General features: G+C 48.1%; 30 protein-coding genes and 4 pseudogenes (2 of these 34 only partly in view). 10 read left to right on the top strand and 24 right to left on the bottom strand.

Features of this window, described 5'->3' with window-relative positions:
* Together PREDE_RS09130 and PREDE_RS09125 are read left to right on the top strand one after the other, a co-directional pair.
* A protein-coding gene (locus PREDE_RS09130; protein ID WP_044127432.1) for a site-specific integrase crosses the window boundary here: on the top strand, nucleotides 1-1230 show its 3' portion. The gene continues 6 nt to the left of window position 1, outside the view; only the last 1230 of its 1236 coding nucleotides appear in the window; its start codon lies off the left edge, out of view; the stop codon is at nucleotides 1228-1230.
* The gene (locus tag PREDE_RS09125) at nucleotides 1227-1688 is read left to right on the top strand and encodes a hypothetical protein (protein ID WP_015310409.1); all 462 of its coding nucleotides are present in this window, start codon (nucleotides 1227-1229) and stop codon (nucleotides 1686-1688) included. Before PREDE_RS09130 ends, PREDE_RS09125 begins: the two co-directional genes overlap by 4 nt.
* A 134-nt stretch (nucleotides 1689-1822) precedes the next feature.
* Here the strand turns inward: PREDE_RS09125 and PREDE_RS09120 are convergent, their stop codons facing one another.
* The 6 genes from PREDE_RS09120 to PREDE_RS09095 all read right to left on the bottom strand — a co-directional run bounded on the left by PREDE_RS09120 (nucleotide 1823) and on the right by PREDE_RS09095 (nucleotide 10979).
* Nucleotides 1823-3130 (bottom strand): DUF1302 family protein, encoded by a 1308-nt coding sequence (locus PREDE_RS09120; protein ID WP_005846732.1) that lies wholly within the window; start codon nucleotides 3128-3130, stop codon nucleotides 1823-1825.
* A gap of 1 nt (nucleotide 3131) precedes the next feature.
* On the bottom strand, nucleotides 3132-3911 hold the full coding sequence (locus PREDE_RS09115; protein WP_005846730.1) for an outer membrane lipoprotein-sorting protein: 780 nt from the start codon (nucleotides 3909-3911) through the stop codon (nucleotides 3132-3134).
* Nucleotides 3912-4119: 208 nt separating this feature from the next.
* Nucleotides 4120-6501 (bottom strand): efflux RND transporter permease subunit, encoded by a 2382-nt coding sequence (locus PREDE_RS09110; RefSeq protein WP_005846728.1) that lies wholly within the window; start codon nucleotides 6499-6501, stop codon nucleotides 4120-4122.
* A 256-nt stretch (nucleotides 6502-6757) separates the two neighbouring features.
* Nucleotides 6758-8485: an ABC transporter ATP-binding protein gene (locus PREDE_RS09105; protein WP_005846726.1), complete on the bottom strand. Its 1728-nt coding sequence runs from the start codon at nucleotides 8483-8485 to the stop codon at nucleotides 6758-6760.
* A 25-nt stretch (nucleotides 8486-8510) separates the two neighbouring features.
* Nucleotides 8511-10265: an ABC transporter ATP-binding protein gene (locus PREDE_RS09100; RefSeq protein WP_005846724.1), complete on the bottom strand. Its 1755-nt coding sequence runs from the start codon at nucleotides 10263-10265 to the stop codon at nucleotides 8511-8513.
* A gap of 99 nt (nucleotides 10266-10364) precedes the next feature.
* Nucleotides 10365-10979 carry a TetR/AcrR family transcriptional regulator gene (locus tag PREDE_RS09095; RefSeq protein ID WP_005846722.1) on the bottom strand — a complete coding sequence of 205 codons (615 nt, stop codon included), beginning with the start codon at nucleotides 10977-10979 and terminating at the stop codon, nucleotides 10365-10367.
* A gap of 396 nt (nucleotides 10980-11375) precedes the next feature.
* On the opposite strand from PREDE_RS09095, the pseudogene istA (PREDE_RS14080) reads away from it, so the two are divergent.
* Nucleotides 11376-12947 (top strand): annotated as a pseudogene (gene istA, locus PREDE_RS14080) (IS21 family transposase).
* Between the two features lie 11 nt (nucleotides 12948-12958).
* Nucleotides 12959-13749 (top strand): annotated as a pseudogene (istB, locus tag PREDE_RS09085) (IS21-like element helper ATPase IstB).
* 35 nt (nucleotides 13750-13784) lie between these two features.
* Here istB (PREDE_RS09085) and PREDE_RS13325 read toward each other — a convergent pair.
* From PREDE_RS13325 to PREDE_RS09000, 16 genes are all read right to left on the bottom strand, one after another.
* The gene (locus tag PREDE_RS13325) at nucleotides 13785-14093 is read right to left on the bottom strand and encodes an RteC domain-containing protein (protein WP_407635999.1); all 309 of its coding nucleotides are present in this window, start codon (nucleotides 14091-14093) and stop codon (nucleotides 13785-13787) included.
* 761 nt (nucleotides 14094-14854) lie between these two features.
* Complete coding sequence (locus PREDE_RS09075; protein ID WP_005846716.1) at nucleotides 14855-17404, bottom strand: glycoside hydrolase family 3 C-terminal domain-containing protein; 2550 nt, start codon at nucleotides 17402-17404, stop codon at nucleotides 14855-14857.
* A 5-nt stretch (nucleotides 17405-17409) separates the two neighbouring features.
* The gene (locus tag PREDE_RS09070) at nucleotides 17410-19014 is read right to left on the bottom strand and encodes a carboxylesterase/lipase family protein (protein ID WP_005846714.1); all 1605 of its coding nucleotides are present in this window, start codon (nucleotides 19012-19014) and stop codon (nucleotides 17410-17412) included.
* A 52-nt stretch (nucleotides 19015-19066) separates the two neighbouring features.
* Nucleotides 19067-20614 (bottom strand): carboxylesterase/lipase family protein, encoded by a 1548-nt coding sequence (locus PREDE_RS09065; protein ID WP_005846712.1) that lies wholly within the window; start codon nucleotides 20612-20614, stop codon nucleotides 19067-19069.
* A gap of 69 nt (nucleotides 20615-20683) precedes the next feature.
* Nucleotides 20684-22297 (bottom strand): GLUG motif-containing protein, encoded by a 1614-nt coding sequence (locus tag PREDE_RS09060; RefSeq protein WP_005846710.1) that lies wholly within the window; start codon nucleotides 22295-22297, stop codon nucleotides 20684-20686.
* A 37-nt stretch (nucleotides 22298-22334) separates the two neighbouring features.
* On the bottom strand, nucleotides 22335-23291 hold the full coding sequence (locus PREDE_RS09055; RefSeq protein WP_005846708.1) for an alpha/beta hydrolase: 957 nt from the start codon (nucleotides 23289-23291) through the stop codon (nucleotides 22335-22337).
* 8 nt (nucleotides 23292-23299) lie between these two features.
* Complete coding sequence (locus PREDE_RS09050; protein ID WP_005846707.1) at nucleotides 23300-25669, bottom strand: family 78 glycoside hydrolase catalytic domain; 2370 nt, start codon at nucleotides 25667-25669, stop codon at nucleotides 23300-23302.
* 176 nt (nucleotides 25670-25845) lie between these two features.
* Nucleotides 25846-27339, bottom strand: a complete 1494-nt coding sequence (locus PREDE_RS09045) for an NAD-dependent epimerase/dehydratase family protein (protein WP_005846706.1) — start codon at nucleotides 27337-27339, stop codon at nucleotides 25846-25848.
* Nucleotides 27339-29591, bottom strand: a complete 2253-nt coding sequence (locus PREDE_RS09040) for a glycoside hydrolase family 3 N-terminal domain-containing protein (protein WP_005846705.1) — start codon at nucleotides 29589-29591, stop codon at nucleotides 27339-27341. Before PREDE_RS09040 ends, PREDE_RS09045 begins: the two co-directional genes overlap by 1 nt.
* A 62-nt stretch (nucleotides 29592-29653) precedes the next feature.
* The gene (locus PREDE_RS09035) at nucleotides 29654-32548 is read right to left on the bottom strand and encodes a glycosyl hydrolase (protein WP_005846704.1); all 2895 of its coding nucleotides are present in this window, start codon (nucleotides 32546-32548) and stop codon (nucleotides 29654-29656) included.
* A gap of 105 nt (nucleotides 32549-32653) precedes the next feature.
* Nucleotides 32654-33046 carry a hypothetical protein gene (locus PREDE_RS09030; protein WP_005846703.1) on the bottom strand — a complete coding sequence of 131 codons (393 nt, stop codon included), beginning with the start codon at nucleotides 33044-33046 and terminating at the stop codon, nucleotides 32654-32656.
* Nucleotides 33047-33077: 31 nt separating this feature from the next.
* Entirely contained in the window at nucleotides 33078-35441 is a 2364-nt protein-coding gene (locus PREDE_RS09025) for a porin family protein (protein ID WP_015310404.1), read from the bottom strand.
* A gap of 647 nt (nucleotides 35442-36088) precedes the next feature.
* On the bottom strand, nucleotides 36089-37240 hold the full coding sequence (locus PREDE_RS09015) for an IS110 family RNA-guided transposase (protein ID WP_005848072.1): 1152 nt from the start codon (nucleotides 37238-37240) through the stop codon (nucleotides 36089-36091).
* Nucleotides 37241-37518: 278 nt separating this feature from the next.
* Entirely contained in the window at nucleotides 37519-38619 is a 1101-nt protein-coding gene (locus PREDE_RS09010; protein ID WP_005846701.1) for a site-specific integrase, read from the bottom strand.
* Between the two features lie 581 nt (nucleotides 38620-39200).
* Nucleotides 39201-39479 carry a hypothetical protein gene (locus PREDE_RS09005; protein ID WP_005846695.1) on the bottom strand — a complete coding sequence of 93 codons (279 nt, stop codon included), beginning with the start codon at nucleotides 39477-39479 and terminating at the stop codon, nucleotides 39201-39203.
* A gap of 68 nt (nucleotides 39480-39547) precedes the next feature.
* The gene (locus PREDE_RS09000; protein ID WP_005846694.1) at nucleotides 39548-40576 is read right to left on the bottom strand and encodes a helix-turn-helix transcriptional regulator; all 1029 of its coding nucleotides are present in this window, start codon (nucleotides 40574-40576) and stop codon (nucleotides 39548-39550) included.
* A 325-nt stretch (nucleotides 40577-40901) separates the two neighbouring features.
* Between PREDE_RS09000 and PREDE_RS14280 the strand changes: the two genes are divergently transcribed.
* Both PREDE_RS14280 and PREDE_RS08990 read left to right on the top strand, forming a co-directional pair.
* Complete coding sequence (locus PREDE_RS14280; RefSeq protein ID WP_005846693.1) at nucleotides 40902-46613, top strand: hypothetical protein; 5712 nt, start codon at nucleotides 40902-40904, stop codon at nucleotides 46611-46613.
* A 23-nt stretch (nucleotides 46614-46636) separates the two neighbouring features.
* Complete coding sequence (locus tag PREDE_RS08990; protein WP_005846692.1) at nucleotides 46637-46816, top strand: hypothetical protein; 180 nt, start codon at nucleotides 46637-46639, stop codon at nucleotides 46814-46816.
* Between the two features lie 318 nt (nucleotides 46817-47134).
* Here the strand turns inward: PREDE_RS08990 and istB (PREDE_RS14195) are convergent.
* Nucleotides 47135-47805, bottom strand: a pseudogene (istB, locus tag PREDE_RS14195) (IS21-like element helper ATPase IstB); the annotation flags it as partial.
* A gap of 316 nt (nucleotides 47806-48121) precedes the next feature.
* Nucleotides 48122-49486: pseudogene (istA, locus tag PREDE_RS14190) on the bottom strand (IS21 family transposase); the annotation flags it as partial.
* Between the two features lie 665 nt (nucleotides 49487-50151).
* Here istA (PREDE_RS14190) and PREDE_RS08975 point away from each other — a divergent pair.
* The 4 genes in view from PREDE_RS08975 to PREDE_RS08960 are tightly spaced (at most 34 nt apart) and all read left to right on the top strand, a layout consistent with a single transcriptional unit that may run on beyond the window.
* Nucleotides 50152-52404: a TonB-dependent receptor family protein gene (locus PREDE_RS08975; RefSeq protein WP_005846687.1), complete on the top strand. Its 2253-nt coding sequence runs from the start codon at nucleotides 50152-50154 to the stop codon at nucleotides 52402-52404.
* A 34-nt stretch (nucleotides 52405-52438) separates the two neighbouring features.
* Nucleotides 52439-55828 carry a SusC/RagA family TonB-linked outer membrane protein gene (locus PREDE_RS08970; protein ID WP_015310399.1) on the top strand — a complete coding sequence of 1130 codons (3390 nt, stop codon included), beginning with the start codon at nucleotides 52439-52441 and terminating at the stop codon, nucleotides 55826-55828.
* A gap of 1 nt (nucleotide 55829) precedes the next feature.
* A complete protein-coding gene (locus PREDE_RS08965) occupies nucleotides 55830-57359 on the top strand; it encodes a RagB/SusD family nutrient uptake outer membrane protein (protein WP_015310398.1) in 1530 nt (509 codons plus the stop codon).
* A 29-nt stretch (nucleotides 57360-57388) separates the two neighbouring features.
* On the top strand, nucleotides 57389-57671 hold the 5' end (the start) of the coding sequence (locus tag PREDE_RS08960; protein WP_005846683.1) for a putative zinc-binding metallopeptidase. The gene runs 671 nt beyond the window's last position; only the first 283 of its 954 coding nucleotides appear in the window; the start codon lies at nucleotides 57389-57391; its stop codon lies off the right edge, out of view.

Here is a 57671-nt window from a genome sequence, read left to right as displayed (position 1 = left end):
AAAGAAAAGATGAAAGTGTTGCTCTACCTTAAAAAGAGCGGTTTGGACAAGTCGGGGAAAGCTCCGATTATGGGGCGTATTACCATTGGACGCTCCATTGCCCAGTTTAGTTGTAAACTCTCCTGCAATCCCGGCTTATGGAATTCACGTGAGAGCAGGATGGACGGCAAAAGCCGTGAGGCGGTGGAGATTAACGGAAGGTTGGAGAACTTGTTGCTTTCCATTCAATCTACCTATCAGTCGCTAATTGCCAAAGGACAGCCATTTGATGCAACTGATGTAAAGGAACAGTTTCAAGGCAGCGTACAGGCAAGATGTATGCTCATCGAAAGGTTGGATATGCTCATCAAGGAGAAAGAAAGCCATATCGGTATAGACATCAAGGAAGAGTCTATGTCTGCCTATCATTCCACTCGGAAACGATTGCAGGAGTTCATTCAGAGGAAGTATCATGTTTCGGACTTGGTTTTCTCGCAGCTGACAGAAAACTTTATCTACGAATTACAAGCATTTTGTCTTGGCGAACTCGGTCATCAGCAAAGCACATTCTTCAGAGTTGCTGCCGATTTGAAGACCGTCTGCAGGTTGGCTTATCGTGAGGGGTTGGCTGATACGCTTCTGTTTGATAAAGTACATATAGAACGAGGAGACAAGAAAGCACCTAAAGCTCTTGACAAAGAAGCATTGGACAAGTTGAAGGCACTCTGCTTTGATGAATTGGAAAAAGAAATGGGAACTGCTCGTGATGTGTTTCTCTTCGCCTGTTATACTGGTGCAACCTATTGTGATTTGATGGAACTAAGCAAGAAGCATCTTGTTCGTGATGATGCAGGCAGTTTGTGGTTGAAGTTCAACAGACAAAAGACGGGCGTGCTTTGTCGTATCAAGTTATTGCCCGAAGCTGTTCGGTTAATAGAGAAAATGCACAGCGATGAAAGGGAAACACTGATCCCCCATATCAAATATCCCACTTATCAGTCTTGTCTCAAAGCCTTGCGATTACGGGCAGGTATTTCTTTTCCCTTTACCTCGCACATGGCAAGGCACACGTTCGGCACGATGAGTTTAAGTGCAGGAATACCTATCGAAAGCATTGCCAAGATGATGGGGCACGCCTCTATATCCAGTACTCAAATCTACGCACAGGTGACGGACAATAAGATTTCGGAGGACATGGACAGGTTGATAAGGAAACATCAGACAAAAGAAACGAAGGAGGAAACCGTATGAATGTCAATCACCATCAAACAAAAAGAGAGCGAAGCTATTTCGAGTGGGGCGATAATATGCAAATCACTCGCAAAGGCAAAGGCGAAATAGCAATGACAGAGAGTGAACTGGTGGATTTCTTTAGTGTAACATGGAGGAAGCTCAATTATCGTCTGCAACTTCTACTAAAAGTCTCTCCCCTGCAACCCGACGAAAGGGATACAGGGGAGCAGGAAGTCTACGTGAACGGACGGCTGCGAGGTTATGCTCCGCTTTATCCGCTTTCAATCATCATCGCTTTGTCTTATCAATTGGACAGCACGGAAGTACACTTGTTCAGGAAATACATCTGTCGAGAACTGCAACGCCCTATACCTGTGAGGGAGCAGATATACCTGCAATGGCAGTATCAATTGATACACTTTTCTATTTCATCGATATCAATCTACGACATAACTACAAAAGATATAAAATTGTGATAGAAAGAAAGTTAGAATGTAGTTAGAGAAAGACAAGCATTACTACCCTATGACTACATTCTACTTTTCTTCTTTACGTACTTTCACATGTTATTTTTATTTTGAGTATAATCATTTCATGTATTAAAATGGAATCAGAAACTATACTTCATCTTCACCCACGCTTCGGAGTTCTTACCATACATGGCAAACTTGCCTTTGTTGGCATGGAAATAGTCGTAGCCGGCGGTTAGTTCTATATCGTCGTTGAGAGAATAGGAGGCGGAAAGGCGGTTGAAGATGCCGCCGCTTGCCACGTCGATGTAGGCAAAGGTGGAGAGTTTCAGCGTGTTGTGCAGCAGTTCCTTTGAGAGTCTTGCTGTGGCAAGCCCGGCATTGCGATAGACGGAGAGCGCTGCGAGATTGCCCGATGTGTATTTATGATAATACTGTACGCTGATGTTCCAGTCGTTACCCGGATACCAGTCTACCCCTGCAAGGGCGTTGAGCGTGTTGCGCCGCACGGCATTTTGCCCCAAGCCGCTTCCTTGTGCCTCGCCTATGTACTCGGCGACTTCGGCGCGGAGGACAAACTGACCGACGGGCAATGAGCAGTCGGCACCCAACATCGTCATACGGCGGTACTGTCCGTTGATGTGGAGCGTCCTTCCATCGCCCGACAGGGCAGGGCAAAGGGCAGGCAGCTTGTTCCACGTCCGCAAGGCACTCACGGAGAAGTCTATTCCGCTGAGATTGACGCTTACCCGTCCGCCAAACTCCATATTCTTGATTTTCTTCTCCGGCTTGCCGCTTTCCAAGTCGGTGGTGTAAGGCAGTGGTGCAGACGGTAGGCGGATTGCCCACGGATTGCGCTCGTCTGTCGGCAACACGAAGAAGTCTACCACAGGATTGCACACGGCTTCAAGGGTGACCGAACCTCTTGTGTATTTTGCACGCAGCCCATTGACGGGCATGCGAATGTCGTCGTAGTCTTGTGCGAGAAACTCAGTATAGTCGAACGGCGACACGCAATCGGTAACGCGCAGTGCATCCGCCACGCCCCATACGACAATCTGCCGCCCGACGCGCAGGTCGAAGTTGCCCTTTGCATAAGAGAGATAAGCCTCGCGCAATTCCAGTCCTGTGCGTTCTTTCAATATTCCGTTGTAGGTGGCGTTCAGGGATAGGAAGAGCGAAGCCGCCCCTTTCTCGAGTTTGAGTTCTCCCCGCGCCCGAGTCCGCGAAGCCATCCAGTCGGCACGTCCCTCCGTCCTGACGGCATGGTAGGTATCAAGAAAACCTTTCACCTGCACCTGAAAAGCGTTAGCGTCCGATGCTTCGACCGTTTCCTGCGGAGTGCATGCCGAACCGATGGTGTCGCTATCGGCTGGCAATGTATTATCGATTTGGGCCGCTGCCTGCGCCGAGAGTATCGGCACAAGCAAGAGCATAAATAGTTTCATATCAGAGTCCTTTCTCCAGTTGGGAAACAGTGAAAAGGTTAGGCGACAGCTTTATGTTGAACTTCTGATTGTCCATACGGATAATGGTTTTGTGTCCCGTCTGTACATTCTCCATCTGCATAAGGTGCATCGTCCAGAAGCCCTGCACTTTATTTATGTTGGAAATCGTGAGCCTACGGTGCAGCTTGTTCAGCTTATCGTAATATTCCGCCTTTACCGCCATCAGGCAGTCCTGCCGAACCCAGGTGACGCGGCGTGTGTAAATCTCATCCTTGTCGTTGGGTACCGACTCTACCACCCAACATTTTTGACCGCCCAACATTTCTTCGCGCAGAAGCGTATGCTTCTCTTCGTCCACGCTGCGGGCGCTCATATCGTTGTAGGTAAAGTCGCTGCCCATGAAATAATCGGTTTTCGACGACTTCCCACTGATGCGCCTCGTCTTTTTCATTGCCGGAAGATAGAGCCACTTATCGTCCACCTTGGCGGTATTGTCGTAGTCCCAAGTGAGGAATCCCGTACCCTTCACGTCGCCGGGATAGGTGAAGAACATGATTTTCTTCGTATCATTGCCTATGTCCATTGCCCATGATTCGAGTTTCCTCACACGCTTATGGCCGCTCTTCTGAATGAGCGTCATTTCGATGGTGGCATAACGTGTGTCGCCGTCTGCGCGGTTTCTTACTTTCTGCATGATGTCTCTGCCCGACAGTCCTGCTGCCTGCGCGCTGCAAACCGCCAGTATGGCGATGAGCAGCAATGTGAAATGTTTTGTTTTCATATCGTTATATTTTATGGTGTTTTGTTGTTATCAAGGAAATTCATTTGTCGTTCCCTGGGAAGTCCATCCGTCGTTCCTTGGGAAGTCCGTTTGTCGTTCCCTGGGAAGTCCGTTTGTCGTTCCCCGGGAAGTCCGTTTGTCGTTCCCCGAGAAGTCCGTTTGTCGTTCCCTGGGAAGTCCATCTGCCGTTCCTTGGGAAGCCCGTTTCTCATTCCTTAGGAAGTTCATTTGCCGCGCCCGAGGAAGCCTGTCGATCATTCCCGAATACACGGAGATACTTGAAAAGAATTGGCGCGAGAAAGAGATCTGCCAGCAGGGCCGACATCATACCGGCTACAGCCAGAATGCCCCAATTGCGCATCTGTGTGCCGTCGGAGAAGACGAAGCCTGTAAACGTAGCCGAGATGACGACTGTGGACATGACGATGGCGAGTCCTTCGGTGCGGAAGGTTCGGTTGATGGCTTCTGCATAATTGCCGCACCTGTCATATGCCACATGGCTGTGGTTGATGAAGTGAATGGTGTCATCGACGGCAATACCCAAGACCATCGGAATGAGCGAGGCTGTCATCATATCGAGCGGATAGCCCAACCAACCCATCATCCCGCCCACGATGATGGCGGGGGCAATGTTCGGTATCATCCCAACGAGCCCCACTTTCCAGTTGCCGAAGACAAGCACGAGGATAACGCCGATGACCAAGACCGACAACAGCATCGACCACATCTGTCCGCGCTCCACATACTGCTGCATCACGGTGAACTGCGGTATGCTGCCCACCACCGAGACGTGTGCGCCGGGAAAGAGTTTGCGCGCCTCCGCCTGCAAGTCGTTCATTTCCTTTTCCGCCTCGTTGGAGTTGTAGTCTTTCATCTCCAACTGCAACCGCAGCCGCTTGTAGTCGTAATCCATCCAGTATTCCGACTCCGTACCGCCCGCATTCTCATAGAGCAACAGCAACTGCGCCACCATATCGGCGTTGTCCGGAATACGATAGAACTGCTGCTTGTTGCCGTTGAGCGTGCAGTTCATGTCCTTCACGATGTCGGTGATGGAATTGTGGCGTTTCGTCAGCTTGTAGCCACCCGCAATCTCCGCTAGTCGGTCGAGTTTCTGCAAATTCTCCGGCTTCTTGGCGTCGTTGTCGTGCGGCAAGGTAATCATAAGGTCATAGGAATATATCGAACCGAGTTTGGTTTCGCAGAGGTCGAGGAATTTCTTTACGTATGGAATCTTCCGCCCCATCGTCTTTTCGATGTCGAACGCAGGCTCGATGGAGAAGAGTCCGATACCGCAGAAGATGGTCAGCACAACCGACGAAACGACAATGGAACGATGCCTGCGCATCACGAAACTGCCGAACTGTTCGAATCGTTTGCCGATATATCCTTCAAAACTCTTCGACATATCGGCGGCAGGCTTGCGGTCCTTGCCGAACGACAACAGGATGGGCGTGAGCAGCAGGCAGGTGAGCAGCACGGCAAGCAGACAGAGCGAGGTGTTGATGCCGATGGCTCGCATCGGTACTATCTTCATGGACAGGAACGTCATCATGGCAGCCATGGTGGTAAGTCCCGACAGCAACACGCCCCAACCGGTTTCGCCTACGGCTTCCTTGATGGATTCCCTGCGCTTGCCTGTTTCTACAAACTGCGTCTTGAAGAAATTGTACAGGTGAATGTTGTAGGCGATGGAGCAGGCAAAAGTCAGTATCACGGCAATCATTGTTGTGGTCATGTCGATGTAAATGCCCGTCCAGCCGATGATGCCGAAACTGATGAGCAGTCCGAACACGGACGTGAGCAGTGGTGCAACAACGCCGCGCAGCGAACGGGTTACGATGAGCATCACAACGATGGAGATGATGAAGGCAAAGAGGAACAGCCGCCCCAGTTCGCTTTTGAGATAAACGAATTTCTCGTAGCCCAGATAGGGCATTCCCGCAGCGTTGGGCGACAGTTCGGCGTATTTCGCCTTGCCGATGATGTGTCCCGCTTCTTTGCCCGTAATCATATCGGGCGCAATGTCGCTCGTCTTCTTCCACACGCTGTCTTCGGGGAACGGCCGCAGTTTCACCATAATCCACGTCATCGTGCCGTCGTTTGACACCATCTTCTTTGCCAAATACGGTTTGCTGTACGCTTTCTGCCGGATTACGTTCAGCGAAGCGGTATCAGACGGAATCTCGTCGGGGACAATCTGTTCGATGGTCATACCCTCCTCCGTACCTACGGCAAACTCAATATCGGTGAGCGACGTTACCTTGTCGGCATACGACAGGCTGTCTTTCAGTTCGTTGCTCAGTTCGCGAATGAGCGTCAGGCTGCGTTGGGAGAAGATGTCCTTGTTTTTCACCAGCACCGCCACATAGTAGTCGTTGCCGAAGATAGACTTGAACTCGTTGGTTTTGAGTAGCATCGGGTCGTCGCTCACGAAATAGTCGTCGAACGAAGTTTTCATCACGATGCGCTTCGCTCCCACAAACGAGAAGGCGACGATGACTGCGAACAACGCACCGACCACAAGCCGGTGGCAAAGTATCCAGTCTGCCAACCGCTTGAATTTACGGTTGATTTTTACGATTTTCATTGTTGTTTTATCTTTGTTGTTATTACTATCTCTGAACGGTCGTTATTACTACCTCAGAACGGTCGCCGGAAACCTTTAATACTTATGTCATTGGATCAATTTGTCCAACTAATTAGACTAATTTGTCCAGCTCATTGGACTTGTTTGTCCAACTTATTGGATAAACGCGTCCAATTTGCACGGTCGCCATACGCGTCGTAAGCCATAGGCTGTTGCTGTTTGCCATAATCCTTTGCGAGCGATTGGTGTAGAGGTATTATTGCCGTTTTTCCTGTTGCAGACGAACCATTTGGGCGAACTCGCCGTTGCGAGCCAACAACTCGTCGGGCGTTCCCTGCTCGCTCACCGTACCGCCGCTAAGCACCACGATGTGGTCGGCATTGCGGACGGTGCGCATACGGTGGGCGATGATGATAACGGTCTTGTTGCACACCAGTTCGGAAATTCCCGCTTGTATTTTCGTCTCGTTCTCGGCGTCAAGGCTTGCGGTGGCTTCGTCGAGAAGTATGATTGGGGCATTCTTCAGCAAGGCACGGGCAATGGAAATGCGTTGCCGTTCGCCACCCGAAAGGGTTTCGCCGTTTTCGCCGATGACGGTATCGTAGCCTTGCGGCATTCGGCTGATGAAGTCGTCGCACTGCGCCAGTCGGGCGGCGTGGCGCACTTCCTCGTCGGTGGCGTTGCGCTTGCCGATTCGGATATTGTCGGCAATAGAGGCATTGAACAGCAATACGTCCTGAAAAACAATGGAATAGTGTTTCAGCAGCGTTTCAGGGTCAATCTTCGAGATGTCGTTTCCACCCACAAGAATTTGTCCGTCGTCGATGTCCCAAAAGCGTGCGGAGAGCTTGGCAGTAGTGCTTTTGCCCCCACCCGACGGCCCTACGAGGGCGGTAACAGTGCCTTGGCGTGCCGTGAACGAGACATTGTGCAGCACTTGCTTCTCGGTTTCGTAGGCAAAACTTACGTTGCGGAACTCGATGTCGTAGTTTTCGAGTTGTGCGGCTGCACTTCCCTCCTGCGTGGGCATGCCTTCTATTTCCTTCATACGGTTGATGCGCACGTCGAGGAAGGAGAGAAGGGCAAGGTAGTTGCACACTTCGATAATGGGATTGTAGACCATTGCCGATGCCAAGAGGTAAGCCAAGTAGGTGAATACCGACACTTCGCCCTGCTGCAACAGCCACGCTCCCACCAGTATAACGGTGGGCATGCCGAGCTTGAGCAGCATTCCGGCGAGGTTGAGGAAGACTCCTGCCACGAGTTCGCCGCGCACAAGCTCGTGTTCGTAGCCCTTCAGCCGCTTGTCGAAGCTGCGGCAGTATGCCTGTTCGCCACTGTACGACCTTATTTCCTGCATACATTCAAGCCCTTCCTGTATCTGTTCGGTTACGCCACGCTTCACTTTATAGTGCTGGACGAAGGCTTTGTGGAGCTGACGGCGCGACAGCAGCAGTGTGGTTACGGCGAGCGGAACGACCCAAAAGAGGGCTAAAGCCAAGTGCCAGTTGTAGGAGAACATGCCCACGCCGATGATGACGACGCTCAGAGCCGACGCAAACAGCTGGGGAACAGCGTGCGAGAAGGTTTGCTCGAGCATCGTGCAGTCTTCCATCACGGTAGAGGTGAGGTCGGAAAGGTTGCGCTCGCCGAAGAAAGCGAGGGGCAGTCGGCGCAGTTTTTCCGCCACTCCGATGCGGCGTTGCGCACTCTCGTTGTAGACGGTGGTGTAGGTGCTGTCGTACTGTCGGAGGGCTATGAAGAACATAAGCACTGCCAAGAGCAAAGCCACAAGCACATAGAACCACAGCGTGTGCGGCTCGGTGGAGGGCTTGGCGTCGATGTACTCCATGAGGAAGAAGAACAAATAGGTGGGCGGCAGCATCAATGCGAGGTTCATCAATGTAGAGAAGGCGATGCCTTTCCGCAAGTCTTTCGCTCCTTTTTCGGTGAGGGCGAACCGTTGTTGAAGATATTTTATCATTGTCTTGTATCCTTTCTGTTTAGGTTTATAGTTTCCATGCCACCGACTTTTGGTATTCGTTCCACATCTTATAATATAATGTGGCTTGCTCCATGAGCTGTTGGTGGGTGCCCTGTTCGGCTATTCTGCCCTTGTCCACCACGACAATGTTGTCGGCATCTTGCACGGTGGTCAGTCGGTGGGCTATCATGAGCACGGTTTTTCCGCAAGTCAGGTGGGCAAATGCCTGCCTGATAAGGTGCTCGTTTTCGGGGTCGGCAAAGGCTGTAGCCTCGTCGAGCACCACGATGGGCGCATCTTTCAGAATGGCACGGGCAAGCACTATGCGCTGCTGTTCGCCACCAGAGAGGTATGTTCCCTCCGCTCCTATCACGGTGTCCAGCCCCTGTGGCAGCCGCTCGATGATTTCCCGACTCTGCGAGAGGTCTACGGCACGGTTCACCTGCTCGATGGTTGCATCGGGATTGCCGTAGCGTATGTTCTCCAAAATGGAGGTCTTGAACAGTCGGGTGTTCTGAAACACGAACGACACGTTGCGCATCAGCACTGCCTTATCCATGTGCCGAACGTCCACACCGCCTATTTTCAAACTGCCTTCGCGCACGTCCCAGAAGCGTGGAATGAGCCTTGCGATGGTTGTCTTGCCGCTTCCGGACGCTCCCACCAGCGCAACGGTCTTGCCTTGCGGTATGTCGAGGTCGATGTGGCTTACGGCATCGTGCTCCGCCGCTTCGTATCGGAACGACACATTGCGCAAGCTGACGTCGAAGGCTGCCGCTTTCTCGGGCTCGGAACTCTCTGGAAGCGGCGGCGTGGCGGTGAGTTTCTCCAATCGGTCTACCGCTTCGTTTGCCAGAAAGAGGTTCTGACTGAGGTGCATGGCTTTCATTACGTTGGCTGCAATGATGGGTGCGATGAGCACATACAGCACCATATCGGAAACGATGATGGCAGTCTCGCCGCCGTGCCCTATCAGTATGATGCCCGTAGGCACAAGCAGAAAGGCGAAAGCATTGATGGCTATGGTGTAGGCAGACATAGGCATGCGCCACAGAAGGGTGTACCTGATGACGAGGTCGCGGTAGTTGATGATGCTGTCGTGAAAGCGTTTGAACGAGAACACCGTCTGTTGGAAGACCTTCACGACGGGTATTCCGCGCACGTATTCCACGGCTTCGGCACTCATTTTCTCCTGTGCGTCGAGGTACATACGCTGGAAGTCGTTGTTCTTAGGGTTCATCATGTAGCCCATGATGCCGAAGGCGCACACTATCGGCACCATTGCGGCAATGCCCAACTGCCAGTCTACGGCAAGCAGAAGCACTATGATGCCTATCGGAGCCACCACGCTGCCTGCCACATCGGGCAGTATGTGTGCCACGAAAGTGTGGGTCTGGCTCGAATCCTCGTCTATTATCTTGCGCATGCGCCCCGTGTTCTGCGTGTCGAAAAAGCCCAACGGAACACGCATCAGCCGTTCCATGGCAGTGCGCCGCATATTGGTTTCGATGCGGAAAGCGGAAAGATGCGAGAGCATGAGGGCGGCAAAATAGAGCAGAACATTCGCCACCGACACCACGAAAGCCGCAATGGCATAGTCCCATACGGGCGTATCGGCAAGGTCTCCGTCGGCAGTGAGCAGCGTGCGCACCACCAACCACAGGAAAATAAAGGGTACGAGCGACAGCAGTCCGTTCACTGCAGACAGCACAACCGAGCAGGGCAGCAACGGCTTGCGCCCTCCCATGTAACGTCCTAAGCGTTTCAGTATTTTTATCATAGCTATTTATATGTATTGAAAAGTTATTGTTCTTACGGTTTTCGGTGTGCCCTGTAGCGGTCGGAAACAGCAGCAGAGGGGCAACGATAGTAGCGGTTCTTAGGGTTTCATTAGTTCCTTCCACCCTGCCATGCTGTAGGCAGTATACTGCCGAAGCGCACTGTTCACCTCGCTTTCGTCGTAGTCCTCGTGCTCCACAAGTTCGCAGAAGATGTTCACCCACATAGAACTCGCAATGTGCAGGAAGAAGGGCGAGATGTTGATGTTGATGTGCGGATAGCGCGCTTTCATCAGTCGCAGGTATTCCGAACCAACTTTCATTTGGTGCTTAACTATCCTTTCCTTGTACCCAGCAAGCGATGTGCCTTCGGCATTGAACAACAGCAGGCGCAGTTCGGGGCGGTAAAGCTTCACCATTTTCTTCATTGTGCCGATGTATTCGTTCTGAAAATCGAGTGCGTCGAACACCTCGATGCAGAGGTGCCGCTCCTCGTTGTGCGACAGAATGTAGCGGTTCAGCTCGTTGAGCAGCGGCCGCAACACCTCACAGAACAGCTCGTCCTTGCTGCGGAAGTAGTTATACACGTTGCCAGCAGCAATGCCCGCACGCCGCGCCACCGTGCGGATAGACGTGCTGCGTGCGCCGTGAGCGATGAACTCCTCTCGCGCCACGGCAACGATACGCAGCCGAATGTCGTCTTTCAGTTTCTGCATACCCCCATGAAAACTTTAAATAATGAACGAAGTTCTGTTTTGTTCATAAAAAAATCGCACCGTTTCGTAATCGAACGGTGCGATAGATTGAACGAGCCCATTTGCGCTCTTACTATATAAATATTGTGTATTCGCATAGTTGCAATGTTTATTTTGCAAAAGTAGCAAAGATATAAAAACACCGCAATACCCAAAAATAAGTATTTTGCAATAAATTGGAAAAGCCACTCTACTTTGACCCCTTTGGCCAAACAGGATTGCTCACCTTGGCCATAATATGATTGACCCTTTTGGCCAAAATAACATTAACCACTTAGTACAAGTGTTGTTAGAGTTTTTTATGTAGATTTGGGAACCCGAGTCCTGGTGTAAGGGGTAATAATAAAATCTATGCAAATGAACAAGAGAATCAAGAACATTTTAAGATGTTATGCGGCAGGGATGGGTATCAAGGAAACGGCATCCACGTTCCATACTTCCCGTAACACTGTCCGCAATTATGTCCGTCTGTTCCTTTCAAGTGGGAAAAGCATCGATCAGCTTCTCTCCCTTTCCGAGGAGCAGTTGCATGAGATGTTTGTCGGTACGGAATCCCGACGTCGGTAGCCTTCTTCCAAAAGGATTGAATTGGAGGCTTTGCTTCCCGGATATGTATCCCGCCTGACACGCAAAGGGAAGAGTGTCAGAAAACTGTTTAAGGAGTATCATGCTGAATATCCTGACGGTCTTCAGCTGTCTTCCTTCAAGCGGGCAGTCCGCCAGTACAAGTTCCACATCAAGGTCGTCGGCCATGTCGAGCACTATGCCGCAGACCAGATGTATGTTGATTTTGCCGGTGACAGGCTTGAAGTTGTCGATGAGATGACAGGCGAGACGAAGAAGGCCGAAGTCTTTGTTGCCATCCTTCCGTTCAGTCATTACACCTACTGTGAGGCCGTATGGTCGCAGCGCAAGGAAGACCTGATCAAGGGATGCGAGAATGCCATGCTGTATTTCGAAGGGGCTCCGGCGGCAATAGTCCCCGACAATCTGAAGGCGGCCGTCACCCGAAGCGACCGCAACGAGCCCGTCATCAATGACGATTTCGCCGCTTTTGCCGAGCATTACGGCTGTGCGGTCTATCCCGCCCGTGTACGCCACCCCAAGGACAAGGCCCTTGTTGAAAACGCAGTGAAGCTTCTCTACCGTTCCGTTTACCTGGACATAGAGGGAATGACTTTCTCCAGCCTGGACGATCTCAATGCCGCTATCCATGTTTCCCTGCACGATTTCAATGAAAAGGTGATGGCCGGCCGGGAGGCGTCACGCAAGGAGATGTTCCTGCGCGGTGAGAAGGACTACCTCCGCCCGCTTCCACTGAAACGCTACGTCATGAAAGAGAAAAAGCTGATGACCGTCGGCAGGAACTCCTACGTATCGCTGTTCAAGCACCATTACAGTGTTCCCAAGGAACATGTGGGGAAACGCGTGACGATCCTCTACGATGCCGACACGGTGGAAATCTACTGTGGCATGAACCTTGTCGCCGCCCATGACCGCAGTGACGTCCCCTACGCTTATTCATGGAAAAAGGAGCACTACCTGCCGGGACATTACGGCCCTTATGACAAGGACTTGGAGGAACTCTTCCGGCGTGCCTCGGAAATGGACAACACCGTATTGAACTATCTTCGGGAAGTGGAGCGGCTCATGCAGTATCCTCCCAAAGCGTTCAGAGCCTGCCGGGGCATACTGACGCTGGAGAAAAAGTACGGGCGTGACCGTCTGGTGGCGGCCTGCGCCTGCGCAAACCAGAAGCTGCAATACGGATATCAGGCCTTACGCGAGGTGCTTGAACTGGGAGAAGACGCGGATTTCCTTCCCGATGAGGACGGAAGGGTACAGCCCCTCGGGGCTTCCCCTGCGCCACCGACCCACAAGAACATACGCGGACGTGAATATTACAGAAAAGACAAACAAGAATTATAAAGTTCGGATTTATGGAAACAAACAACAAGACAGCTCCTGTTACAGGACAGCAGGATCAGAATGCCATATCGCTTGATTTGATGAACCGCATGAAGCTGCATGGTATGGCGGAGGAGGCCTTCAGGGAAAGCCTTGCCGGCACCACGCCGCAGGCCATGACGGCGGACACTTTCCTTTCCATGCTTCTTGCACGAGAATGGGACCATTGTGCCCAGGCTGCCATAGCACGGCTTACCAGGAATGCGGCATTCCGTTACAAGGCCTGTCTTGAAGATATAGACTATGCCACGAACCGGGGGCTGGAGCGCAATCAGATGGAACGCCTCGCCACCCTGGATTTCGTGAACAAAGGGCAGAACCTTTTCGTCACAGGATCTTCCGGTACGGGAAAAAGCTTTCTGCATGTGCCCTCGGCCACGAGGCGTGCATAAGGGGATTCCGCACTTTCTATGCCAATGCCCCAAAACTGCTCGGGGCACTGAAAGTGGCCAAAATCAAGGGTACACTCGAGGCAGAACTCAAGAAGATCGAGCGGTGCCAGCTGCTTATCCTTGATGACCTGTTCCTTGTGCATCTTGACGCCAGGGAACGGCCCATACTGCTCGAAATTATCGAAGACAGGCATGAACGGAAATCCATCATCATAACCTCACAGTACCCTGCGTCCAACTGGTATGACATGGTGGGGGACCCGACAATAGCAGATGCCATTCTTGACCGTATCATTCATACGGCGCATACCATAGAATTATATGGCGAAAGCATGCGTAAGTTAAGGGCTAAGAAAAGCCAGAGAATCTAAAAGGGTAAAATAAAATTGACCCCTGCACCAGGACTTTACAAGGGGCAATCATGTTGTGGCCAACAGGAGCAAATTCTACTTGGCCAAAGGGGGCAAAGTAGAGTGGCTTTTCCAGCTTGCAACTCTTCATCTTTATCCATCCGTTTATTTAGGGATTTTGCCATTTGGTCAAGGAAATATGTACGACTGTCACTCTTCCGTTCTTTGATGTCAGCATAGAGCCGATAGCCATCTTTGCCGTCTACACCAAACAGGTCATAAAAAAACGCACAGAGCTCTTTGATACTTGCCTTGCCGTCGTTGATGCAAGACATTTCTGCGAGTCCGTAAATAAGTTCTACCAAGTCCGTAATCTTTCCCGTCCAATTGAACCTCTTACCAGACTCGTATTGTGGAATTGTGTTGGCACCGCAAACTATTCCTTGCATGCGAATTGTCAAAAGTCTTAACTCCGTATCAATGACGGAAAGCAATTCTGATACATTTTTCCCCCATCTCGTTCTCTGTATGACACGTCTCTTGTAAGCGTTTCAGTTGGAAACGGGTGTAACACAACGTACGAAACAACGCTTCGTAATTCGTCTCATTCCTTACCAATGTGATAATCTCGTCAATGAATGTATCCGTAGTAGATTGGGGCGGATACCTTGATTGTGCTTCTCCCAAGGCTATCGCCACGAAAGAAGGAGTGTTTACTAATCGTTTCATTCAAATAATTTTGTTGTTGGACAATAAAGGCAGGAAACCTTTTTCAAAAAACTGCCCGTTATATTTTAACAGATACTTATCCCTTTATTATTCAAAGTATCATGTACTTTACGAATCAGGGAACTGTCGCTCTTTTATATCCATTTTAATTTGGTTATTGAATTGTTATTATATTCTGTTGTGACAAGAAAATTTCTGTGCAGAGTTGTTCTCTGCGATAGGGACAGTGTAGTTCTCCACTTCTTTTCCGGAAAATACTTTCGTGAAACTGTCGGCTGTTCTCCTTTAAACCATTAAAATTATTTCTCTGGCACTGTTAATACCACAGAAAACCAAGCAAAGATAAATCTCATAAAAACCACAAGAAGATATCGCTTGTATATAAGTCTTAGCGAAGTTACAGGCCTTCTCTCCATAGCATCTGGCATGAAGCTTTTGCCGCACTTGAATTCCCGATATAGAGGGTGTACCTGCCACTCATGACACGCATGGTGTTCGACAGTGGATCCCAACATTCAAAGGCGTTATCTTGAAGCGTAAAAGTCACCTCCTTGCTCTCGCCTGCCTTCAAACTGACTTTCTGAAAGTCACAAAGACTCTTGACCGGCCCATCGCTATCCGCATTGCGTTTGATATAGACTTGCACTGTTTCCGTACCTTCACGCAGTCCGGTATTACTAACCTTAACCTTGAGGGTGCGCCCTTTGCACACAGGTTGCCCAATGCGGAATGTAGTATAACTTAGTCCGTATCCAAAGGGGAAAAGGGGCTTGCCTGTGAAATAACGATAGGTACGACCACGCATATTATAGTCATTAAATGGTGGTAGCTGATCATCATGACGATAAAACGTTACAGGTAGTTTTCCCGAAGGATTTACCTTACCAAAAAGCACGTCAGCAACGGCCCTGCCCCCCTCTTCGCCGGGATACCAAGCTTGCAAGATGGCATCACAATTTTTAGTCTCAGGCTCTAAGGCAATCGCACTGCCCGAGCAGTTGACCATAACGATAGGCTTTCTTGCGACACTCAATGCTTGGATAGCTTCTCTCTGGGCAACAGGCAGTTCTATCGATGTCCTATCACCACCCGAGAACCCAGGTAAATCGACTTTCATCTCCTCACCTTCCAGTCGAGGTGACAGTCCACCGACAAAGACAACGGCGTCTGCCTGTCGTGCTTTCTCTATCAGCTGATGTAAGTCGAATGGTTGTTTATGTACTACATCGAAATGAAATGTTGCATTGCCTTTGCATTGGACATATTCCACAACGATATCATAGTTCTTCCCAGCCTCTGCATGCAACGTATATTCGGCTATCTGATTGCGATCACGACTGCGCCATTTATTGATGACCTTCTTTCCATTGACAGAAACTCGAAACATATCATCTCCGCTTACCTTAATCAGAAGCTCTTCGGTCTGATGCACCTTTAATATACCTGTATAGCGCGCACTGAAATGTGTAAGGTTAACCCCCGGGGCAAAGGTTGTTGCACCTCCATTGTCTTGATTGATAGAATGCGTAAAAACAGCTTGTGCTACAGCCTCGCCCTCTTGGTCTTCGTTATTCCAGTAAGAAACCTGCATACCCTGTTCTCCTTCCCCATGATAGAACTGATTCATACGGCTTTCAGAAACTTCATTGGTTAACAGGCCACAACCAGGCATAAACTCTACATGCTCTGCCAACTGCCGAATACCATCAAGTATAGTCATTGTATGGCTTGGGGTTCCGTTGTAGTTTGCCCACAGCATCATGGAATCCACAGCATTTTCACCTACGACAAGGATTTTGTCATGCGTAGACAAGGGCAATGTATGGTGCTTGTTCTGCAATAGCACCATCGACTCGCGGGCCATACGCAATGCAAGTTGGCGGTGGGCAGGACAGTCGACCACAGCATAAGGAATGGTTTTCCACGGTACATCAGCCGAGGGAGAGATATCGCCCAGCGCAAGACGTGCCTCTAAGACCCTGATCACACTGCGATCAATATCACTCTCTTTGAGAACTCCTGCTTTTACGGCCTCTTCCAGACTGTGATAATTGCTGCCACATTCAACATCGGTACCAGCTCTCTGTGCTTGGGCAGATGCCTCTACAGCATCTTTTGCCACACCATGCCGGCCAGGTATCCAGAAATCACTGATGGCACCGCAGTCACTCACCACCAGCCCCTTGAAATTCCACTCATCACGCAAAATATGCTGGAGCAAACGGCTATTGCCACAGCAAGGCTGCCCATCAAAACGCTGATAGGCGCACATCACTTCTGCCACTTGTCCCTTGGTTACCAACGACTTGAAAGCAGGGAGATAGGTCTCCCAAAGGTCTCTCGGACTTAGGTTTTCGATATTCATTTCATGTCGTAAACTTTCAGGCCCGCTATGAACAGCAAAGTGTTTTGCACATGCTAAAGTCTTATAGTAGCTTGCCGTATCTGGTCCTTGTAGTCCTCTGACAACAGCCAACCCCATACGTCCTGTAAGGTAAGGGTCTTCGCCATAGGTTTCCTGCCCCCTTCCCCAACGCGGATCACGGAAAATGTTGATGTTGGGAGTCCAAAATGACAATCCTTGATATCGACGTACATGTCCTAAGGCCTTGGCCCGTTCAGCTTTTGCCCGAGCTTCATCGCTCACGGCCGTGAATACTTGCTGTAGCAGTTCGTCATCGAAGGCTGCCGCCATACCGATGGTCTGTGGAAAAACAGTTGCCACCCCATTGCGAGCTACGCCGTGCAATGCTTCGTTCCACCATTGAAAGGCTGGGATATTCAGCTGGGGAATGGCGGGCGAATCGTCTAATAAGAGAGAGATTTTCTCAGACAACGTTAACTGTCGGCACAAAGCTTCTGCTTGCCGGTTATAATTTGATAATTTCGATTGTCCTACGGCATATAGGCAGATGGACAACAATAAGGATATTATTATTTTTCGCATAGCTGTTACTTTGGAATCTGTTCTTTACACACGTGTTGCAGTATTGTTTTATAGCGATTCTCACGTTGCATGTCCTGCTCCACAGAGACATTGACATCAAGCTGAAGGATTGGCTCTGGCACCTTTCCGTTGACCAAAGGCCACTCAGGAAGACCAAGACCATTGGGGTTCCCTGTCTTAATATAATTGACGTAGTAGCCATTGAAGATATCAGACATTATATAATCTTCTGGTTGCCAATTGTAGACGAGATTGGTGGGTAGGGTTCCCATAGCATATTCGATGTCGGCTGAATGTACCGCTCCCTTGTCACGTTGACTTTCTACCTGTCCTTCGGCTACATTCTGCACCCCACCAGCCAGACCTGCCACTTTTCCTTTATCTTTCATGGGTGGACGCGGATGACAGTAACGGTACCGGTAAACAGGCCGGCCACCCGTTTTGGCATGCATGTGCCCCCAGTGCCAAGTTGAAAAGTCAAGAAAGAGATCGGAAGCTAAGTCTATACCCTGACGACCTTTCAGGTCGGCTTCTGTCTTAATACCATAGCGTGGGAAAATTTCATCTGTTGCGTCACCGAAGGTACGTCGTGCAAATTCTTTGGCCTGTTCTATGTTGCTGACAAAAAGTGTCATTTCCTGATTGTTTCCACCTAAAAGTAGGGGCACTTGTGCCTGACTTCCCTTGGCAAAAGTCTTCTCGGGCTGCTCAGTAAAGAACATTCCATCAATACAAGGTATGGGCATTTTCCGAATATGGGCTTTTTTCATCAGCTCTTCTGCGGGCATTGCACGTAATTCGCTAAGCAAATGACAGCCTATTTTCTTCATCAGTTTAGTCCCATCCTCCTCAGCCTCTTGTAAAGTGGGCAGTGGTCGGAAGGCTAAGATTGAGCCACTGGACCCTATGGCCTGCGCAAAAAGCTTTTTACTCATGGGCGATGCCATCAATGCGCTTACAGAGATAGAACCGGCAGACTCGCCTGCAATGGTAATTCGATTTGGATCACCACCGAAAGCTGCAATATTGCGCTTAACCCATCGTATGGCGGCAGCTTGATCCATGAGCCCATAGTTGCCACTGCCATGCCATTGATTTTCTTTTGATAATTCTGGTAACGATAAGAAGCCAAAGATGCCTTCCCGATAATTGGCTGTCACAGAAACAATGCCCATGCGTGCCATCTTCTCACCTGCATACCGGGGTTCGCTACCACTACCAGCCATCAATCCGCCTCCATTAAAATAAATCAATACGGGCAATCGCTCTTTCATGGTCTTAGCAGGTGTCCACACGTTCAAGTAGAGGCAGTCTTCGCTCATGGATTTCGTTCCAAAATTCATATCACCAAAAATCGCCTCCTGCATGGGATTGGGTCCAAAGTCTATAGCTTGTCTTTCTCCCTTCCAACCTGTGACAGGCTGCGGCTCACGCCAACGTAGGTCTCCTATGGGAGGAGCAGCGAAAGGAATGCCTTTGAAAATCTTAATACCCGAAGCATCTGTACCAACTAAGATTCCCTCTGCCACCTTAACTTTAACGTTGTTTTGAGCGCTTATACTTAATGCTTGTACTAAAACCATTAAAGTTAAAAAAAGTCTGTTATACATATGTGGTCGTTATTTATTATTTTTCCATCATCAGAATGATACCAAACAGCTGCTATTTCCAATTACTGAAGAAGTGATCCCAAAAATCAATATACAATTTGTTAGGCACATCTATGAGATGGGCTCCACGGTTGAACTCCATGGTAGTGGGCTTTCCCTCTTCGAATGGTGTCCAATAGGGTAGGCCCAAAGCATTGGGATTTCCCGTTTTTGCAAAATTCACCCAATAGTCTTGCATTATTCGTCCTAAATATTCCTCAACATTGAATTTACCTTTTCGGTTCAAATGTGAAAACTTATTGTTAAGGTAGAATAGCTCATCAACATGCGATACTCCACGACGCCTGCGTGAACCGACATAACTCGTTCGTGTCCATTGCGAGAGATAAGCAGTATAAACGGGACTCTTGCCTGTCTTACTCTGTCGGGTAGCCCAGGCATATTCCGGCCAGCCATAGGCTGCATCACGCCATATATCAGAAAAACTATCATAAGTCTCAAGTCTGGTTTGTCCGGGATAGAGAGCCAATACACTATCAGCGGCGAATGTATATTTTTCTCGGATGAACTTCTCATAGTCTTTGGGTTCCCATTCCTGAGTGAACATCACCCCCTCATCAGAATTGCTCATCAATATGACGGGCACATCATTATATTTACCTTCGTCATAGAGTTTGCGTTGATCCCCTACGATAACATAGTCGTCTACACAGGGCCAAAAGCCATAGAATCCCACACTATCACCGACAAGCTGATTGGCAGGGATTTTCCGTAATTCTTTAAGCGACTTTGCCTTCAGGTGTTTTTGGAACTCCAGTCCTTGCTGTTCTGCTCCTTTCATGGTGTGGTTCGTGACATGCCACACACGCTTATCAGCAGTAGGATAGAAATTGGCTCCGCTCTGGCAGATAGCTGCGCGAAACAGTCCCTTAGCCAAGGGCGAGGCACATAGTATACTCACACTGATAGCACCAGCCGATTCTCCGAAAATTGTAACTTTTGAGGGGTCACCACCAAACTGACTGATGTTTCGTTGAACCCACTGCAAGGCATAAATCTGATCAAGCAGCCCATAGTTGCCACTATGTTTATTGGGATTTTCCTTTGTCAGTTCAGGGTGGGCCATGAAACCAATGGCACCTGTACGGTATTCGATATTGACGATGACAAGTCCGCACTTCGCTAGATTACTCCAATTGGTTGCCCCATACCATTCGGTTTGGAATCCACCACCATGTATCCATACCATCACCGGTAGATGTTCGCCAGTACTCTTTGCAGGTGTAGTGACAGAGAGGTACAAGCAATCTTCACTCATCTTAACCTTACCCTCTCGACGTGATAACTGTGGTGGCCAAGGTCCATAGGCTGTCATCTTTTTCACACCGTTCCATGGCTTTACAGGTTGCGGTGCCTTCCATCGGAGATTGCCGACAGGTGGAGCGGCATAGGGTATTGCCTTGTATATCGCCACACTATCTTCCACTACCCCCTCTATGTCTCCAGATTCGATATGGGTGCATACCAATAGTGAATTTTGTGCATAAACTCCTATAGTCATACAGATACAGGCAAAGAGTGTAAAAAAGCAATGTTTCATAAGAGTTTTTTTATATTAATAAGTTGGTAAATTCTGTGTAATGTACTCACTGATAAAACTTAACTTCAGTTATTCTTTAACAGGAACAGGCAAGCCTCCTTCTATATATCTCCAAGGACTGGTCGCATTATCTTTGTTAAGGACATCTTTCAGCGCATCACCGTACATTAGCAATACACTTGAATATCCGTGTAATGAGGGTAAAGCGTCGTCATTTGCACCAGTGAGCAGTTGAGAAACGTAGCCGTTATTCGTCAGTTCATAACTCATGCCAGGCCCATACCAACTTTGTAAAGGTGCGGGTTGTCCATCTCCGCAGATATGTCCCCAAGAAAGATTTGGAAGATTGTCTATGTGTATCTTTCCCGACGCATAACTGTTGCTCACAAGCGTTTTAGTCACTCCAAAGGCTGTACCGATCATTCCGTAAGTCTTGTTGAATTCTCCTATGATTCCTCCAATCTTAACGACGCAATTACTAAGACTTATATCGTTTTGTGCAGCACAATTCTTAACAGTGCCATAGCGTTCACTACCAATAAGGCCGCCAACATAGCTCTCCTTTATGGCACGATTACCCATAAGTGTAATCTTTCCGGTTGAAATGCTGTTGGAGACATTCGTAGCCGAAGCTTGTAGCCCTCCCATTGAAATCTTTATCGGGGCAACTGCCGTAACATGCGCTGCAAGATTCATAGATGAAGAACAGCCTTTTGTGTCACTGTAGCCCTCGCCAAGGATACCACCGACATATAATTCACCGCCTTCTCCACTTCCAGAGACATTGACACATAGATTACCTCCAACCTTACAGTCTTCTATTTTCCCATTCCAAACACCTGCGACAAGTCCTGTAACAGAAGAGAATATCGACTTCTCCATCGTAAAATCTACTTGTATGTCGGCTTGGTCAACCAAACAGTCCACAATAGCCCCAATTCGACCGGCATCTTGCTTGAGAACAGCAACCAATGGGGCTACATATGCCGATGGGGCCGCGAGCCTGATATGGCAGTCTTGCAGTTTTACATGCTTCACCTCGCCATTAGCTATAGCTCCAAAAAGAGCTTTCATCGCAGGTGTTGCTGTAGTAAGATTCAGATTACGGATCGTATGGCCTTGTCCATCAAGTATTCCCTTGAAAGCCTTGCACCACCATTCTCCATCAGCCATTTCACAATCGCTTTCATACGTGCCGATAGGTTCCCAATCAGCATACGTACCGAGATTGATGTCATTATCTAACACATACCATCCTTTGAGGTCATTTCGTATATTGTAGAACTCTTCTGCAGAACGGATATGCTTAGGTTTCACCCATCGGGCATAGAGGCGTATGGATTGTCTCACAGGCATAGAATCAAGCTTTTCCTGCATCGTCACTCCACCCATCTTATAACCAAAGTGCCATTCCTGATGAGGTTGACCTTCATGAGAAGTATACCAACCCGCAAAGCGGTAGCCTTCACGCACTGGCTGTCGACTCTCACTTATAGGCATAACAGCTCCCGGTTTGACGAGGAGCGTGTCCCGCTTCATGATATCTGGAAGTTCATAGTTGAACTCTACGACGTATTTCCCGTCTATTTGCGAAGGGAGAGGTGTCTCTGCAATCTCGTCATCACTGTGACAACTGGAGAAACAACAAGCTAAAAGAATAAAAAAGGCAAATGATTTGTACATATTCGATAGAAGATTATTGGTGAGTCATAAATAATTCTTATTCCAAATACGAGTCGTTAATGAAACCTGTATTGATTAGAAAATTATAGAACATTTTAATCCAAATGTTTGTTGCACTCTTACGCCACGACAATCCAAATCCATGACTCGTATTAGCGAAATAATGCAACTCAGCAGGAATACGGGCGTCGTACCACAACTTATATAGATTGTATGCCGTAGGATCGGGATAAATATCTACTTGCGGTGCGGCTGCAAAGAAAGGTACAGGGTCTGCGGGTAACTGTTTCTGATTAACACTGCAATAAATAGGTGCTATGACATCTGGACGGCTTTCAAGGGTATGGTTATATACCACATTCCATGTAATCCGTGCGCCGGCAGAGAACCCCATTAATCCTAAATGGCCGGGATGAATACCATATTCATCTGCATGACGTCGAATATAGGAAAGTGCACTTCGGGCATCATCAGCAGCAAAGTCTATGTTCGTAGGTTTGTCATGTGGCTGATCGAACTTCCTCGCCAACAGAGCGGTAGCACTCTTTGTGGGATCGACTGTACTATTCTGTCCTGACATAAGCTCCATGTCAGCCTTCATTTTTTGAGTATACTCTTCTTTGCTGTCGAACATGTAATCTATTCGATATTTCAGAAGAAAGGCTGTAATGCCATGCTCAGCTAACCAACGGCAAACCCTAGTTCCCTCTTTCGTAAAAGCAAGTAGTTGGTAACCACCACCTGGGCATACAACCATAGCCATACCCTTTGATTTCCCATGTGCAGGAAGAAAAGGTGTGATGGTGGGTGTTTCAACATTATATATCACCGTATCCTTACCATTTCGGATAATAATTTCATTGTTTTCTCTACGATTCTCGGTACCAGGGGCCTTACCTGAATAGAGCCGAATGGCAGGCAATTCTCGGTATTGTGCCATTGTTGAGCAAGGTATTACTATCAATACGATGAAATTAATTAATAGCTTCTTCATACGTTAACTTACTTAATATTGTTTACACTTTCCGTCAATACGATAGTTCTCCCCCTCCAAAGAAGTTTCCCCGTCACACCTTTGGGCAGTACGATTTGTGCACTCCAGTCTTTCCCCTTCTTCTGATAGGCAACGCGTATCATGCCCAAGGGATGGGGAACCGACCCCGAGGCTTGCGTGAGACGACCGAGGTGGGGTGCGATGCGAACCTTGGCGAAACCGGGCGCATCGGTATCGATACCGAGCACCGTGCGCAGCAGTTCGATGTTCGGACTGGCACTCCAAGCATGACAATCGCTGCGGGTATTCATCAATTTTGAGTCTTCTCCCCATGTCGTCATGCCGAGTTTCATGTAGTCGTTCCATATACCGAGCCCGTCAAGATAGGTATCGCCGAGTCCTGCTTTGGCAAGGGCGCGGTTGACATAATACTTGAAATAGATGCTTGCTTCGGCCATGGTGGAGTCACGCAGCATGCATTCGGCCAATTGTTCAGCCTGTTTTCCTTTCACCAAACCGCAGAGAATGGCGAGTGCCTGCGCGTGTTGCGAGAAGCATTTCTTGTTGCTGACGTCTGCATAACACTGTTTGTTGGTATCCCAATACTTGCGTTGAATCGTATTTGCCAGCATATCGGCACGCTGTCGATAGCCATCAGCCATACCCTGATTGCCGAGATGGGCCTCCAAATCGGTTGCCCATTGATAGGCACGCAGCAAAAGAAGGTCGAGAATAGCCGAGCAACCGTCTTTTCCTTTGGGCGGAACACCCATCTTCCATTGGCGTTGACGCTCCACCCAATCCATGAAGTTCCAATAAGGAAGGTCTTTCAGAGAGCCGTCTTTCCCAGTGTGCTGTATGAAGAACGAGAGTACTTGGCGCATTCCCGGCAGGTGTTGACTGACGAAAGCACTGTCGGGACGATACATATAATAGTCATGCAGCATGCCAATCCACATGAGTGAGAAGGGCGAAATGACGTTCGTTCCTCGCGTAGGGTAGCGTCCTTCGGTTACACCTTCAGCAAGACGGGAGTTATCGATGTCGCAGATAGCCTTGCGGGCAAGCGTGTCATTGCCCGTATTATAATAAGAAACGAGCATCTGCAAGCGCGTATCTCCGAGGTATTGCAGCCGTTCATAATAGGGACAATCCATGTAGGTTTCCATCGCACAGAGCCTTGCTGTGCGCCAACCGATATCAAACATCTTCGCCAACGCAGGGTCGGAAGAAGCGAAGGTGGCCCTCCTTTGGAACGGAAAGCCCGTATATATGCCGTAAAGGTCGTTGAGAACGAGGGGCTCTTCTTGGGTCTCGACACTCAACTGCAGGTAGCGGAAGGTCTTCCAATTGAGCGATGCATACGAAGCCTGCTCATCTCCGGCCGCAATGATGCTGTCTTTCACACCGAAAATGACTTTCCCTTCAACGGCATTGCGGTGGCCTTTCTCCAGTGTTTTCGTGTCATAGAGCGACTCGGCATAGGTGAGTGCCATCGTGGCCAGCTTTCCTTTGCTGAAATCCAAATGAACATAGGCATTGGTATTCTGTCCGTTATCGAAAAGAATGACGGCACGCGTGTGTGACGGAATGGTAATGGGAGCCTTTCCAAAGAGGAATGCCTTCGTCACTCTCACGCCTTCGGTCTTCCTTACGGCCGACAAGCGTTGCAACGAACGTTCCATTTGCGGCAACGGCGAGGGAACAAGCATCCAACCTGTGCCATCGGTAGCCATGAAGCCCTTGGGAGAGCCAGCCATGAGGGGTTCTGCCGGCTTCCAACCCGTGGCATCATAGCCGTTCAACTGCCAACCTTTCTCGGCCTTGGTCATGTCGATGACCTCGCCATAAGGCGCAACGAAGTAGCCCAGCACGGTGGGTTTCAGTGCTTGGCAGCCTTTATCTTCGGTCACAAGCCACGAAGGATTGGTGTTCACGGCAGCCTCTTCCTGGGTGTCGCCCTGAAGAATGAATGCCGTGCGCAGCGAAATCTGGGCCAACGGACCGTCCGTGCCGTAGTTCCACACCGTGGCAGCAATTGTGTTGTCACCACTTTGCAGCCAAGGAGCAATGTCTACGGTCTCATAGTTCCAGTGAAACAGGTCGCTCTGTGCCGGTCCCAAGGATACTATCGTACCGTTGACAAACAGCTGATAGCGGTTGTCTGCCGAGACATGTACGCGATAATGTCCGGGCTTTTCGTCAAGATGGAGTTGCTTACGGAAGTGGTAAACACCGTATCCTTGGGGCGATGCGCCGGGAGCGGCAATCCAATAGGCGCGCCATCGCTTCTGTTGCAGTTCGGGATTCACCTCTGATGCGGCATAGGTAAATGTTGACAACGCCAAAAAGAGGCATGCAAGAAAGGTTGTTCTCATAGGTGATGGTTTTATGAATGGGTGATGCTGCAGAACGGTCATGCGATGTTCGGGTTACCATCTCCCTGCAATTGCCGTGCCATATGGGTCATATTGCGCGGCAAAATGGCTGAAATTGCACGCTAATATGGCTGAGATTGCACGGTGAAATGGCTGATGTTGCATGGTCGTTCGGTTTAGGTTGCTGCGTAACTTTCATCTTTAAGGATGCGCTCGTCATAGACATGGTGTTCGGTTTTATCGTGATGTGGATACCAAACCTGTGCAAAGAAGGGATTAAGGCGAGCCTCGTCGTCATAGTTCCAAGGCATGGGAAGGGTCTTGGGACTCCAATGTCCGGCCAGCAGCACCAGTGCCGGGGAGGCTTCGAACACGTCTCCTTGGGCCGAACGCCATGTGAGTTTGGTAGCCATATCGCCCTTTGTCATGGTCTCGGAGAGACATTCTCCTCCGCGGAAGAGGGCAGCCTGACGCATGTCCTCAATGTCCAACTCGGCCTCGGGCTTGCTTTCATCATAGCCATGGTCAAGCAATTGCATCTCCATCGAAGGCTTTTCCAAGGCGAATTGCTCCCAACCCGGTATCTGTTGCCATGCTTCCCGGCTGCCGAAGAAGGCGTGAATGCGGTCTTCAACATTGTGTTTCAGCCAGAAAAGTGTGCTGAACGGCTTGTTGGCAACGGGCTTGAAAACCATGTTTTTAATGGCCCATGACGGCACAAAACGGGCAAATTTCGTGCTCATCGGGGCTTTTTCTTTCATCTCACTGATAAAGTCTGCGACGCTTCCCGTGCGAAAATGCAGGTAGACTTCCAGCTTATCGGAGTCTGAAAACCACTGTCCATGGAAGTTGCGTGTGGCAAACCAGCGCGGTTCGAACAGCTTTTCAATGCGTCCCATGCCCAAGGCTCCGAAGCACATGTTCATAAATTGCCAGTTCACCGTGCGGTATTCGGCTCCTCCACCTATATTATATACATGTCTCCAGAACGCTTCCGGTACATCGGGATCGCAGACATTGGCCAAGAGTCGGCCTGAATCTTCGGCCGTAACCCATTCAAATACGCCGTTGAGTGGCTCATGAAACATGATGGGGTCAAGGTTGTTGAGCATTTCGGGATAGAGAATTCCGGTCTGACGCATCGAGACCCAGTACTTAAGACCTGCTTCAATGACCTCGCGTTCGGCCAAAACTTTCGACAAGGCATAGAAGTCATAGACGCTGATTTTGATGGGGTCGCCTGCCCGTCCCCAATGAATGGGCGCATTACGGCCACCGGTTTCGGCCACGGTTCCGATATAAACGAGTTTGATGTTGTCGGGATCGGGCTGCGCCTTAATGGCTTTGATGATGTTTTTTACAGCTGTAACGTTCACTTCGAGCGTGCGTTCGGGGTGATAATCGGCCGCCGGAGAGACCAATCCTCCCACATGGAGCACGACATCTGCGCCATTGACGCATTTCAATACGTCGGCGTAGGCGGTGAGATCTCCGTAGACCACGCGCACACCTTCCAGCTGCTCATAAGGTGCAATGACCTTTCGGTCGTGCTCGGTGGGGAGCACGAGCAAGGTCAGGTTGTAGATATCGAGATGCCTGACGAGTTGTTTCAGGCCTTCATGTCCCATGTGTCCGGTGGCTCCGGTCAGGAAAATATTTTGCTTTTTCATTAGGGTTTGATGTTGATTTGACGGTTAAGCACGAACGAAGCACGCTGCATGATGTGCTCAGACGAATTGCCTATGTTGACGGTATAGCTTCCCTTGTCGGCCACCCAAGCTTGGTTTTGCTCAGAGAATGAGGCAAGGTCTTCGGGAAAGAGCGTGAATGAGAGCGTTTGAGCCTCTCCCGGACGGAGCAAACGCGTCTTGATGAAGCCCTTTAATTCCATTCGTGGCTTGTCAATCTTTATCACCGGGGCACTAAGATAAAGCTGCACGACCTCTTTTCCCGGCCTCTTTCCGGTATTCGTTACCGTGACCGTGGCCGTGAGTTTGTCCTTGAATGCGTTGCTGTTCAGCTTGAGCTGCTTCACGGCAAACGTGGTATAGCTCAGTCCATAACCGAAAGGATAGGCCGTAGGAACGCCCTTTGAGGTGTAATAACGATAGCCCACATAGATGCCTTCATTGTAGATTGTGCTGTCAGGATAGCTGATTGGCACGCCCGGGAAAGCCGTTGCGGAAGGCACATCGCTGTAGCGCACGGGGAAAGTCTGCGCAAGTTTGCCCGAAGGTGTCTTCTCTCCGGTCACGACAGAAGCCAATGCACGGCCTCCTTCCTGCCCGGGCAACCAAGCAACAAGAATGGCATCAGCTTGGTCGCGCCATGAAGTCACGTCGACAACACCATCGATGTTGAGCACGACGATGACTTTCTTGCCTTGCGCATGAAAGGCCTTTGCGGTGTTGGAGATGAGGTTTTGCTCTGCATCACTCAACAGATAGTCGGTCTCAACCTTGCGGTCTGCCCCCTCACCGGCATTGCGTCCGATGGTAATCAAGGCCGCTTCAGAGGACGATGCCATCTGTTTCAGCTCGCTTTCTGTCCATGTTTTCTCGGGCAGATTATCGATTTTCTGCAGTATGTTCGTGCGTTTTGGCAGCTTGGCTTTCTCATCTGAGATGTGTCGGACATAGGTATTGAAAAGCGTTTTTTCAATCTTATAGCCGGCAATTTCAAGGCCTTGGGCAACCGATATGGCGTAGGCTTTGGCCACTTCACCGCTTCCTGTGCCACCGATATAAGTGTCGAAAGCTGAATTTCCCAACAGGGTGAGACGACCTTTTGGCAAGGGTAGCGTTTGAGCATCGTTCTTCAACAGCACTATTCCCTCCTCGGCAACCTGCCGAGCCATGGCTGCATGCGCTTTCAGATTGGTGTGATTGGAATACTGGTAATGCTTGAAAGCAGGGCACTTGAGGATTAATTGCAGAATGCGTTCCACGTTCTTGTCGATGTCGGCCTCTGTAATCTGCCCGCTTTCCAATGCAGCCTTGATGCGTTTTGTCTCGGCTTTTCGCCCTGGCATGAGCAAATCATTACCTGCCTTGAGCTGGTTGGCATAGTTGCGTCCGGCAAACCAGTCGGTCGTCACCATGCCCTTAAAGCCCCACTGACTGCGCAACACATCGGTAAGCAGCCATGGATTCTCCGAACAGTAAGTGCCATTGATTTTGTTATAGGCACTCATGACCGTCCAAGGCAACGATTTTTTAACTGCAATTTCGAAGCCTCTCAAATAGATTTCACGGAGGACACGTTGCGAAATGACGGCATCGACAGAAGAACGGCTTGTCTCTTGATTGTTGACGGCAAAGTGTTTGAGGCTCGCGCCCACGCCGTTGCTCTGAATACCCTGAACAATGGCCGCTCCCATGATGCCCGACAGCAGCGGATCTTCGGAGAAGTATTCATAGTTTCGCCCACAAAGCGGGTTACGCTGGATATTAACACCAGGCGCCAACAGGATATCAACGCCGTAATCCCTCACTTCTTCGCCCATGGCTTCACCCATCTTGCGGGCAAGCTGTGGGTTCCATGTCGAGGCAACGATGGTACCTGTGGGGAATGCGGTGGTATAATAGCGTTGTGAATCGCTCGCACGCAGGGTGTCAATTCGCAATCCGGCCGGGCCATCGGCCATGACAATAGCGGGAATGCCCAGTCGGGGAATGGCAAAAGTGGTACCAGCTGCACCGGGAACCACACCACCTATGCTGCCGGCCACAGGGCCATTGGTGTTGGATACCAACATACCCGTGCCATGAATGAATTCTAATTTCTCTTCAATCGTCATTGCTTTGATGACGTCTTTAATGGGAGACTTGCCCAATTGGGGAAGATTGTCGGCTGATGCGCCCCGGAATGTCATTGCACAGAAGGCAACGAGTGCGAAGCGAAAGGTGGTTTTGATGTTCATATTTAATAAAGATAAGTTTTGATATGGAAAAGAATGTCATGTGTGATGTTGAGGAAATGGCCTCAAGGTTGCTCATAAAGCCGCACAGGACCAGCCAGTCCTTCGGCCGCAAGCCCTCCGTTCTTCTTCAACAGTTTGAAGAGTCGGTCGCCGTTGAGCCCACGTTTCACCAATGCATTGTAGAACGAAGGCTTGAGGGTCACTTGGAAAGTGTTTTCACCGCGGCGAAGATAAGGTGTAATGTCAAAAATATAAGGAGCATAAATGCGTTTACCTACCTCATGACCATTGATGGACAACGAGGCAACATGATACACCTGACCCAAGTCGAGGACGTAATGTTTCTTGCGATTGATGGGTAATTTCGTTGTCAATGTATAGATACAGGGACGCGCATTGTAGCATAACACACTGTCTGTGCGCCAATCACACAACGCATAGTCCGTACGTGTGTAGGCCGAAACGGCCCCCTGGGCAGACTCATTCCTATCCAAGCTATCGATATGAATGGTCCATCTCGGCAGCTCACAGACGAGTTTTGCTCGCTTGGGAGAGAAGTCTGCGGCGACTTTCGCCGTAGGATTTACGCTTGTTTCCATCTTCATCTGCTTGTCACTGCTTAACAGGAAGGCCGTAGAAAGTGGTGCAAAGGTATGATGCAGCGCCTGATTGGCATCTAATCTGGCCGGTGTCATGCTGCCATCTTCGGCATTCAGCCAATAAAAATGCTTGTGCGTTGTGTGGTTTCTGACTTCCAGTGTCTGCCATTGCTGGCTTTCGTTCCAATACATCTGCAGGATATTGCCATCTTCCTGAATGCGGCGTGTCTGTCGGAAACAGTCCGTCGGGGATTTACTTTCCAAAGGAACAGGCAACAAGGCAAGTCCTTCTGCACCATCTTTCACTGTGGGTTGGGTCGCCAGATTACGCATAGCCATGTACAAAGTACTGTCGGCTTTCTGCCAATCATGGTAAGAAGGCTGCTGTTTTGGCAATGCCCCGGCAGCGATGATGCGTGCTCCGGCGGCCGCCAAGCGAGGCAGTTGTAGTGCAGTTTCAAGTTGCATGTAAGGCAGATGATAGAGGATAAGCCCCTGATAGCGGTTGCCCCGAATAGCGATTGTGCTGTCAGAAGCCACCTGTGCGGCCTGCAATGACTCGTCATTCACCCAATCCCAAGTGATACCTCGGGCATTGAGTTTGTCAATAAGCGGCCATAATTGCTTCAACCATTTAGATTCGGTCTCAGAATTGAAAGGCCTGCTGTCATCCTTATCCAGTTCGGGCTCCGTTTCGGGAAGACAGCCCCCGATAAGCAGCTCTTTAGGGTTATAGGCATCTTCAGGGAACTTCAAGAAAGGATAGTAAATCAACACATCGGCCTGTGGTTTACCGCATCGAAGCAGGTATTGTGCACGTTGGGCATAGCTGTTGATGTCGCGGAAGTCGGCCCAAAAGGGATTCTGTTCACTGAAGAACGTCGAGAAGTTCACGCCTAACGAACTATTAAAAAACGGATACCAGCCTTCTTTGGGATAGCCATCGGGGAAGTAACTATAGGGGGTTCCGTGCCAGATGATTTGATTGACACCGCTTGTGAGCACTTTATCCACCGTGATCTTCAGCTTCTGAGGCGTGGTTAAGAAAACACGGTTAAAGAAAACGGCGGTCTCACAACTGATAATTGGGCGATTATAAAGATGAGCACCTGACGAAATGATTTTATAACCTGCTTCACAAGCCTTTGAAAAAATCATCGTTTCAGTCTCGGGAATGGAGACATTGCTGGTAGCTCCTATCATATCCATGCTGAGTCCATAGGTTTGCGTGCGGTGCAACATGCCCCGGCTTTCCAACCAACGTGTCGATCCTTTTAAAAGATGTTGTCGTAGCAAATCACTGAGGGTGAGATCGTAGTCATAGCGCAGCCGCCAATCGTTGTCATCGAAGGCAAACAGTGGTTGATTCCCGGGATGTGCCATTCGTTCATACATGTTGTTATAGCCATACCAAATGTTGGCAGGAAGAAAGGGCACGGGATTATAGCCGCGGTTCTTCTTGAATGTGTCGATAAAGTCATCGGCGAAGTGGCGATTGGCACGGAACTCGTAGCTGTCATTAAAGAGTGCACGGAGCGGATGGCCCATATAAGGTTCTAATCCGGTTCGTTTACCGAGGTAATGTTCATAGTTCTTGGCCACAACCGTACTGTCGAAATGGTTCATGGCAAAGCCTACATCGCGGCTTGCCATCAGCATTGGCTTCTCCATGTCGGCCATCTGCCAGAAAGCAAGCAGTTTATAACCTTGGTCTTTCACGGCAGTAACGACCTTTCCGTCTTTCACTTCCGCCGTAATATCTTTCACACTGTTTCTATCGAGCAGCAAGGTTGAATCGGCTTTTCCGGTTGTTTTGGCAATCACTACAGCCACAAGCCGGGCCGACGGACGGTCTCCTCGCTGCGCACGGGGGACGGATACGGGCATATAGTTGCCGGGAATGAGGTCTGCAATGCCCACTTCTAACGTCTGATTGTTCTCTTGTTCCGTGATATGCGCACCGCCGGCAGGCCACCCACTGCCATCGGTGAGATCCACAGTGAGCCCATATTGCTTTGCAGTTTGCATCACCACAGCAAGGTTCTTATAGTAGGCTGGTGTGTCATAGCTCATGATACGGTCGGCACGCCCCTTCCCTTTGCAGGGCATAACAAGAGACATGGGTTGTATTTCGACACCACCGAGATGCTGTTCGGCAAAGAGTCGGATTTCTCTTTCCAGTTCTTGCGGCGTAACATCATTGCCCGGCCACCACCAACGCGTGTAAGGAGCATACTCCAATGAAGGGTTTCGGAACGCCACTGAACTGAAACTCGTCGGGTGAAACCATGAATCGGCAGCCATAACAGAGGCTGACAGCAGGCCCGAAATGGTAAGAATGGAGAAAAACTTGTTCATATCAAAAGCATTAGACGATAATCTAAAGCTGCAGGTAACCCTATTTTAGTTACCTGCAGCTTTTGTGTTAACGAAATTAGGGATAGGAATAGGCCTGCCCAAACGTTATTTCTTTTCAACAAAAGGCTTGCCGGTAACATCAAACATGTCGTTCATGCTTCCCGTGACGGTCTCACCTTTATCCTTGTCAAGGTAAAGAGGCACATCAAAACCCTGTCCATTGAAGTTCACGGTCATGGTCTTTGGCTCGATAACCACCTTGGTAAGCGGTGATATTCCACTTCCGTCAGTACCTCCGATAGTCCCTTTATACTTGCCATCTGCGGTTTTTTCTACCACCAATAGCATCTTGGCATCACCCGTAGGGAGTCCTTCTACCAAGAGTTCCCACTTACCGAGGAAGAATTCTTCACCGGTCTTGTCTGCCTTACTCGCGGTCTGTGCGAACGCGCTCATGGTCATCATCATCACGAGCAGCATCAATACTACTTTTTTCATAGCTTCTTGTTGTTAGTTATTAATATTATTGTTAGAAATTAAAGCTTGCTGAGACCTCTACGCAACGTGGACGTATCTGCTCAGCCACGAAACCTTTGCCGATCATTTGGCTTTCATTGGTAATCTGTTCGCCACCAACAAGGGAGCCTTGTACGCCTTTTTGGTTCAGCAGATTGCGCACTTGGCCTTTCAAGCTGAGGTTACGGTTGACCTTCCAATCAACACCTAAGAACGTTTCCCACCAGCCCTTATAAGATATGGTGTTTGTCTTATTGCCGTATTGCTTGCCGAAATAGCGCGCACTGGCCCATACTCTCACGTCGCGGTTACACAGATAATAGCTGGGGTCAAGTTCTATGAGCACTTTTGATAAAGTGGGGATAATTTTGTCATCATAGCTGTAGCTTGCAGAACCATCTGGTGTAGAATAAGCATAGTTATTGTATTTGGGGTTCTGCAATGTGAGCAAGGCATGCATATTGAAGTTACCCACTGATGACATAATGTCTGTAGTCCACCCAAAGGTATTGATATCATAAGTGATGGGATAGATATTATATTGTCCACTCGTTGTGTATAAGTTTTCTGAGGTAACAATATTACTCTTCTTGATATATGTGAGTTTAGATACGAGATTGATATACTGTCCAATATTAAAGTAGAACCCGCCACCCGCATACATCACACTCTCAAAGTGATCGAATGATTTATTACGCAAAGGATAATTTGCATCCATAGGAGCACCAAATGAATTTTTCTCAGCATAATCCGTATAGGGTGAATAATAACGATTAAATGTAGCTTCTGCCATCAAGCCAAAAGGCTTTGTGATTTGTGCAAGAATATTTCCTGTTAAGACATAATTAATCTTTCCACTTGTCTTGTGCACAAAGTCTTCAATAGCATCGGGATGTGCTGTCTTGATAGCCCCATAATCGCTATAGTTCTTGTTTGGGTAAGGGAAAGCATGGCTTTTTCCTGTTTGCATTTCCAACCGAGCACTTACACCTCCACTGAAAATTCTGTTCAAGCGGAAGTCGTCTGCTAGATAAAGTGCCGTCTTACTGGTGAACGCACGCGAATAAGAACCAGTCCCACCAAGGCAGAAAGTCTGGTTAACTCCAGGATAAGCAGGAACGAAAGAAAGCAAACGTGGGTTGTTCTCCACTGTTTGCACGTAGGTGCCGGTCTGTTGCAGTATGGGAGCGTTGTAATACATATAGGTCAGGCCAAGACGCATGTTGTGTTGCCCGAAAGACTTGGTCAGTTCACCTTTCGACATGAACTGGTTGATGCCCACTTGGGGGTAGTATTGTGATGCAATCATCTGCACCGCACCTTCATAAGGTACAACCGAATTCGGCAGATAGAGCTTGGCTCCGCCGAAAGCATCATCGGCTTTATCATAGATATTCATGCTGATGGGATACTGCATCGTGAGGGCGACCTCGGAGTGCATGTACATCATCGACCACTTCAGCTTATAGTCTTCCCCAAAGCGATGGTTACCGTAGAGATAGAACGCGTGGCTTACGTTCCGAGACACTGAATCTGCACCCATTCTTGCCATTCGTTCTTTTCCCGTATAGAAATCAATGTAAGGGAACAAGCCGTTTCCAACGATGTAAGAGTCCCTTCCGGGGTCGAAACCGTTGAAACCTTCGGTCTTTCCATTGCCCAAATAGCGATACGGAGTGTATGAACCTGTGATGGGACGGGCCATGGCATACTTATAAAGCAAGCCCACCTGACCACGCTCATACTTCTTGTAAACACCGGCTTTGAAGCTTTCATAGCGGTCTTGCCAGTTGGCAAACTGAAGGTTATCGAATGATCCATGGTTGTAAATCTCGCTGGCCGAGAGCGAAATTCCCCAGCCCTTGCCTATCGGCGTACTGATGTTCAGGTCGTAAGCTGCATTGCCTTCGCTCGAGAAGTTCACGCCACCATAGCCGCGGAACTTGCGTCCGGGCTCGCGATCGGAGGAAGTTACGATGTAACCCACCTTACCATATTGCAGTGCGCCCTCTGAAAAAGACATCACTCCCATGGCTCCAAGCGAGGAATCATAGCGCCAACAGGTCGTAGGTATCTGTGTCCAGAAGGTATAAACCACGGGCAAGTCGTTCTCATTGATGAGAATGTCGCCCGAAAAAGGCAGACCAATGTTCAGCGTGCGTGGCGTGGAGCTGTCACCTGCGCCTAACATTACATTGCGTCCCTTCACCTCTTTTCCATTCACGTTGGAATTGTTAGTTACTACAGAATCTTTTTTCTCTAAAGAGAGACTCTTAACTCTTTCAGCATGGATATTCATTACACCAAGTAGTAGTGCACCCGTTAGTAGCAAGCTACCTTGCGAACATCTCATGTTTTTTCTTTTAACTTCAGACATCGTTTAAGTTTTTATTTTAATAATTAGGTGTTCAGTTATTTATCCATTGCAAATATAGACGAAGTTTCTAAAACGTACAAATTACGTTTTACATTCGTTTACATAATTATCAAGTGTGAAATTATATATAATATGTTGTAAATCAATGTTCTACGATTTTACGCATTAATGCGCCATTAACAAATCGCGCTTAAATATTAATGTTAATTTATTATTATTAATATTATTTCAAAACATTCTTTATTTTATGTCTTTCTGCACCGTTAATGAAGTTCGACCATTAAAGGAATTCAGACTTATCTTTTCTGAGATAGTCCCTGTGCCGGACTGATATGAGCACAAAACATTATTTCTATAAATAATATATAATATGCAAGGACAATCTCATCAAATCTTTGTATCTTTCCTCTATAAAACCGAAAATAAAAGCCCTTCCAGGTAACTCAAACACCCGGAGTTCGCCACCTCGTTCCATATTGGTTGCGTACAGGCCCGTCTCCAGGCCTGCATAAACGATAATGATACTTTCCTCTTCGAGCTCCGGGCTCACACTGGGTTCCATCGCCGGCCATGTCGTGGGTTAATTTGCAAAGCGAGGTCGCGTGCCATCACAAAGATAATAGCCTTTCCATGACCGGTATATCGTGTCATCCGTTTTCGTCGGAAGTCCCGATTCTGTTGTCGAAGTCCTTGTATTGGACGTTCCGGCTGAGTATGTGCCATGCGCAGACAAGCATCTTGCGCGCAATGGCGACCTGTACTTTCATCCTGTTCTTTCTGCGGACTTGTGTCTGATGATAGGAGAAGCGGTTGAAGAAACAGCCTTGGGTGCGGCTCGCGCCCCAGGCGCATTGGATGAGGGTGCGGCGCAGGTAGCGGTTGCCATGGGTGATGCAGCGTGACTTTATGGTCTTGTTCGACTGGTCGTTGCGTGGTCTCAGGCCACTCCATGAAGTAAGATGGTTTGCCGTCTGGAAATGGCCCATGTCCGTTCCGATTTCTGCAATCAGTGAGGTGGCGGCCCTCATCTTTATTCCCGGTATGGTCTGTAGGTTCTGCAATGCGGCGGAGTATTCCCTTTCACAGACGGCCTGCATCTTGTCCATGCATTCCTGCTTATGTTGCCCGGCCATGTCTATCTCGGCCTTGAGCTGGCGCAGGATGTCCATGTCGCATTCCGTGACGCATCCCGTGAGCGAGGAGATGATGGTGTCCTTCCCGTGGCGATTGATGATACGGCCGTGAATCTCCTCCACAAGCACCTTGGGGTCGGTCACGCCCTCGCAGATCCTGTCTATGACGGACTTGTAGCTCTTGCTGTCCGTGTTGGACACGTAGTTGCCCAGCCGGATGTTGCACCGCTGGACGACGGCGTCGAGCTTGGCGAGCTTTCGGACAATCTCATCGTCAAGGTCGTAGATGCGCCTGTCATACTGGCGCAGCTGCTGGATGCGCTCGGGCGGGACGAAGCTGCCACGGACAAGTTCCTTCATCATGCACTCCGCTATCCACCGGGCATCCTTGACATCGCTCTTGTGGCCGGGAAGCTGCCTGATGAAGTAGGGGTTGATGAGCTTCAGCTTGAAGTGCGGCTCAAGCACACGCCATACAGGAATCCAATAGACACTCGTGCTTTCCATGCCGGCCTCCTCTACGTGATGTGTGAGCATCAGATCACGCATTTCCTGTAACTGGCAGGTCAGAACACCGAAAACTTTCTCAATAATTTCGCCTGTGCTGCTCAAAATACAAAGATAAATGCTATCTTTGTGCACGTCAAGGCCGCATACGATTCTCATAAGCCTACATTTTGAGGATTATTAATACCTCTCAAAGATAATACAAATTGTGCCACGAGCATGTGTTTAGGACAAGGAAATCTATGCTGGCCTTGACACTTCTACCGGTACAAGGGAAGCCGTCAGGGAATTTATTTTTGGTTTTTTATTACCACTGGCTTATAAATCACGATTTTTATGTAAATTTGCAACAGACAAAGTGATTCTTTGAAATGGCAAAATAAGGTAGAGTATAGAAGTTTGCTGGTTTCCTTATCGCTACCATCCCTTATTGATAATCAAACTAATCTATTGGTTATTTGATATTTACGAATTTCTCTATGCTTTCCACAATGCCATGTAATATGCTTATCTATGCCCGCCCTCTTAGTCCAATGCCTTAGAGCTTTATTACTCGCTTCAATAGACGGTAAAGCAAAGATTAAATCGCTATCCTTTGCCTCCTCTGGCTTTTCTCCTATAATAGCAAGCAATGTATCGTTTAAGGGGATAGGCACACCGCTAACGCTACTATCGTGCTGCACCTTGCTTTGTCTGAATGTCATAAGGCGGTTGGAGTAATCTATGTTGCCATAAGTAAGGGTAGCCAAATCACAATGTCTTATACCCGTGAAACAGGTAAGGGCAAAAGCCCGCCTAATGGTCTCACTCTCCTTTGGGTAATGGGTGGCAAACAGCTGCTGCAATTCCTCACGGCTTAGAATATCCTTGCCTAATATATCGTTGGTGTTCATTACCTTTATCCTCAAACACGGGCTTTTCTTGATAACACCTTTTTCAACAGCATAATTAATAAGACGTTTGAACCGCTGCCAATATGTCCTAATGCCCTCTCCTGTGTGTACGTCCTCTATGTAGTGGGCAAAGCGTTCCATCATTTCACGGCTTAGGTTCTTAGGCTCTATCCTATTGCTAAATTCTGGGTGTGTCTCGCTAATAAAGTCTTGAAAGTTCTTTAATGCTCCCTGTAAAACGTGTTTATCGGCTACCCCGCTTTGCTCTATGAAGTTGGCAAAGTACACAAACAGGTTAATACCCTTCTGTTGTAGCCTGTAACCCTCCCTGTCATTTAGAAATTGTTGTCCCCGCTCTTGCTTAATCTTCTGGGCGAGTTCCAAAACGTCCTTGTTCTGTTGGCGTTCTGTCGGTGTCCTTGGGGTGCTCATCAAATATAGCTTCAAAAACTCCTTTTTCCTTGCCGTCTTGCCGTTATCGCTGTTGTAACCATAGTTATAAAGCAAATAGAGGCTGTGCCGTCCATCTGCCAACTCTTTATAACCTAACTTGGGGTTATCAGTCTTTGTGTTCCATGCTTTTGGCTTCATATTGCTATATTCTTTTGTTTTCTTTCTGTTGCAAATATAGCTAATTACTTTCATTTGGTACACTTCCCACTCTAAAATATTCCCTTTTCACAACCTTTTTAACTCTAATTAGACCGCTTGGGGTGCAAATCACGACAAGGCATCATCAAGAAATCCCATATTTACAGGATATTATAGATAATCAACGGGGTGCAAATAGGGTGCAAATTACAGCAAAATAAGTGCTTTTAAGTGAAAACATCAGAAAACAAGCAACAAAGGTTGATTATTCAGAAATATTTGATATTCAATGATTTAATAGCTTTTCTTTTCCTTTGTTTTCTCTTGTTTTGGGGTGCAAAAATCGGGTTGATTACCTACCCCCGCTACATTGAGAGTCAAGGAGTTGCAGCAATGCAACTCCTTTTTTATTTCTATCGGTGAGCTTTTGGTGAACTTTCCAATGAAAATTGTTATAATATGAATGCTTCTAAAATTTTGGACTTACCTGGGAGTTATCTATTACATCGGTTCTTCCCTGTTTATATCAAATGATCTTTCCAATTCTAATTCTGGCTGGGTGAGCAATATAGGCACCTCTTTCTTTTCTACCTCTGAAGGTTCTATGGAAGCATTCTTACCAAGAGGATAAAGTGTTAAGATGTGTTATAAACAAGATTTCTCTCAATCTCTGTGTCTACAAATTCGTATTTTAATTGTCCATTTAGTAAATATGAAAAAAGATGAAAATGGATGACTATAAGAATATAAGAACTTACCTGGACTTTCTTCAGTTGAAAGATCACAAATGTTGCCACGTATGAGTTGATGCTCTGTGAAAACTTATCCGCAGACATCTGCCCTGCCTTGATGGCAGCAAGGGCAAGTTCCCATGCACCGGTCATTTCGGCATTGGCAATCTTCTTGCCCTTCACAATCTATTACCCGATTTGTTATGGAAAGCGGATAATGGCATATATATGAACGTTTCCGGCGGAGGAACTTATCTTTTCCTTTCCCCCTTGTTCAAATATCCTTTTTCGATCAATAAATTTACGAGAAACTTTCGCAAGTCCTGGTCAGTGGGCACATTGAGCTTCTTGCGGATATGGTTGCGCGTCACGTTGATGTTGTTTTCCGTTTTGTTGAGCAGCAGGCAGATTTCCCGGCCTTTCTTGCCCTCAAGGATAAGACGGCACACGTCCGTTTCTGATTTAGTGAGACAAGGGAAGAGCTGGGCGAGGTCGCAGTCGTCCGCCAAGTGGTTCTTCAGGTGCAGACGCACGGCGTTGACGAGGTTGAGCTGCGAAACGGGCGTGAGCATGGCGAAGAGACGGTCCACGTCGTCAGCCGACGGATTGCGGTGGCTGCTCATCCGCAGATAACCCTCTATCTCCTGCGCGTTGAGCCTCACGGCCCTCAACAGTGCTGTCCTGCCGTATTGCAGGCTGGCATTCTCTTTCGACACGCTCATCACGTTGCGCCGCAACAGTTCGCCCAGCACACAGAGGAAATACTGCACGAAGAGGAAGAAGCTGAACAGCCGCCAAAGCGAAGGCTCTTGAAGAAAGATGGCCACACAACCGTAGCTGATCATACTGATGGTGGAGACGATAAAGGGGGTAAGCCGGACAAAGCCCATCACAAGGAAGAAGATAGCCAGCAATGACACTATCTGATTGACGAGGATGAGTTGCAGAAAATGGTCGGGACGGACGCTGGAGAAATAAAAGAAGCGCACGGCGATGGCACACTGTGCCACGAGTGCCGTGAGTGAAAAAGCCTGGGAAAGCGTCAGCCGCCGCGTGAGATAGAGCGACAGCGAAAGGAGGCACACCGCAAGGTGTATGGCGCTCATGGAAAGCGGAAGCCGGTCGTGCGAACCGCCCAACCCCATGAACTGCAGCAATATGATGGTCACAACGAGAACCGAGTGCAGCAAATACACGGTGACGCGGTGCTGCTCGACGGTGTTTCCGGCGCGCGACTGCAGAAATGCCGAAACCTTTTCAGTGAGATAACGAGTGCTCATGTTTGTCGTTTTTACTTTTTATGACGGATGCAAAGATACGTTTTTACTTTCTCTTTTCCAAGCTTTCATTAAGTGTTTTTAAGGGGATATTAAGGTTTTTAAGGTATAATGATATAACTAAAATGGTCTTTCTCTTATAAATTTTAAAAATCACAATTCTCTTTTTCTTATTTTTGCATGGCCTTTTGCTGTTTTCGCACAAATGTTTCTTGCGGAATTGCTCGGAAAAGAACCATCCGGCATGCGAAATTCAGTCGGCAGGAATGTGACGTGAGAAAACAAGAAGATAAAAATATTTTAATTTCAATTTTAGATATTCAGTAAAATGAAAATGAAAACAAAGACAACAAACATCATCCAAAGGCTATGCCTCTTCCTGTTCGTCCTGGTGCTGGCGGCGCCGGCGTGGGCAACAGATTATGGGCGTGAGGGCTATGAGACATTCCGCTCACGCGAGTTAGGCAAGCACCAGAAGGTAACGACACTCCGAAAAGGGAAGGTGGAAGTCTGGTTTAGCAATTGCCATACCACCGGCGGAACGGGCAACAGTGCCATCTATGAACTGGCAAAGGGTTCCCGCATCAACGTAGAGGTTGACGACGGCTATGCCATCCGCTGGATCATCCTGCGCGATACGGAGGGTGGAGAAGACTATGACGAATCCAATGGCATCAAGCGCATCAGCAGCGTTACATCGGGCTACGACTATTACTTCGAGAGGAATGCCATCTCGAACTCGGGGATAAGCGGAGCCAATCAGAATAATCTCAACGACGACGACAACAATATCGTCGTCTACAATTATGATGCCTCGGCAAGAAGTGTCAACATCTACACCCACAACAATTCCCGTTGGGGACAGTTCAAGGTGCGCGACATCATTGTGGGTTACGTCAAGGTACCCAAGGTGAGATTCGAAAAAGACAGCTATGACGTATACACCGTATCGAATTCGTTTATGGCCAACCTCGACAAGGGTGAGTACGACGGCAATATAGAGTACTATGTGGACAACAATGAAATTGCGGATGTCAACAATGACGGAAGTCTAAAGTTAAAGCGCCCCGGAACGGTAGGCCTCACCGCCATTTTCCCCAGCAATGAAAAGTTTGCCAAAGCGCAGTGCGGCACGACGATCAACGTGAAGCGCGACCGAGTAACCTTCAACTACCAGGTACCGCGGCCTAAGGTGTTGTATTACCAGGGTGATGGATACGCCAACGCAATCTATAACTTATATGATTATTCGGACTTTACGACGGAAAGTGGTATACCTTACAACAGGGGTAATGACGGGTTTAACGTCGAATGCACTAATTCCGACGTGCTGTCGATTGAGAAAACGATAGGAAGATGCTTCTTTGAACGTACCGCTGGCACTGTAACCGTTACCATGAATCAGCGGGAGAACAACCTTTACGCGGAGTCTTCTCTTAGGCAAACATTCACAGTAATACGCACGGACAAGGGGGCTAATACCATGCTCATCAAAGACCTCAACGAATGGAAGGTATTCGCTCATCTGGTCAACGACGAGGGCGTGACTAATCTCAATGCCCGTCTCGAAGCCGACATCGACCTCGGCTCGGACATCACGATGGTGGGAACTTACGATCATAAGTATTCCGGTACGTTCGACGGGCAGAACCATACGCTGACGCTCAACTGGGATAGTGGCGCGACCTCCGACATAGCCCCCTTCAAGAAAGTGGATGGCGCCACCATCAAGAACCTGCGCACCCAAGGGACGATCAAGTCGAGCAGTTACTATTTGTCAGGATTGATTGATGAAGCGTATGGCAAAACCAGCGTCTCCAACTGCGTCAGCAATGTGAACATCACGAGCAGCTATACCAACGACAGATGCGGAGCAGCAGGCATGATTTCCTATATAGGCAGCAGTGGCAATATTACTATCACCGACTGCCTTGTCAAGGGCAGTATCAATGCCAGCGGTGCAGGCAGAAGAGGCATGGGCGGATTCGTATATAGCCAGAACGGCACCTGCACGCTGACCAACTGCCTCTACGCCGGCACGAACAATGTGGAAAACAACGGAGAAAGAACCAATACCTTTGCTTATAACGCCACGACGGACAACTGCCACTACCTCAACCCCTGCGGCAAGGCACAGGGCACGAAGGTAACCACAGACCAGCTCAAGAACGGCGAGGTGGCTTATCAGTTGCAAAAGAGCAGAAACGAGCAGGTGTGGGGACAAACCATCGGCACGAACAACGAGCCGCAGCTCATCGCCTTCGACAACTCGGCAAAGAAAGTATATCAGGTGAACTTCACCTACAAGGACCAGGTGAAAGCCACCCGCTATGCCAACAGCGGCAAGACCGTCAGCCTGCCCACCACGAGAGACATCGTGGGCAGCAGCTACAACGAGCACCATTATTACACCATCGCCTTTACCGACAACTTCAACGAAAACACCACCGTCACGGGCGACAAGCAGGTGACTGTCAGCATCACCGAAAAGGATGCTTACGAAATCGGGTCGGCAGACGAATGGAATACATTCAGCAACCTCGTGATCAAGGGCGAGAACGGACTTGACGCCAAACTGACCGCCGACATCGACCTCGGCGTCTACTTCAAAATGGTGGGCGATTACTACCACCCTTACTTCGGCACGTTCGACGGGCAAGGGCACACGCTCACGATGAACTGGGACAGCGGCAATGATCAAAAGGTAGGTGTTTTTAATTACGTGAAAGACTGCACCATAAAAAATCTGCGCCTCGAGGGAAAGATTACGGCGAATGCTGACGAGGTGGGCGGATTGATTTATTCGGCGAAGGGCAATTCCACCATTTCGGGATGCGTCAGTAATCTGCAAATCACGAACAAATATAAAGACGGCAGAATGTCAGGCTTGATTTCCGTAGTCTTCGATCCTGCCAACGTTACCATTAACGACTGTATCGTAAAGGGCGACATGAAAAGCATGAATAGGGAAGGAAATAAAGACATCGTTGGGTTTGTAAAAAGACAGTATGACAAATGCACGCTCAACAACTGCCTCTACATCGGCACCAACAACGCCGACAGTCAATGGGCGCGTACCTTTTGCAATAACGCCAACCTCAATAACTGCTACTATCTGAACCCTTGCGGCACGGCGCAAGGCACGCAGATTACCGAAGAGCAACTGAAAAACGGCGAGGTGGCGCATCTGCTGCAGAACGGCAGGGACACGCAGTTCTGGGGACAGAAGCTCGGCACCGACAACGAGCCGATGCCCACCACCGACGAGGCGAAACATATATATAAGGTGGACTTCGCCTACAACAACGAGGTGAAGGCCACGCGCTACGCCACCCGCAACAACGCCATCTACGGCGACATGCCCACCTTTACCGCGCAGGGCCTCATGGGCAGCGACTACAACGAGCACCATTATTACACCCTCGCCTTTGCCGAAGGCTTCAACGGCTCAACCACCGTCGACGCCGACCGCACCGTGGCCATCAACCTCACCGAAAAGGACTACTACGAAATCGCCTCGAAGGACAACTGGATAGAGTTCAGCAACATCGTCTACGACGGACAGAACGCCGTCGACGCCAAGATGACGGCGGACGTCGACCTCGGAGGGGACTTCAAAACGATAGGTGGCGTTCACAAGTATTCCGGCACGTTCGACGGACAGGGACATACGCTCACGGTCAACTGGGCTGCTGACAATGCAGGCCTAAAAGCCCCCTTCGGCTATGTGGATGGCGCCACCATCAAGAACCTGCGCACCAAAGGGAAGATTCAGGGCAATTACGGATTGGCCGGATTGATTTACTCCGTCTATGGCAATACCACCGTCTCGGACTGCGTCAGCGAGGTGGATATCAAGGGAGCACACGGCTTGGCAGGCATGATTTATAGGGTGAACAGCAATGCAAAGGTTACTATGACCGACTGCGTCGTCAAGGGCGACCTCACCGCCACGACAGAGGATGGCAAGAAACAGATGGTAGGCTTTATATATGATATTTATGGGGGCAATACCCTGACCAACTGCCTCTACATCGGCACGAACAACGCCACCGCCGGCAACACCTTCGCCTTTGGTGCCAACGCCACCAACTGCTACTACCTCAACGCCTGCGGCAGGGTGCAAGGCACGCAGGTAACCGAGGAGCAATTGAAGAATGGTGCGGTGGCTTATAAGTTGCAGAACGGCAGAGACACGCAGTTCTGGGGACAGACGCTCGGCACCGACAACGAGCCGCGGCTCATCGCCTTCGACAACTCGGCAAAGAAAGTATATCAGGTGGCATTCACCTACAACAACGAGGTGCGCGCCACGCGCTACGCCAACAGCGGCAAGACCGTCAGCCTGCCCACCATAAAAGACTTCATGGGCACGGGCTATAACCCGCACCATTATTACACCATCGCCTTTGCCGGCGGCTTCAACGGCTCAACCACCGTCGACGCCGACCGCACCGTGACCGTAACCCTCACCGAAAAAGACTGCTACGACATCGCCTCGAAGGAAGACTGGAGGGCGTTCCGCGAACTTGTGAACGAAGGACAGACCGCCGTCGATGCCAAGCTGACGCAGGATGTCAACCTCGGCGAGGAAATCCTGATGCTGGGCTATTATTTGCCCAACGTTTACTCCGGCACGTTCGACGGACAGGGACACACGCTCTCTTTCTCCTGGGATGCCGGCTCCAGAAACGAGATAGCCCCCTTCAAGAATGTGAAGGACGCCACCATCCGCAACCTGCGCACCCAAGGGAAGATTACGTCAAGCAGTTACGATAGCCAGTTATCCGGATTGATTAATTATGCTTATGGCAACACCACCATTTCGGGCTGTGTCAGCGAGGTGGACCTCAAGGGGAGAATCTCATTGGCAGGCATACTTCAATGGCCGGATGACACTGCCCATATCACCATTAACGACTGCTTAGTCAAGGGAAACTTCCACGCCACGTCCGACCTGAATGGCGGTACAAGTAGAACTATATCCGGATTTATAGCTCATAGGCACAAAGATGCCGCCTGCACGCTGAACAACTGCCTCTACCTCGGCACGAGCAACGCCCTCGACCACGACAAAACTAGCCACACCTTCAGCTCGGATTTTGAGCTGAACGAGGGCACCGGCTTTACGCGCATCAACAACTGTTACTACCTGAACGCCTGCGGCGAGGTACAGGGCGACAGGGTAACCGCCGAGCAACTCAAGAGCGGCGAAGTGGCGAAGCTGCTGCAAGCCGACCGTACCGACCAGTGCTACTGGGCGCAGCCGTTGGGCGAGGAGCCGAGCCCCTACCGCGAGACCGGCAAGGCAGAGGCGAACTACGTATATTATAATAAGGAGAACAACAGCTGGGTGTGCGACGACTTCCGCCTCACCGACGGCACGGCAATGCCCATCGGGCTCGACTTCACTGCCGCCACCGTTACCTACGAGCGCAACTTCAATGGCGCGCAGAAAGCCACCCTTTGCCTGCCCTACGAGTTGTCTGTACAAGGTTTCAAGGCTTACACCATCTCGGGCGGCAATGGCAGCGCAGTCTATTTCGCGGAAGCGAAGGATAAGCTCGAAGCCTATAAGCCTTACCTGATTACTGTCGACGGTGTGCCACAGCTCGGTGGTGAGAACATAGAGGTGAAAGCCTTCAATGACGATAAGCTGACGACCCCGGCCGGCAAGTACAAATTCGTGGGCACGGTAACCGGCGTGGACAACGCCACGGCAGCAGCCGCCAACGCTTACATCCTCCAGGATGACGGCAAGTTCCATAAGGTAACGACCGACAACCCCGCCGCTACGGTTCCCGCTTATCGCGCTTATGTCACTTGTCCGAAGGGCGCGGGCGCCAAGCAGCTCTCCATCGTCATCGACGGCGAGACCACCGGCATCGGTGGCGCTACGAACGACGCGAGGGGCAGAGCCGACGGTCCGGTGTATGACCTGCAAGGCCGACGCGTGGCCGACCGCCTCGACGCCGCCGCACGCCACCGACTGCCCGCAGGCGTGTACATCGTAGGCGGACGCAAGGTGATTCTGAAATAAATAAGAAATAAAAAACAAGAATAATGAAAAAGTATATAAAACCAGCCATCAAAGTCTCTATTATCGAATTGGAAAACCATATCCTCGCCGGTTCCACCAGCGTGGGGATTGACGATGACCCCGCTACCGGACCCGCCTGCTCCAAACAGCAGGATTTCCTCGATGAAGAGGAAAGTTCTTCATCTTCGATATGGGACAATTAAAGCAAGTTCCGCTCATTTTTATCGGGAGTGCATCCACCAACGAGGAGATGCACTCCCGAAAATAAAAGACTTTATCAGCAAAGTGAAAATGACAAATGACGACAGTCTTGCCCAACCCTGGGTAAATGTCCCGACAAATGACGGCAAGCCCAAGAACAACTACATCGTGAACGGATGTAAGGTAGTCGTAAAATAGATGATTTGTGGAAAAGCCACTCTACTTTGCCCCTTTTGGCCAAGTAGAATTTGCTCCTGTTGGCCACAACATGATTGCCCCTTGTAAAGTTCTGGTGCAGGGGTCAATTTTATTTTACCCTTTTAGATACTCTGGCTTTTCTTAGCCCTTAACTTACGCATGCTTTCGCCATATAATTCTATGGTATGCGCCGTATGAATGATACGGTCAAGAATGGCATCTGCTATTGTCGGGTCCCCCACCATGTCATACCAGTTGGACGCAGGGTACTGTGAGGTTATGATGATGGATTTCCGTTCATGCCTGTCTTCGATAATTTCGAGCAGTATGGGCCGTTCCCTGGCGTCAAGATGCACAAGGAACAGGTCATCAAGGATAAGCAGCTGGCACCGCTCGATCTTCTTGAGTTCTGCCTCGAGTGTACCCTTGATTTTGGCCACTTTCAGTGCCCCGAGCAGTTTTGGGGCATTGGCATAGAAAGTGCGGAATCCCCTTATGCACGCCTCGTGGCCGAGGGCACATGCAGAAAGCTTTTTCCCGTACCGGAAGATCCTGTGACGAAAAGGTTCTGCCCTTTGTTCACGAAATCCAGGGTGGCGAGGCGTTCCATCTGATTGCGCTCAAGGCCCCGGTTCGTGGCATAGTCAATCTGTCCGAGACAGGCCTTGTATCGGAACGCCGCATTCCTGGTAAGCTGCACTATGGCAGCCTGGGCACGGTAATCCCATTCACGTGCAAGGAGCATGGAAAGGAAGGTAGCCGCGGTCATGGACTGTGGAGTGGTGCCGGCAAGAGGATGTGTCAAAATGAACCGAACCCCGAAAGTCAGATAAAAGACTTTCGGGGTTTTTCGTCTTTCCGGGAGTTGGGAAATGCAGCCAATGGCATTTTTTATTCTTCCCAATGTTGGGAAAGCCGTTTTTCGCCGTTTTTTGATTTTCCCCCGTGGCGGAAAGCCGATTTTCGCTGATTTTTGATTTTCCCCCGTGGCGGAAAGCCGATTTTCGCTGATTTTTGATTTTCCCCCGTGGCGGAAAGCCGATTTTCGCCGTTTTTCGTTCATCGTACCCCTACGAAAGCCTCCTTTTGCCATTTTTTATCAATTGTACCCCGTATCTGAGTGATTCTTCGCGAAAATGTATGCCCCGGCAGGATCTGAACGCTTTTGGAGGATACTGCATGAGCCGCTCCACTTCCCGGAGATAATTCAATACGATATTGTCCATTTCCGAGGCACGCCGGAAGAGTTCCTCCAAGTCCTTGTCATAAGGGCCGTAATGTCCCGGCAGGTTGTGCTCCTTTTTCCATGAATAAGCGTAGGGGACGTCACAGCGGTCATGGGCGGCGACAAGGTTCATGCCACAGTAGATTTCCACCGTGTCGGCATCGTAGAGGATCGTCACGCGTTTCCCCACATGTTCCTTGGGAACACTGTAATGGTGCTTGAACAGCGATACGTAGGAGTTCCTGCCGACAGTCATCAGCTTTTTCTCTTTCATGACGTAGCGTTTCAGTGGAAGCGGGCGGAGGTAGTCCTTCTCACCGCGCAGGAACATCTCCTTGCGTGACGCCTCCCGGCCGGCCATCACCTTTTCATTGAAATCGTGCAGGGAAACATGGATAGCGGCATTGAGATCGTCCAGACTGGAGAAAGTCATTCCCTCTATGTCCAGGTAAACGGAACGGTAGAGAAGCTTCACTGCGTTTTCAACAAGGGCCTTGTCCTTGGGGTGGCGTACACGGGCGGGATAGACCGCACAGCCGTAATGCTCGGCAAAAGCGGCGAAATCGTCATTGATGACGGGCTCGTTGCGGTCGCTTCGTGTGACGGCCGCCTTCAGATTGTCGGGGACTATTGCCGCCGGAGCCCCTTCGAAATACAGCATGGCATTCTCGCATCCCTTGATCAGGTCTTCCTTGCGCTGCGACCATACGGCCTCACAGTAGGTGTAATGACTGAACGGAAGGATGGCAACAAAGACTTCGGCCTTCTTCGTCTCGCCTGTCATCTCATCGACAACTTCAAGCCTGTCACCGGCAAAATCAACATACATCTGGTCTGCGGCATAGTGCTCGACATGGCCGACGACCTTGATGTGGAACTTGTACTGGCGGACTGCCCGCTTGAAGGAAGACAGCTGAAGACCGTCAGGATATTCAGCATGATACTCCTTAAACAGTTTTCTGACACTCATCCCTTTGCGTGTCAGGCGGGATACATATCCGGGAAGCAAAGCCTCCAATTCAATCCTTTTGGAAGAAGGCTACCGACGTCGGGATTCCGTACCGACAAACATCTCATGCAACTGCTCCTCGGAAAGGGAGAGAAGCTGATCGATGCTTTTCCCACTTGAAAGGAACAGGCGGACATACTTGCGGACAGTGTTACGGGAAGTATGGAACGTGGATGCCGTTTCCTTGATACCCATCCCTGCCGCATAACATCTTAAAATGTTCTTGATTCTCTTGTTCATTTGCATAGATTTTATTATTACCCCTTACACCAGGACTCGGGTTCCCAAATCTACATAAAAAACTCTAACGACACTTGTACTAAGTGGTTAATGTTATTTTGGCCAAAAGGGTCAATCATATTATGGCCAAGGTGAGCAATCCTGTTTGGCCAAAAGGGTCAAAGTAGAGTGGCTTTTCCATAAATACAGTTAATTGGTTGTTTTTTTTCTTACAGGTAAACTAATAGTTGACTTATGGGTAAAAAATCCAACTATTATAAGAAGAAAGATAAAATAAAAAACTGAAGTTTCGCAAGTGAATATATACACTTGCTTGTTTATAAATTTCATAAAATTGCAGATTTAGATTTGGTAGTTGATTCTTTCGTAGAAAAATTGAGTTTTCTATATTTCAAGGAATACGAGTAAGTTAGATGTGATAAAATATTTCTGAAAGTCAAAACCAAGTGCAAGAATATTATCAGAAATCCAAGATCTTCCAAAGAGAGGAAGATAGCAGCTTTATATACATAAAATACCCAATAATAGGTATTGTGTGATGTTTTTGAACATTGTAATTTTGCATCCGAAAATACCCATTATAAGAAATAAATCTCACATATCATTTATATACAGGTATTTGAAGAGGAAAAATTAGTGCAATAAAAGAATAGATTTGTCCCCACATGTATGTTAAAATAAAAATGCTGTCTCTGCTTGTCACACTGACTCCATGGATTGGGTATGCCCAAAAAGTCGTAGGCACACCTAAAACGTCTAATGCCATGACCGACTCTTTACATCAAATCAATGAAGTAGTAGTAAGAGCCAACCAGATGTTAGGCAGCCAGTTTGAAGCACGTAACCGTACTGGTTCGGCTTATTACCTTTCACCCAAAGAATTGGCCAAGTTTGATTATACCGATATAAATCGTATGCTGAAAAGCGTACCTGGAGTAAATATTTATGAAGAAGATGGTTTTGGATTGCGTCCCAACATCAGTTTACGAGGAACACAAGCCGAGCGTAGTGAACGTATCACGCTAATGGAAGATGGTATATTGGCTGCTCCTGCACCATACGCAGCCCCTGCAGCCTATTACTTTCCTAATGCGGCACGTATGTATGCCATAGAAGTATTAAAAGGTAGCAGTCAGGTACAATATGGACCATTTACAACAGGAGGTGCCATTAACCTAGTGTCAACCCCCATCCCGCAGGACAGATTAATAAAGTGCAGCATGTCGGCAGGTAGTTTTGGTAGTCTAAAACTACAAACGGCCATAGGTAAAAGCTTTAAGCATACGGGCTTTCTCATAGAATATTTGCGCTATCAGGCTCGCGGTTTCAGACATGATGACCCTGACGAGCGTACAGGATTTAAGCGCAATGACGTAATAGCTAAGTGGATGGTGCGCACAAACAAAGAAGATGGCATAAATCACAGATTAGAACTAAAGTATGGATTTGCTAACGAAACTTCCGACGAAACATATCTTGGGCTTACTGATCAGGACTTTGCCTTTAAACCATATTTTAGATATGCGGGAGCACAAAAAGATAATTTGGTGACACGCCACTCCCAGTTTTCTGCCACATACATCATGAAAGGTGTTCGCTCATGGAGTATAACCACGCAAGCCTATTACAATTATTTTTTCAGAAACTGGTACAAGCTTAACGAGGTGCGTACTGGCTACACCAAGACTGAACGTCGTTCGATAGGCGATGTACTTGCCGACCCTATTACCAACCAATCGTACTTCGATATTGTTGCAGGTAAGGCTAACTATATAGGAGAGGCACTAATGCTGCGTGCTAACCACCGTAAGTACCATTCGCGTGGTATTCAGATAAAAGGGGAATATAAAACAATGCTATACGGTGGATACTTCACTGCAGAGATTGGCATGCGTTACCATGCCGACAGTGAGGATCGCTACCAGCAAGACGATGGATACTCTATGAATAATGGTCGCATGGAGCTTTTTTTAAGAGGGCTTCCAGGCAGTCAAGCTAACCGCATTACCACAGCGCATGCCTTATCGGCTTATACTTTGGCAAAATGGGCAAAAGGTATGTTTACCTTTACCGCAGGAATTCGTTATGAAGATGTAAAGATTTTAAATCGCGATTATACTAAAGCCGATTGGCGACGTACGGGTATGGTGCGTATAGAAGTACCAAATAGCGCAAGAGCAATTATGCCAGGAATAGGGATCAACTGTAAGTTAATGCCCCAGCTGTCATTATTCTCAGGAATACATAAAGGTTTTGCACCACCCAGTGCTTCCCTTGGACAAAGAGCCGAGAGCAGTATCAATATAGAGGCTGGTTTGCGCTATGCTAATCAATGGTTCAAAGGAGAACTGATAGGTTTCAACAACAACTATTCTAACATGTTGGGCAGCGACCTTGCCGCACAAGGCGGATTAGGCACCTTAGACCAGTTTAACGTAGGACGGGCATTGGTACGAGGAGTAGAACTGCTTTTACAATGCCAGCCATTACCTACCCATTGGAAAATCCAACTCCCCATGCAACTATCTTATACCTTTACAGATACAAAGATGAAAAACTCGTTTACAAGTGCATCGTGGGGACATGTTTTGTACGGCGATGAAATCCCTTATATCTTTCGTCATGCACTTAACGGTCAGATAGGCATGGAAAGCAAATGGGCTGACGTAAACTTTAACATGCGATACAATGGCGACATGCGTACGGTCCCGGGACAGGGCAAGATAGCTCAACGTGAAAAAATTCCAGCCAACTTTATTATAGACGCTACCGCCAAGATACATGTAATGAAAAGTGTAGACCTTACTATGAACATTGTCAACCTTACCAACAAAGTGTATATGGTTTCACGGCACCCATCTGGTGTCAGGGCAGGCTTACCTTTTGGTATTTATGGGGGCATACAGTGGAAACTTTGATAAAATGGCACACCACTAATAATATAATATAAAAATGAGAAAATCTGTATATATACAATCCATAACTATAAAAAGAATACTATGCCTATTTGTCATGCTATGCTCATTATCAAGGCTCATGGCACAAGAAAATGGGTGGGTAACAGGCTCTGTTACAGATACACAAGGTGAACCCATCGTAGGGGCGGTTGTTGGTATTGTAGAAAACAAGCAAAAGACGGTTACGGACATAGATGGGAATTTTAAGATCAAGGGTGCAGAGGGGCAAACCATTACTGTCTCGTTTATAGGCATGCATGACTATAGGGGAAGTATTAAGGCAACATCTTTAAAAATAGTGTTGCAGAGTAATAGCAGCATGATTGACGAAGTTGTCGTAACAGGATACCAAAACATAAGAAACCGTGTTTACACGGGTGCTGCCACAGCAGTGAAGATGACCGACATCAAACTCGAAGGTATTGGCGATGTCTCGCGCATGTTGGAGGGTCGCGTGCCTGGATTGTCCATTCAAAACATATCCGGAACATTTGGCGCTGCACCACGCATCAATATTCGCGGAGGTGCTTCCATCATGGGAAATGTTCAGCCATTGTGGGTAATAGATGGTGCAGTTTACGAGGACATGGTACATGTTTCTCCCGAAGCCTTGGCGTCTGGCGATGCTGTTACGCTCATTAGTTCGGCAGTAGCAGGGCTTAATCCTGCTGACATACAAGATATTCAAGTACTAAAAGATGCCTCAGCCACATCAGTATACGGTGCGCGGGCTGCCAATGGCGTTATTGTAATTACGACAAAAAGTGGTAAAAGAGAAATGCCATTGCAAATTAATTATACAACAGAAAATACATGGCGCCCACGTCCAGATTACAGTCACTTCGATTTGCTAAACTCTCAAGAGACGATGGCTCTGTATCAGGAAATGCAAGAAAAAGGATATTTTGATCCAGCTACATCATTATATGGACGTAGAGGCGGGGTTTATCATCAAATGTACAAACAGCTCACCACTTATGATGAGAAATCTCATAACTGGATACTGCCAAACACTTATGAAGCTCGACAAGACTTCTTACGACAAAGAGAATATGCCAATACGGATTGGTTTAGGCTTTTGTTTACAAACAACCTGATGACAAACCATACTGTAAGTTTGTCGGTAGGTGGAAAAAATGTAGCATCTTATGCCTCAATAGGCTATTATCACGATGCTGGTTGGACTATCGCTGATCAGGTGCAGCGACTGACAACCAACATTAAGAACACCTTTTACATAACCAACCGCCTTACTGCCAAGTTATCGTTACAAGCCAATATGCGCATGCAAAATGCGCCAGGCACCTTGCCACAGAAAAAAAACACCATATCGGGAGCATTTGAACGTGATTTTGACATCAACCCGTTTGCATACGCTTTAGGAACAAGCCGAACGCTTCGTCCCTATGATGAGTATGGGCAACGCGAATATTATCGTAACAACTGGGCTCCTTTTAACATATTGAACGAGTATGATAACAATCAATTAAAAATACAGGTGGTCGACTTTAAGTTGCAAACCGAAGCGACCTATAAGTTTACTGATGCTCTTAACCTTAAAGCAATGTTTTCATACAGAAGAGCACATACAAGTAGACGACATGAAATAGGTGAAAAATCCAACATGATAGGAGCTTACCGTGCTTGTGAAACACCATGGGTGGCAAAACAAAATATATACCTTGTAAAAGACATCTATCATCCAGAACTCCTGCCTAAACCTGGCATACAACAAGGTGGCGTACTTTTCCTAAACAATGCTAACATGCAAAGTATGCTGGCACGCATAGCTGTTGATTACGACAAGCAAAAAGGGTCACATGACCTGAAAGGATTTGCTTTTGGTGAAATAAGGACTCTGCAGCAAACTACGAATTCTTTTCAGGGATATGGCATTAGTTATCAACGCGGTAATGAGGTGCAAAGCGCACCTGGTATTTTTGAGAAAATGTTTCAAGAAAACACCCCTTATTTTGCATTGCGTAATAGAGACGAGCGAGGCATAACATTCTCAGGCAATGCCACCTATGGCTATCAGGGCAAGTACATTTTTAATACAGTGGTGAATATTGAAGGCTCTAACGCAGCAGGAAGGGGGACAACTACTTTATGGTTACCAACATGGAATGTTGGAGCCAAATGGAACGTGGATAAGGAGAATTTTATGCAAGGCAATGATGTCATTTCAAAATTGGCATTTCGTATAAGTTATGGATTAACAGCCAAAATGAACGAAGCGGCAGCTAATGCATCGGCTATCTATAGAGGTGGTATAGTCCATAGGTTAAATCTAAATGACAGAGAAAATAAATTAAATTTGCTTTCGTTGGAAAACAGAGATCTTACCTGGGAAAAAATGTACGAACTGAATATTGGTGCAGAGGTGGCGTTCCTGAAAAATCGCATTTCGACCACAGTAGATGTATACCAGCGCAATACATTCGATTTGATAGACTTGGTACGAACATCTGGAGTTGGTGGGCAATATTATAAATATGCCAACTTTGGTGACATGGTTGCTCGTGGTATTGAATTCGGATTGCATACCATCAACGTGAATACCAATGCATGGAAATGGACAACAGATCTTACATTCAGTGCCATTCATCAACAAATAACCCGCATGCTCAATTCACCAAACGCATTTGACATGGTGGCAGGTAGAGGTCGTGGCAACGTAGTTGGTTATCCTAAAGGCTCGCTGTTCTCGTTTAACTTCCAACGATTGGACAAAAATGGGCTACCAAACTTTAATTTTGGACGCTATCCATTACCAAAAAACGAGTTGAAAGATATAGTAGGAGCAGACTTCAATGATACACAATACACTAAAACTTATTTATTGTATCACGGTCCTATTGAGCCTAATATAATGGGCGGACTGGCAAATACCGTGAAATGGCGCAACTGGGAATTTTCTTGCTTCATAACAATGCAGGCAGGCAACAAGATTAGACTAAATCCAACATTTGATACACAGTTTGCTGATTTGAATGTATTTTCCAAAAATTATCTCAATCGTTGGCTTAATCCCGGCGATGAATATCATACTGATGTGCCTACACTGCCTTCGAAGGAGATAATAGACGTGATAGGAATGGAAAATATAGAAAAAGCATACAACACCTACAACTACTCGCAATTGCGTGTGGCCGACGGTAGCTTTGTCAGACTAAAAAATATTGCTCTATCCTATTATTTGAAACCAAGTTGGATGAAAGCGGTAGGCCTAAAAAGTGGAAGTATTCGCTTAAATGTTACAAATCCACTATTGATTTATGCCGATTCTAAACTACATGGACAAGATCCCGAATATTATCAAACTGGAGGCGTTTCACTGCCTACGCCTCGACAATATACTTTTACTTTAAATGTGGGCTTTTAAAATGAAATACTATCTATATAAATATGTCTTGATCTTTGCCACTTTAGCTCTATGTGGCTGTAACGATTTTTTGGACAAAATTCCCGATTCGGACATTGATGTAAACATAGACAATGAAGAAGGAATTGCCCAATTACTTGCAGGAGCTTATCCAGAGGCAAGCTACATTCCTTTTTTAGAGCCTCGTACTGATAATGTAGACATCAGAGCAAATGGCACACATACACAACTGAACGAAGAAATGTTTTATTGGGAAGATGATACCCAAGAAGACATTGACACACCCTTAAATTATTGGAATAGTTGTTATAAAGGGATTGCGCAGGCCAACAAGGCTTTGGAGCTGCTCAAAAAATATCCGAAGACTGAACGTGTCAAGGCTTTATATGGCGAGGCATTTTTGCTCAGGGCTTACCTTCACTTCATGCTGGTCAATATCTGGGCAGAGCCTTATGGCAATGCAGAGCAATCTCCTGGTATACCTTATGTTACCAAACCCGAGAAACATGCGCTGACAAATTATAACAGAGGTACTGTCAACGAAGTATATGATAGCATTGAGAGCGACTTGAAGCGTGGTGTCACCTTAGTCACTGACAGATATTATAAGCAACCTAAATATCACTTCAACAAAAAAGCGGCTTACACGTTCGCCTCTCGTTTTTATCTAATGAAAGGTGAATGGAAAAAAGTAGTAGAATATGCTAATTATGTGTTAGGCGCTGACCCCAAAACCACGTTAAGGCATTGGATTGGATATTCACGGCAATTTGAGTTTAAACGTCAGCGTTTGTTTACACTCTACACATCTCCCGACGAGCCCGCCAACTTATTGATTTGTACCACCGAGTCTCGGTGGGCGAGACAAATGTCCACTGATCGTTATGGAGCTACCAAACAAACTGTTGACGAAATATTCAACAAAAGAGGTATCGAAGGCGGAGGCGATTTCTCTAAAATGACCTTTGACGGCACATATCCTTTTGTTTATTCACCATCACCTATAGTAAATGGTAAGTATATCGCCAAGTTTGATGAGCTGTCTACCACTGAAAGCATTGGATTAAGACCTCGGGGAATTTACGTGAGCAATGTGTTGTTTACTGCAGACGAAGCTTTGCTTAATCGAATGGAAGCCTATGCTATGCTAAAACAGTATGATAAAGCCATTAATGATTACCTGCAATATATGCAGGGTAAGTTTGGCTTTATGCCTACTGTTGAAAGGGATATTTATATGCGTACAAGTGAGAATAATTATGATGTATACACCCCCTTCTATGGCATGACATTAAAACAGCTTGCATTGGTAAAGTTATTTGCCGATTTCAGGCAAAAAGAGTTTTTTGCTGAGGGGCTACGCTGGTTAGACATTAGAAGGTTTCATTTGAGCGTGAAGCGTAACACAAAGTCTAAATATTATTTCCCCTTAGAGAAAGACGACCCACGAAAAGTCTTGCAAATCCCCATAGAGGCACAAAACAGAGGACTGGCTCCTAATCCCCGTGAACGCAAAGAACCCATTAGATAAACATGGTAGGTAATTTATAACGCAACAAAATGAATATACAGAAATATTTCTTAGCATATATAGGCCTATGGGCATTACTGGCAACGTCTTGCCAACATGACACGCTATCAGATGACAGTGTTGTGGACAGCAATGCCACTCAAACGCAAACGGCACAATGGATAGAACAGCATTTTACCAAGGTGTATGGGCCAGAGGTGGTATATCAGTGGCAAAAAAATAATAGTCAGAAAGGAGTCTATGTGTATCCTCCTGACACTACAAACATAAAACAAGTTCTTAACGCTATTAGCTCTTTGTGCTTTGATACCT

Source organism: Prevotella dentalis DSM 3688, assembly GCF_000242335.1.
In the GTDB taxonomy this organism is placed as follows: domain Bacteria; phylum Bacteroidota; class Bacteroidia; order Bacteroidales; family Bacteroidaceae; genus Prevotella; species Prevotella seregens.
This window is presented reverse-complemented; position numbering and strand designations above follow the sequence as displayed.

Bases quoted from the DNA above. Each gene is read 5' to 3' on its own strand.
- PREDE_RS09025 (WP_015310404.1), bottom strand. From the start codon at position 35,441: ATGTCTGAAGTTAAAAGAAAAAACATGAGATGTTCGCAAGGTAGCTTG.
- PREDE_RS09015 (WP_005848072.1), bottom strand. From the start codon at position 37,240: ATGAGAATCGTATGCGGCCTTGACGTGCACAAAGATAGCATTTATCTT.
- PREDE_RS09030 (WP_005846703.1), bottom strand. From the start codon at position 33,046: ATGAAAAAAGTAGTATTGATGCTGCTCGTGATGATGATGACCATGAGC.
- PREDE_RS09110 (WP_005846728.1), bottom strand. From the start codon at position 6,501: ATGAAAATCGTAAAAATCAACCGTAAATTCAAGCGGTTGGCAGACTGG.
- PREDE_RS09095 (WP_005846722.1), bottom strand. From the start codon at position 10,979: ATGCAGAAACTGAAAGACGACATTCGGCTGCGTATCGTTGCCGTGGCG.
- PREDE_RS09035 (WP_005846704.1), bottom strand. From the start codon at position 32,548: ATGAACAAGTTTTTCTCCATTCTTACCATTTCGGGCCTGCTGTCAGCC.
- PREDE_RS09100 (WP_005846724.1), bottom strand. From the start codon at position 10,265: ATGATAAAAATACTGAAACGCTTAGGACGTTACATGGGAGGGCGCAAG.
- PREDE_RS09055 (WP_005846708.1), bottom strand. From the start codon at position 23,291: ATGAAGAAGCTATTAATTAATTTCATCGTATTGATAGTAATACCTTGC.
- PREDE_RS08965 (WP_015310398.1), top strand. From the start codon at position 55,830: ATGAAATACTATCTATATAAATATGTCTTGATCTTTGCCACTTTAGCT.
- PREDE_RS08970 (WP_015310399.1), top strand. From the start codon at position 52,439: ATGAGAAAATCTGTATATATACAATCCATAACTATAAAAAGAATACTA.
- PREDE_RS09125 (WP_015310409.1), top strand. From the start codon at position 1,227: ATGAATGTCAATCACCATCAAACAAAAAGAGAGCGAAGCTATTTCGAG.
- PREDE_RS09000 (WP_005846694.1), bottom strand. From the start codon at position 40,576: ATGAGCACTCGTTATCTCACTGAAAAGGTTTCGGCATTTCTGCAGTCG.
- PREDE_RS09120 (WP_005846732.1), bottom strand. From the start codon at position 3,130: ATGAAACTATTTATGCTCTTGCTTGTGCCGATACTCTCGGCGCAGGCA.
- PREDE_RS09040 (WP_005846705.1), bottom strand. From the start codon at position 29,591: ATGAACATCAAAACCACCTTTCGCTTCGCACTCGTTGCCTTCTGTGCA.
- PREDE_RS14280 (WP_005846693.1), top strand. From the start codon at position 40,902: ATGAAAATGAAAACAAAGACAACAAACATCATCCAAAGGCTATGCCTC.
- PREDE_RS09070 (WP_005846714.1), bottom strand. From the start codon at position 19,014: ATGTATAACAGACTTTTTTTAACTTTAATGGTTTTAGTACAAGCATTA.
- PREDE_RS09010 (WP_005846701.1), bottom strand. From the start codon at position 38,619: ATGAAAGTAATTAGCTATATTTGCAACAGAAAGAAAACAAAAGAATAT.
- PREDE_RS09105 (WP_005846726.1), bottom strand. From the start codon at position 8,485: ATGATAAAATATCTTCAACAACGGTTCGCCCTCACCGAAAAAGGAGCG.
- PREDE_RS09115 (WP_005846730.1), bottom strand. From the start codon at position 3,911: ATGAAAACAAAACATTTCACATTGCTGCTCATCGCCATACTGGCGGTT.
- PREDE_RS08975 (WP_005846687.1), top strand. From the start codon at position 50,152: ATGTATGTTAAAATAAAAATGCTGTCTCTGCTTGTCACACTGACTCCA.
- PREDE_RS09050 (WP_005846707.1), bottom strand. From the start codon at position 25,669: ATGAGAACAACCTTTCTTGCATGCCTCTTTTTGGCGTTGTCAACATTT.
- PREDE_RS09045 (WP_005846706.1), bottom strand. From the start codon at position 27,339: ATGAAAAAGCAAAATATTTTCCTGACCGGAGCCACCGGACACATGGGA.
- PREDE_RS09075 (WP_005846716.1), bottom strand. From the start codon at position 17,404: ATGCGAAAAATAATAATATCCTTATTGTTGTCCATCTGCCTATATGCC.
- PREDE_RS09065 (WP_005846712.1), bottom strand. From the start codon at position 20,614: ATGAAACATTGCTTTTTTACACTCTTTGCCTGTATCTGTATGACTATA.
- PREDE_RS09060 (WP_005846710.1), bottom strand. From the start codon at position 22,297: ATGTACAAATCATTTGCCTTTTTTATTCTTTTAGCTTGTTGTTTCTCC.
- PREDE_RS08990 (WP_005846692.1), top strand. From the start codon at position 46,637: ATGAAAAAGTATATAAAACCAGCCATCAAAGTCTCTATTATCGAATTG.